Origin of the sequence: Periweissella ghanensis, assembly GCF_918814755.1 — a bacterium.
GTDB classification, from domain to species: Bacteria; Bacillota; Bacilli; order Lactobacillales; family Lactobacillaceae; genus Periweissella; species Periweissella ghanensis.
Genome location: NZ_CAKKNT010000015.1, coordinates 1 through 48,029, shown reverse-complemented (window position 1 = coordinate 48,029; position 48,029 = coordinate 1). Strand labels below are relative to the sequence as shown.

At 38.6% G+C, this 48,029-nt stretch carries 44 protein-coding genes, 4 tRNA genes and 1 rRNA gene; 43 read left to right on the top strand and 6 right to left on the bottom strand.

Going from position 1 to position 48,029, the window contains the following annotated elements:
* Both rrf and LQZ76_RS06210 read left to right on the top strand, forming a co-directional pair.
* Window positions 1–105: ribosomal RNA gene (gene rrf, locus LQZ76_RS06215) — 5S ribosomal RNA — on the top strand; the annotation flags it as partial.
* A 9-nt stretch (window positions 106–114) separates the two neighbouring features.
* A tRNA-Asn gene (locus LQZ76_RS06210) sits at window positions 115–187 on the top strand.
* Window positions 188–414: 227 nt separating this feature from the next.
* Here LQZ76_RS06210 and LQZ76_RS06205 read toward each other — a convergent pair.
* Window positions 415–2,355: an ABC-F family ATP-binding cassette domain-containing protein gene (locus tag LQZ76_RS06205; RefSeq protein ID WP_230098883.1), complete on the bottom strand. Its 1,941-nt coding sequence runs from the start codon at window positions 2,353–2,355 to the stop codon at window positions 415–417.
* A 169-nt stretch (window positions 2,356–2,524) separates the two neighbouring features.
* Here LQZ76_RS06205 and LQZ76_RS06200 point away from each other — a divergent pair, with 169 nt between their 5' ends.
* The 13 genes from LQZ76_RS06200 to tsaD all read left to right on the top strand — a co-directional run bounded on the left by LQZ76_RS06200 (window position 2,525) and on the right by tsaD (window position 12,492).
* A complete protein-coding gene (locus LQZ76_RS06200; protein ID WP_230098887.1) occupies window positions 2,525–3,169 on the top strand; it encodes a redox-sensing transcriptional repressor Rex in 645 nt (214 codons plus the stop codon).
* Window positions 3,170–3,404: 235 nt separating this feature from the next.
* Window positions 3,405–3,689 carry a co-chaperone GroES gene (gene groES, locus LQZ76_RS06195; protein WP_230098882.1) on the top strand — a complete coding sequence of 95 codons (285 nt, stop codon included), beginning with the start codon at window positions 3,405–3,407 and terminating at the stop codon, window positions 3,687–3,689.
* Window positions 3,690–3,717: 28 nt separating this feature from the next.
* Complete coding sequence (gene groL, locus LQZ76_RS06190) at window positions 3,718–5,340, top strand: chaperonin GroEL (protein ID WP_230098881.1); 1,623 nt, start codon at window positions 3,718–3,720, stop codon at window positions 5,338–5,340.
* Window positions 5,341–5,508: 168 nt separating this feature from the next.
* The gene (tmk, locus tag LQZ76_RS06185; protein WP_230098880.1) at window positions 5,509–6,150 is read left to right on the top strand and encodes a dTMP kinase; all 642 of its coding nucleotides are present in this window, start codon (window positions 5,509–5,511) and stop codon (window positions 6,148–6,150) included.
* A 43-nt stretch (window positions 6,151–6,193) separates the two neighbouring features.
* Entirely contained in the window at window positions 6,194–6,523 is a 330-nt protein-coding gene (gene darA, locus LQZ76_RS06180) for a cyclic di-AMP receptor DarA (protein ID WP_230098886.1), read from the top strand.
* A 16-nt stretch (window positions 6,524–6,539) separates the two neighbouring features.
* Window positions 6,540–7,547, top strand: coding sequence for a DNA polymerase III subunit delta' (gene holB / locus LQZ76_RS06175; RefSeq protein ID WP_230098879.1), 1,008 nt, complete (start codon window positions 6,540–6,542; stop codon window positions 7,545–7,547).
* Between the two features lie 28 nt (window positions 7,548–7,575).
* The gene (locus LQZ76_RS06170) at window positions 7,576–7,902 is read left to right on the top strand and encodes a DNA replication initiation control protein YabA (protein ID WP_230098878.1); all 327 of its coding nucleotides are present in this window, start codon (window positions 7,576–7,578) and stop codon (window positions 7,900–7,902) included.
* Window positions 7,903–7,911: 9 nt separating this feature from the next.
* On the top strand, window positions 7,912–8,802 hold the full coding sequence (rsmI, locus tag LQZ76_RS06165) for a 16S rRNA (cytidine(1402)-2'-O)-methyltransferase (RefSeq protein ID WP_230098877.1): 891 nt from the start codon (window positions 7,912–7,914) through the stop codon (window positions 8,800–8,802).
* The gene (locus tag LQZ76_RS06160) at window positions 8,802–9,545 is read left to right on the top strand and encodes an acyl-[acyl-carrier-protein] thioesterase (protein WP_230098876.1); all 744 of its coding nucleotides are present in this window, start codon (window positions 8,802–8,804) and stop codon (window positions 9,543–9,545) included. Before rsmI ends, LQZ76_RS06160 begins: the two co-directional genes overlap by 1 nt.
* Window positions 9,546–9,756: 211 nt before the next feature.
* Window positions 9,757–10,470: a tRNA (adenosine(37)-N6)-threonylcarbamoyltransferase complex dimerization subunit type 1 TsaB gene (gene tsaB, locus LQZ76_RS06155; RefSeq protein ID WP_230098875.1), complete on the top strand. Its 714-nt coding sequence runs from the start codon at window positions 9,757–9,759 to the stop codon at window positions 10,468–10,470.
* A complete protein-coding gene (gene rimI, locus LQZ76_RS06150; protein ID WP_230098874.1) occupies window positions 10,451–11,050 on the top strand; it encodes a ribosomal protein S18-alanine N-acetyltransferase in 600 nt (199 codons plus the stop codon). Before tsaB ends, rimI (LQZ76_RS06150) begins: the two co-directional genes overlap by 20 nt.
* Window positions 11,051–11,482: a ribosomal protein S18-alanine N-acetyltransferase gene (gene rimI / locus LQZ76_RS06145; protein WP_230098873.1), complete on the top strand. Its 432-nt coding sequence runs from the start codon at window positions 11,051–11,053 to the stop codon at window positions 11,480–11,482.
* Window positions 11,479–12,492: a tRNA (adenosine(37)-N6)-threonylcarbamoyltransferase complex transferase subunit TsaD gene (tsaD, locus tag LQZ76_RS06140; RefSeq protein ID WP_230098872.1), complete on the top strand. Its 1,014-nt coding sequence runs from the start codon at window positions 11,479–11,481 to the stop codon at window positions 12,490–12,492. The genes rimI (LQZ76_RS06145) and tsaD overlap by 4 nt, the downstream gene beginning before the upstream one ends.
* Before the next feature lie 231 nt (window positions 12,493–12,723).
* On the opposite strand, the gene LQZ76_RS06135 is transcribed toward tsaD, so the two are convergent.
* Complete coding sequence (locus LQZ76_RS06135; RefSeq protein ID WP_230098871.1) at window positions 12,724–13,410, bottom strand: carbonic anhydrase family protein; 687 nt, start codon at window positions 13,408–13,410, stop codon at window positions 12,724–12,726.
* Between the two features lie 134 nt (window positions 13,411–13,544).
* On the opposite strand from LQZ76_RS06135, the gene LQZ76_RS06130 reads away from it, so the two are divergent.
* The 8 genes from LQZ76_RS06130 to LQZ76_RS06095 all read left to right on the top strand — a co-directional run bounded on the left by LQZ76_RS06130 (window position 13,545) and on the right by LQZ76_RS06095 (window position 21,325).
* A tRNA-Arg gene (locus LQZ76_RS06130) sits at window positions 13,545–13,616 on the top strand.
* 194 nt (window positions 13,617–13,810) lie between these two features.
* Window positions 13,811–14,194, top strand: a complete 384-nt coding sequence (locus LQZ76_RS06125) for an aggregation-promoting factor C-terminal-like domain-containing protein (protein ID WP_230098870.1) — start codon at window positions 13,811–13,813, stop codon at window positions 14,192–14,194.
* Window positions 14,195–14,413: 219 nt separating this feature from the next.
* Window positions 14,414–16,114: a septation ring formation regulator EzrA gene (gene ezrA / locus LQZ76_RS06120; protein WP_230098869.1), complete on the top strand. Its 1,701-nt coding sequence runs from the start codon at window positions 14,414–14,416 to the stop codon at window positions 16,112–16,114.
* 87 nt (window positions 16,115–16,201) lie between these two features.
* Window positions 16,202–17,446, top strand: coding sequence for a nuclease-related domain-containing protein (locus tag LQZ76_RS06115; protein ID WP_230098868.1), 1,245 nt, complete (start codon window positions 16,202–16,204; stop codon window positions 17,444–17,446).
* A gap of 29 nt (window positions 17,447–17,475) precedes the next feature.
* The gene (locus LQZ76_RS06110) at window positions 17,476–17,916 is read left to right on the top strand and encodes a hypothetical protein (RefSeq protein ID WP_230098867.1); all 441 of its coding nucleotides are present in this window, start codon (window positions 17,476–17,478) and stop codon (window positions 17,914–17,916) included.
* A 54-nt stretch (window positions 17,917–17,970) separates the two neighbouring features.
* Window positions 17,971–18,043 (top strand) — tRNA-Val (locus tag LQZ76_RS06105).
* A 155-nt stretch (window positions 18,044–18,198) separates the two neighbouring features.
* Window positions 18,199–19,095 (top strand): UDP-N-acetylmuramate dehydrogenase, encoded by an 897-nt coding sequence (murB, locus tag LQZ76_RS06100; RefSeq protein ID WP_230098866.1) that lies wholly within the window; start codon window positions 18,199–18,201, stop codon window positions 19,093–19,095.
* 115 nt (window positions 19,096–19,210) lie between these two features.
* Window positions 19,211–21,325, top strand: coding sequence for a cation:proton antiporter (locus LQZ76_RS06095; protein ID WP_230098865.1), 2,115 nt, complete (start codon window positions 19,211–19,213; stop codon window positions 21,323–21,325).
* Between the two features lie 51 nt (window positions 21,326–21,376).
* Here LQZ76_RS06095 and LQZ76_RS06090 read toward each other — a convergent pair whose 3' ends face one another.
* The 4 genes from LQZ76_RS06090 to mscL form a co-directional block, all read right to left on the bottom strand.
* Window positions 21,377–21,910, bottom strand: coding sequence for a 3'-5' exonuclease (locus LQZ76_RS06090; protein ID WP_230098864.1), 534 nt, complete (start codon window positions 21,908–21,910; stop codon window positions 21,377–21,379).
* Between the two features lie 21 nt (window positions 21,911–21,931).
* Entirely contained in the window at window positions 21,932–22,441 is a 510-nt protein-coding gene (locus LQZ76_RS06085; protein ID WP_230098863.1) for a GNAT family N-acetyltransferase, read from the bottom strand.
* On the bottom strand, window positions 22,438–22,899 hold the full coding sequence (gene tsaE, locus LQZ76_RS06080) for a tRNA (adenosine(37)-N6)-threonylcarbamoyltransferase complex ATPase subunit type 1 TsaE (protein ID WP_230098885.1): 462 nt from the start codon (window positions 22,897–22,899) through the stop codon (window positions 22,438–22,440). The genes LQZ76_RS06085 and tsaE overlap by 4 nt, the downstream gene beginning before the upstream one ends.
* A gap of 139 nt (window positions 22,900–23,038) precedes the next feature.
* Window positions 23,039–23,428, bottom strand: a complete 390-nt coding sequence (mscL, locus tag LQZ76_RS06075; RefSeq protein ID WP_230098862.1) for a large conductance mechanosensitive channel protein MscL — start codon at window positions 23,426–23,428, stop codon at window positions 23,039–23,041.
* 174 nt (window positions 23,429–23,602) lie between these two features.
* On the opposite strand from mscL, the gene LQZ76_RS06070 reads away from it, so the two are divergent.
* From LQZ76_RS06070 to pgsA, 20 genes are all read left to right on the top strand, one after another.
* On the top strand, window positions 23,603–24,433 hold the full coding sequence (locus LQZ76_RS06070) for a Cof-type HAD-IIB family hydrolase (RefSeq protein WP_230098861.1): 831 nt from the start codon (window positions 23,603–23,605) through the stop codon (window positions 24,431–24,433).
* Window positions 24,434–24,438: 5 nt separating this feature from the next.
* On the top strand, window positions 24,439–25,047 hold the full coding sequence (locus tag LQZ76_RS06065; protein WP_230098860.1) for a hypothetical protein: 609 nt from the start codon (window positions 24,439–24,441) through the stop codon (window positions 25,045–25,047).
* Window positions 25,047–25,265: a hypothetical protein gene (locus LQZ76_RS06060; RefSeq protein WP_230098859.1), complete on the top strand. Its 219-nt coding sequence runs from the start codon at window positions 25,047–25,049 to the stop codon at window positions 25,263–25,265. Before LQZ76_RS06065 ends, LQZ76_RS06060 begins: the two co-directional genes overlap by 1 nt.
* On the top strand, window positions 25,249–25,950 hold the full coding sequence (locus tag LQZ76_RS06055) for a CPBP family intramembrane glutamic endopeptidase (RefSeq protein WP_230098858.1): 702 nt from the start codon (window positions 25,249–25,251) through the stop codon (window positions 25,948–25,950). Before LQZ76_RS06060 ends, LQZ76_RS06055 begins: the two co-directional genes overlap by 17 nt.
* 9 nt (window positions 25,951–25,959) lie before the next feature.
* Window positions 25,960–28,776 (top strand): DUF3427 domain-containing protein, encoded by a 2,817-nt coding sequence (locus LQZ76_RS06050; protein WP_230098857.1) that lies wholly within the window; start codon window positions 25,960–25,962, stop codon window positions 28,774–28,776.
* Window positions 28,777–28,857: 81 nt separating this feature from the next.
* Entirely contained in the window at window positions 28,858–31,083 is a 2,226-nt protein-coding gene (gene pcrA, locus LQZ76_RS06045) for a DNA helicase PcrA (RefSeq protein WP_230098884.1), read from the top strand.
* Window positions 31,084–31,097: 14 nt separating this feature from the next.
* Window positions 31,098–33,131, top strand: coding sequence for an NAD-dependent DNA ligase LigA (gene ligA / locus LQZ76_RS06040; RefSeq protein WP_230098856.1), 2,034 nt, complete (start codon window positions 31,098–31,100; stop codon window positions 33,129–33,131).
* A 9-nt stretch (window positions 33,132–33,140) separates the two neighbouring features.
* On the top strand, window positions 33,141–34,292 hold the full coding sequence (locus LQZ76_RS06035) for a CamS family sex pheromone protein (protein ID WP_230098855.1): 1,152 nt from the start codon (window positions 33,141–33,143) through the stop codon (window positions 34,290–34,292).
* A gap of 353 nt (window positions 34,293–34,645) precedes the next feature.
* Window positions 34,646–35,992 (top strand): glucose-6-phosphate isomerase, encoded by a 1,347-nt coding sequence (locus LQZ76_RS06030; RefSeq protein ID WP_230098854.1) that lies wholly within the window; start codon window positions 34,646–34,648, stop codon window positions 35,990–35,992.
* 82 nt (window positions 35,993–36,074) lie between these two features.
* A tRNA-Glu gene (locus LQZ76_RS06025) sits at window positions 36,075–36,146 on the top strand.
* A gap of 139 nt (window positions 36,147–36,285) precedes the next feature.
* Window positions 36,286–38,205, top strand: coding sequence for a hypothetical protein (locus LQZ76_RS06020; RefSeq protein WP_230098853.1), 1,920 nt, complete (start codon window positions 36,286–36,288; stop codon window positions 38,203–38,205).
* A 22-nt stretch (window positions 38,206–38,227) separates the two neighbouring features.
* On the top strand, window positions 38,228–39,028 hold the full coding sequence (gene recX, locus LQZ76_RS06015) for a recombination regulator RecX (RefSeq protein WP_230098852.1): 801 nt from the start codon (window positions 38,228–38,230) through the stop codon (window positions 39,026–39,028).
* A 105-nt stretch (window positions 39,029–39,133) separates the two neighbouring features.
* Window positions 39,134–39,685 carry a nucleoside tri-diphosphate phosphatase gene (ntdP, locus tag LQZ76_RS06010; protein WP_230098851.1) on the top strand — a complete coding sequence of 184 codons (552 nt, stop codon included), beginning with the start codon at window positions 39,134–39,136 and terminating at the stop codon, window positions 39,683–39,685.
* Between the two features lie 118 nt (window positions 39,686–39,803).
* Window positions 39,804–40,730 (top strand): glycosyltransferase family 2 protein, encoded by a 927-nt coding sequence (locus LQZ76_RS06005; RefSeq protein ID WP_230098850.1) that lies wholly within the window; start codon window positions 39,804–39,806, stop codon window positions 40,728–40,730.
* 183 nt (window positions 40,731–40,913) lie between these two features.
* Window positions 40,914–42,056, top strand: coding sequence for a D-alanine--D-alanine ligase family protein (locus LQZ76_RS06000; protein WP_230098849.1), 1,143 nt, complete (start codon window positions 40,914–40,916; stop codon window positions 42,054–42,056).
* Between the two features lie 110 nt (window positions 42,057–42,166).
* Window positions 42,167–43,624, top strand: coding sequence for a cardiolipin synthase (gene cls / locus LQZ76_RS05995; protein WP_230098848.1), 1,458 nt, complete (start codon window positions 42,167–42,169; stop codon window positions 43,622–43,624).
* Between the two features lie 35 nt (window positions 43,625–43,659).
* Window positions 43,660–44,925, top strand: coding sequence for an EF-P 5-aminopentanol modification-associated protein YfmF (gene yfmF, locus LQZ76_RS05990; protein ID WP_230098847.1), 1,266 nt, complete (start codon window positions 43,660–43,662; stop codon window positions 44,923–44,925).
* Window positions 44,912–46,216: an EF-P 5-aminopentanol modification-associated protein YfmH gene (gene yfmH, locus LQZ76_RS05985; protein ID WP_230098846.1), complete on the top strand. Its 1,305-nt coding sequence runs from the start codon at window positions 44,912–44,914 to the stop codon at window positions 46,214–46,216. The genes yfmF and yfmH overlap by 14 nt, the downstream gene beginning before the upstream one ends.
* Before the next feature lie 106 nt (window positions 46,217–46,322).
* Entirely contained in the window at window positions 46,323–47,249 is a 927-nt protein-coding gene (locus LQZ76_RS05980; RefSeq protein WP_230098845.1) for a helix-turn-helix domain-containing protein, read from the top strand.
* Window positions 47,250–47,251: 2 nt separating this feature from the next.
* Window positions 47,252–47,836 (top strand): CDP-diacylglycerol--glycerol-3-phosphate 3-phosphatidyltransferase, encoded by a 585-nt coding sequence (gene pgsA, locus LQZ76_RS05975; protein WP_230098844.1) that lies wholly within the window; start codon window positions 47,252–47,254, stop codon window positions 47,834–47,836.
* Window positions 47,837–48,029 lie beyond the last annotated feature (193 nt).

Sequence of the window (48,029 nt, the reverse complement as noted above, 5' to 3'; positions counted from 1 at the left end):
GGCGCAGATGATACACCTGTTCCCATGCCGAACACAGAAGTTAAGCTCTGTAGCGCCGAAAGTAGTTGGGGGATCGCTCCCTGCGAGGATAGGACGTCGCCATGCTTATATTATTCCGGCATAGCTCAGTTGGTAGAGCACCTGACTGTTAATCAGGTTGTCGACGGTTCGAGCCCGCCTGCCGGAGTACTTAAGGACTTACAGTAATGTAAGTCCTTTTTCGTATTTAAAAGTTTAAAGTTGGGGGAATCCTTAACTAGTGGGATAGCAGAAACCATGGTATCTAGACTTAAATTAAATGGGGACCTGAAAGCGACCATCAGGCTGATATAGGTAAGTCCAAAAATACCCCCCTTGAAGAATTTTCTTCAAGGGGGGTATTTAATGTATTTTTGCTATTTACAATGGCTAAGCTTAGCTGTTAGCTTCTTCTAAGGCCATGCTTTTAACTTCCCAATCTTCAACCAATGTATCCAAGTCAGAACTGATTGTGTCGAGTTCTTTTTGCCAATCGGTTAATTTGGCAATGTCATTGCTGTATTCCGGATTGTTCATTAAACTGGCAATTTCAGTTTGGCGTGCTTCAAGCGCATGCATTTGGGTTTCAACTTCATCAACTTGGCGTTGGAGCTTGCGAATTTCGCGTTGTTGCTCTTTTGATTGTTGATAATTTTGTTGAGGAGCAGCGGTATCAGTGGCATTATCTGCTGTTAGCGTTTCAGCAGTAGCTAATGCACTTTGTTGGGCTTTTTTCTCCATGTAGTAGTCATAGTCACCCATATACATTGTTGACCCATTAGGCATGATTTCAATGATTTCAGTAGCAACTTGATTGATGAAGTAACGGTCATGGGAAACAAATAAGACCGTACCATTAAATTCATTGATGGCACTTTCAAGGACTTCTCGTGAATCGATATCTAAGTGGTTAGTTGGTTCATCAAGAATCAAGAAATTATCATGATCCATTGATAATTTAGTTAACATTACCCGGGCACGTTCACCACCAGAAAGGCTCGTAATTTTTTTATCAATATCGCTACCACTAAATAAAAAGCTCCCGAGCATTGAACGAATGTCTTTTTCTGACGTTGTTGGATGTTCATCCCATAATTCCGCCAAGACCGTTTTATTTTCATGCAAAGTTTGCTGTTCTTGGTCATAGTAACCAATTGAAACGTTGGCCCCAATTTTGGCATTACCAGCTAAAAAGGGAATGATATCGAGAATACTTTTAAGTAAGGTTGATTTACCAACCCCATTGGGCCCAACAATTGCCACGGCATGGTTTTTGTCGACATCCAAATTAACTGGGTGGGCCAATACTTTAGCGGCATCGTAACCGATACTAGCATCACGGACACGCAAGACTTCATTACCACTTTCAAGGTCGGTTGAAAACTGCATTTGAGCCCGTGTAGCATCATTGATGGGCTTAGTAATCTTTTCCATCCGTTCAAGTTGTTTACGGCGTGATTGCGCTCGTTTAGTTGTTGAAGCACGAACAATATTACGATTAACAAAGTCTTCAAGTTTTTCGATTTCTTTTTGTTGTTTCGTATAGGCTCGCATTTCAATTTTTAATCGCTCAGCTTTAATTTCTAAAAATTTAGAGTAATTACCATGGTAGTGATCAAGGTGGCCAAAATTCATATCGTAAACTTCTGTAACGACGCGATCAAGGAAATAACGGTCGTGGGAAACGAGTAATAATGCACCAGTATAATTTTGGAGATAACTTTCTAACCAAGCTAAAGTATTCATATCTAAGTGGTTAGTTGGTTCATCTAAAATTAAGAGATCAGGTTTTTCAAGGAGGGCTTTTGCTAAGGCTAAGCGAGTCCGTTGTCCACCACTAAGGGAACTAATTGGACTATCAAAGCGTTCGGGTGCAAAATTAAATCCATGTAAGACTCCGCGAATACTAGCTTCATAACCATAACCATTGAGCATGTTAAAATCATGTTGAAGCTGATCATAACGGGTTAAGAGTTGTTCGTATTCGGTTGGTTCAAATGCACTGGGATCAGCAATTTGGGCTTCCAATGTGTGCATCTGTTTTTCAAGATTACGGACATTATCAAAAACGGCGAGCATTTCTTCCCAAATCGTATTATTTGAATTGAGCCCTGAATTTTGAGCTAAATAACTTAAAGTTAATTCTTTTTTTGTTGTAACCGTACCTTCATCAGGGGCCTCAAGATTCGCCAAAATTTTGAGTAAGGTTGATTTACCGGCTCCATTACGGCCAACCAAGGCAACACGGGCGTGTTCTTGGATTTCTAACTGAACATTAGTAAACAGAACATCAGCACCAAAGCGGCGTTCAATCTGTTGAGCTTGTAACAAAATCATTTTTTTACCTCGAATTTTTGTCTAATAGTTAAATTTTACCATACGTTTAAATAAAAGTTTGTGAAATCCAATTTGCTTTTTGTTTCACAAATTGGATATTTGTGCTATCATCTAATATGAGTTTAAATTCACAATGTATTAAAAAATTTGTGCTGTGGAGGAATGTATGATGAATGACCCAATAATCCCTAAAGCAACGGCAAAACGTTTACCAATTTATTACCGTTACCTAAAATTTTTGCTTGATGCTGGTAAAACCCGGGTTTCATCAACTGAATTATCTGACGCTGTTAAGTTTGATGCTGCAACAATTCGCCGAGACTTTTCTTATTTTGGAGCCTTAGGTAAGCGTGGATATGGATATGATGTTGCCAGTTTACTAGATTTCTTTTCTAAAATTTTGAATCAAGATACCCTTACTAATGTCGCATTAGTGGGTTTAGGTAATCTTGGTCAAGCACTTTTGAATTTTAATTTTCACAAAAATTCAAATATGCGTGTTTCAGCGGTCTTTGATATTGATAGTGAATTAATTAATACGATTCAAGCTGGGGTGCCAGTTTATGATATCGCCGATTTAGTTAATCAAATTCACGATCAACGCATTGAAATTGCAATTTTAACAGTTCCACAAGCAAATGCTCAAGAAATTACTGATAAACTTGTGCAAGCTGGTATTAAAGGTATTTTGAATTTCACGCCATTACGTGTTACGGTTCCAAGTAATGTCCGTGTGCAAAATGTTGACTTAACCAATGAATTGCAAACGTTAATTTACTTTATTGAAAATTACGCTGATAACGAAATTAAGTAATTCTGAATGATACAGTTTCAACCGATACATACAATTGTTAGTTTAGATATTATTAAAAAGTGGAAGGCAAATTTTGCCTTCCACTTTTTTGATTATTGAGGAATAATTATTTTGACTATATTTGACCTTTAAGTGTTGCAATCTTTAGGCATCGTGATAGTATAGATATTGTAATTAGCACTTTGATAATAAGAGTGCTAAATAAAAAATTAAAGTCATTTTGGAGGTGTGTAACGTGTTAAAACCACTTGGAGATCGCGTTATTTTACAAGTTGAAAAAGAACAAGAAAAAAGCATTGGTGGGATTGTAATTGCTGGTGCAACTGAAGAAAAGCCAATGACTGCCAAAGTTATCGCAGTTGGGACTGGTTACTTGTTACAAGACGGAACGATTACTCATCTATCAGTTAACGAAGGTGATACCGTTATCTTTGATAAATTTGCCGGTAGCGAAGTTAAATATGCAGGCAATGAATATTTAGTTGTTCACGAAAAAGATATTATCGCAATTGTTGATTAATTAACCAAAGTAGACGAGGTAAATAATAATGGCCAAAGATTTAAAATTTTCTGAAGACGCTCGTAGCGCAATGCTCCGTGGAGTTGATAAATTAGCAAATACCGTTAAGACGACAATTGGACCAAAAGGTCGTAATGTGGTCTTAGAAGAGTCATATGGTGCGCCAACGATTACTAATGATGGGGTAACCATTGCCAAGGCAATTGAACTTGAAGATCACTTTGAAAACATGGGTGCCAAATTAGTTGCCGAAGTAGCTTCTAAAACAAATGATATTGCCGGTGACGGAACAACAACTGCAACAGTGCTTACTCAAGCAATTGTTAATGAGGGGCTTAAAAACGTAACGGCTGGAGCCAACCCAGTTGGTATTCGCCGCGGGATTGAATTAGCAACTAAAGCCGCTGTGGCTGAACTTCACAAGATGTCACATGAAGTAACTACTAAAGAAGATATCGCACAAGTCGCTTCAATTTCAGCTGCTAATCCTGAAATTGGTGAATTAATTGCCGATGCGATGGAAAAAGTCGGTAATGATGGTGTTATTACGATTGAAGAATCAAAAGGAATTGATACTTCCCTTGATGTTGTGGAAGGAATGCAATTTGACCGTGGTTACATGTCTCAATACATGGTAACTGATAACGATAAAATGGAAGCAGCGTTAGACAATCCATTTATTTTGATTACGGATAAAAAAATCGGTAACATTCAAGATATTTTGCCATTGCTTCAAGCCATCGTTGAACAAGGGCGTTCATTATTAATTATTGCTGATGACATTACTGGTGAAGCATTTCCAACGCTTGTTTTAAACAAGATGCGGGGAACCTTTAACGTGGTTGCGGTTAAGGCCCCTGGCTTTGGTGATCGTCGTAAAGCGATGCTTGAAGATATCGCAACCCTAACTGGTGGTCAAGTAATTGCTGAAGATTTAGGTTTAAACCTTAAAGACACGACATTGGCCCAATTAGGTCAAGCTGCTAAAATTACGGTAACCAAAGATAACACGACGGTTGTTGAAGGTCACGGTGATAAAACTGCGATTGCTGAACGCGTTGAAAACATCAAGCGTCAAATTACCGAAACAACTTCTGAATTTGATCGTGACAAGTTACAAGAACGTCTTGCTAAGTTAAGTGGTGGTGTGGCTGTGATTAACGTTGGGGCAGCGACGGAAACAGAATTAAAAGAACGCAAATACCGAATTGAAGATGCCTTAAACGCTACTCGTGCAGCGGTTGAAGAAGGGTTTGTTTCTGGTGGTGGAACAGCGCTTGTTAATGCTATTCCAGCGGTGGCCGCCCTTGAAGAAACTGGGGATGTTCAAACTGGAATTAACATTGTTAAACGTGCACTTGAAGCACCTGTCCGTCAAATTGCAATCAATGCTGGGCTTGAAGGTTCAGTCATTGTTAACAAGTTGAAAGAACAAGAAATTGGAATTGGTTACAATGCCGCTGACGATACATGGGTTGACATGGTTAAAGCCGGAATTGTTGATCCAACTAAGGTAACACGCTCAGCATTACAAAATGCCGCCTCAGTATCAGCACTCTTGCTTACGACTGAAGCGGTGGTTGCTGAACAACCTAAACCAGCTGGCATGGACGCAGCGGCTCAAGCTGCAGCCATGGGCGGCATGATGTAATTAAAGTTAGTAATTAAATTATTAAAAACGTCGTTCGAAAATTTTTCGAACGGCGTTTTATTTCGAGTTGGTGACAGGGTGCATGTAATTGTAAAATGCATTGCATAGACAAGCTAACTAATTTCAAGTAAAATTAATCTATTAATAGTTGAACAGGAAGTGAAATCATTGGCGGGTAAATTTATAACATTCGAAGGTCCAGATGGTGCCGGGAAAACAAGCGTATTAAACGAAATCATAGCTAAAATCGCTCCTAAATTAGGAGCACAGCTAGTTGTTACTCGGGAACCGGGGGGGACTCACATTGCTGAAGCAATTCGTAATGTAATTTTAGATACCGAAAATACCGACATGGATCCACGGACTGAAGCACTATTATTTGCAGCTGCTCGTCGGCAACATATTACACAAATTATTCAACCAGCTTTAGACACTGATAAATTTGTTTTTTGTGATCGATTTGTTGACAGTTCGGTTGCCTATCAAGGCGCTGGGCGTAAAATTGGGGCTGATGAAGTTTGGCAAATGAATAAGTTTGCCACGGAAGGGTTAATGCCTAATTTAACGTTGTATTTTGATGTTCCATCAGAAGTGGGATTAACTCGGATTCAAAATTTTCGAGCTGATGAAATTAATCGGCTTGATCAAGCTTCACTCAGTTTTCATCGCCGGGTTCGGGAAGCATACTTAACGTTACAAAATAAGTATCCTGAGCGAATTGTTTTAATCGATGCAACGCAACCATTTGAAGCGGTTGTCGCGGATGCGATGCAAGCAATAACACACCAGTATCCGGAACTAAATATATAAAATCAAATAATTAACTTACATTGTAGAAAGTAGGGCTAGTATGATGAAAATGGTTATGGCAATTGTCCAAGATAAGGATAGTAACAAAGTTAGTAGTGAATTAGCAAAGGCCCGTGTTCAAGCAACGCGCCTTAATTCAGCCGGGAGTTTTTTACGGTCAGGTAATACAACCTTTATGATTGGGGTTGAAGATGATCGGGTTGAAGAAGTAATTGAAATTGTTAAAACTTATTCACGGGCCCGTAAGCAATTTATGACGCCACCATTGAGTATGGATTCAATTATTGATTCTGGTTCATCATTTCCAATTGAAGTTGAAGTTGGGGGCGCAACAGTATTTGTGTTACCAATTGAAGGCTTCTATCACTTTTAAGTTATTGGAGTAGCTTGTGGTCCAAAGTATAGATAAACAAACACCAATGGCCAGTCATCAAGCGATGATGGCGCATTTTAATAAAACAATTGTTAAACAGCAACTAGCACATGCGTATCTGTTTAATGGTCCTAAAGGTGCAGGTCAAGCAGTCATGGCACAATGGCTTGCTATGCGCCTTTTTTGTCAGGAATTAAACGATGGTCAACCGTGTGGAGTGTGTCGCAATTGTCAACGAATTATGGCAGGCGAACATCCCGATGTAATTAATGTCAAATCAGAAAAAGCAACGATTAAGGTTGATGAGATTCGGGTGCTAAAACAAGAATTCACTAAAAGTGCCGTGGAAGGTAATCATAAAATATTAATTATTGAGCATGCCGATACGATGACCGTCAGTGCACAAAATAGTCTCCTTAAGTTTATTGAAGAACCCCTGGGAGATACAGTCATTATTTTACTGACCGAAAATCGTAGTTTACTACTGCCAACGATTATTTCACGGACTCAGGTGGTTGAATTTGAATTACCTGGTTTTGCAGCCGTTGAAGAGCAATTACAGGCCCACTATCCATTAACGGAAATTCGTCTAGCCTTACGATTAAGTGGTAATGTTGAACTGGCCCAGACATGGTTAGCAGATGGGGCCATTACTAAACTTAATAATTTAGTCTGGCGGTGGTTTAATGTCTTAATGCAAGGGGATGGGGCGGCATTTGCCATGATTCAAACAGGGTTTATCCCAATGTTGCAAGATAATGAATTACCATTTACCGCTAGTCAGCTGTTGGATAGTATGACATTTATTTTGCGGGATTTATTACTAATTACAGATGAGCGGCCATTGGTCTTTGAAGATAATCGCCAAATATTGAGCGAATTGGGCGCCAAGATTAGTTTGACTAACCGATTGGCATTTGTGGATATTGTGCTGCAAGCCCGCCAAGAGCAACAAATGAATATTAATATTCAGACGACCTTAGAGGCCGTTACTTTAAAAATTTTAGCTAGTTTACAAGCGTAAACTAGTTAAATAATGGAGAATTCAAACAATGGAAAAAAACCAAATTTATGATAAATTCTCGGATGTGATTACGGAGTTACAAACCTTAATTACAGAAACTACAGAAATGAAACAACTGATTAGTACGCTGATTGAAGAAAATGCGGAACTAACAATTGAAAATGAACATTTACGGAACCAATTAATGACTAAACAAAATGCGAAGAAGCAACCACGGTTATCACGTTCCCGTGAAAATTTGCGGAAGTTATATGAATCAGGATTTCATATTTGCAATCCATCATATGGCCGCCGGCTTGAAGATGGCGAATCGTGTTTGGAATGTTTAGATATTATCTACGGTAGCAATTCATAAGGAGACACTATGCAAACGCAAGCAAGTTTTGCTAATCAAACGGTGGGGGCCTTGTACTTAGTGCCAACCCCGATTGGTAATTTGGAAGATATGACCTTCCGCGCGATTAATATCTTAAAAGAGGTCGATTTAATTGCCGCTGAAGATACGCGCCACACCCAACAATTACTAAATCACTTTGAAATTCAAACTAAGCAAATTTCATTTCATGAACATAATACGCAAATGCGGATTCCTGAATTAGTGGATAAAATGCTAGCTGGGGTAAAAATTGCCCAAGTCAGTGATGCGGGGATGCCATCAATCTCTGATCCTGGAGCAGAATTAGTGGAAGCTGCGATTAAAGCCGGTATTGCGGTCATTCCTTTGCCAGGTGCTAATGCTGGGTTAACGGCATTGATTGCTTCTGGATTAGTTCCGCAACCGTTTTATTTTTATGGCTTTTTAGGGCGTAAGGCAACCGAACAAAAAGTGACGTTGGCTAGTTTAGCTAATCGGGAAGAAACGATGATTTTTTATGAATCACCATATCGGTTAAAAAAGACGTTAAGTACGATGGTGACCGTTATTGGTCCCGAACGCCAAGTTGTGTTAGCTCGCGAGTTAACCAAGCGCTATGAAGAATTTATTCGCGGCTCATTAGCTGAAGTCAGTGAATGGGCGCAAACCAACGAAATTCGTGGCGAATTTGTGATGATTTTAGCCGGGAACGAACATCCTGAAACGATTACGGATGTTAAAGCAACGGATGGTTTATCAATTAAGGATTATGTCGATGACTTAATTCAAAAGGGTAATAAACCTAATGATGCGATTAAAGCAGTAGCTAAAGATCGGGGCTTAAAGAAACAGCAAGTTTATAATATTTATCATGAACTTGAAGATGATGGAGAAGAGTAATGAGTGCTGAGATTTTTACGCAAGAACATAAAATTGTTTATTATGAAACTGATCAAACAGGTAAGTTATCCGTACCAATGATTTTTAATTTAGCAATTTTAGCTTCAGCCAATCATGGTGCTTTATTAGGCCAAGGTGAAGAAGAAATTCATGCCAACAATACTGGTTGGGTGGTATTACAATATGATTTAACGATTACCAAACGTCCTCAAGAAGGGGATGTTGTGATTATTAAGACGCAAGCGCAAGAATATAATCCATATTTTGCAGTGCGTAATTTTTGGTTAACAACGCCGGCCGGAGATGAATTGGTCAAGATTAAATCAGTCTTTGCAATGATTGATATGGAACAGCGAAAAATGGTTCGGATTCCGCAAACATTGATGGATGCTTACCAAGCAACTAAAGTGAAGCACATTGAAAAAATTCCTACGCCACAAGCAATTGATAATAGCCAACCAACGCAAAATCAAGCCTATCAAGTTCGCTACTTAGACATTGATTCAAATAAGCATGTCAACAATGCCCAATATTTTGATTGGCTATTAGATCCGTTGGGAGCAGAATTCTTGCAAGGTCATGAGTTAGTTAATTTAAAGATTAAATATGCTAATGAAGTTCGGTATGGTCAAACAATTGAGAGTCATTTCCAAATGGGAACAGCTCCGTTAGTAACATTACATCAGATTAAAGCTGGTGATACTTTAAATACGGAAGCTGAACTTACATGGCGCTCAATCTAGCTCGTTAAATAATAAAAATAAAAGGTATCTACGGTTGGAGAAATTCCTAAGTGGAGGCCTTTTTTGTTAGAAAAAATTCAGGTAATCAATGATTTAGTACGTGGATGGGAATATTTTTGGTTTTAGTTTAAAAGCAATTTAAAGTCATCTGTTATCGTGCTATTATAGACACTGAAACGATAAATAGAACGGTTTTATAGGAGAAAAAGAAGTGAAGATATTGGCAATTGATACATCCAATCAGCCACTGGCCGTAGCATTATATGCTGACGGCCAAGTAGCAGCTTATCGTGAAACAAATCAAAGTCGTAATCATAGTTTACAATTACTACCATTTATTGCAGATATGATGACCGAAGTGCAATGGCAACCACGTGATTTAGACCGGGTTGTTGTAGCCCAAGGGCCAGGTTCTTATACCGGGGTCCGGATTGGTGTAACAACTGCTAAGACATTGGCAACAACTTTAAATATTGAATTAGTCGGGGTTTCAAGCCTTCAGACTTTAGCTGCCAATGTTGATATTCCAGCTAGCTTAGTCGTCCCAATTTTTGATGCCCGGAATGATAATCTATATGGGGCCGTTTATCAAGCTAACCAAGCAGTTTGGCCTGATCAACACACCAACATTAGTAAGTTAGTTGAATTTTTAACAACGACCACCGCCCCCATTCATGTGATTGGTGAGTACACTAACTTTGTTGAACGTTTAACCACTACGTTTGGCACGCGGATTACATTTGGTCAAGGTGATGAAAATCAACCTCATGGGGCCCAACTAGCTCGATTAGGAGCTAATTTGGCACCGGCAACGGCACCAGATTTATTTGTACCAAATTACTTACGTGTATCACAAGCCGAAGCCGACTGGCAAGCAGCACATCCTGATGAAGTAGGACAGAACTATGTTGAAGAAGTTAACTAAAGAGCAATTACATAAAAAATTCAAACAATTATTTAATAATATTATTGGCGTTAATGAACAACAACAAGCCGCAATGGCAATGAAAGCCTACCAAGTTAAAATTAATGATGAGATGTATTATGTTGGGCGGGCCCAAGTTTCAGATATTGATGAAATATTGGACATTGAACGTGCCGTTTATGATGGTGCCACACCTTGGAATAAACAAGCCTTCACTAGTGAATTACACCGGAAGCACGATCGGCTATATCTAGTTATTCGTAAAGATGATCAGTTAATTGCGTTTATTGGCTCAAGTTATTCTCGTGGAACCCAAGATATGCACATCACTAATGTGGCGGTCTTACCAGTTTGGCAACGGCGTGGAATTGGGAGCTTTTTATTAAATGTGATCATTGATAAAGCCCGACAAATTCATGCTACGCAAGTCTCATTAGAGGTGCGTGTTTCAAATACAAAAGCTCAACGCGTATATAGTGATTTAGGTTTTGAATCACTGGGTGTTTCGGCAGGCTATTACTTTGGTGATCATGAGGATGCCTTAAAAATGGCCCTAAAATTAAGTGAGGACAAAAAATAGATGAAGGGTGAATATCGCCAACCAAAAAGCGCAACAGAGCTTTATATGCTCGCTGATGCTGCTTATCATGGTTCACCATGGAGCATTGATGTTTTCAAGCATGATTTGGCGAATGAGCATGCCAGTTATTTAGTTTTAACAATTGATGATCAACCAGTTGGGTTTGTGGCCGGGACGTTAATTATTGATGAATTATCAATTTCCAATGTCGCCGTTATACCGGACTATCAACGTCAAAACTTAGGAGCGAATATGCTTCAAACGTGGTTTAAGTTATTTGAACAGGAAACTCGGGTTTTACTAGAAGTTCGGTCACAAAATATTGCCGCCCAACATTTGTACACTAAGCTTGGCTTTCAAGTAATTGCGACACGCCAAGCCTATTATCAACACCCTGTTGATGATGCTTTAATTATGGAGAAAATATTGTGAGTATTATATTAGCATTTGAATCAAGCGCTGACGAAACGAGTGTGGCGGTTGTTAAAGATGGTAATCAAATTTTAAGTAATGAGATTGCCACGCAGATTAAATCGCACCAACGCTTTGGGGGGATTGTTCCTGAAGTTGCCAGTCGCCATCATATTGAACAGGTCACAATTTTAGTGAAAAAAGCCCTCGCTGATGCTGGGGTAACTTACGCGGATTTAGACGCCGTTGCCGTGACGTATGGGCCTGGTTTAGTGGGTTCCCTCTTAATCGGCTTAACAGCGGCTAAAACGATTGCCTGGGCGCATAATTTACCATTAGTACCAACAAGTCATTTAGCTGGTCATATTATGGCGGCCCGATTCGTCAAGCCAATCGTCTATCCGGCGTTAGCTTTACTCGTGAGTGGTGGTCATACAGAATTGGTCTATTTACCTGCTGAAGGCGAATTTAAAGTTATCGGGGAAACTCGCGACGATGCCGCTGGTGAATCATATGATAAAGTTGGGCGGGTGATGGGAATTGCCTATCCAGCTGGTAAAACAATTGATGAAATGGCGCACCAAGGAACTGATACTTTCCATTTTCCACGGGCGATGGAAAATGATGGCACGTATGATTTTAGTTTTTCTGGCTTAAAATCAGCTTTTATTAACACCTATCATAATGCTGAGCAACGCGAGGAAGTCCTTGATAAAAATGATTTAGCAACTAGTTTTCAAGCGGCGGTCGTGGATGTTTTAGTCGATAAAACTAAAACCGCGTTAACGCAATATCCAGTGCAACAACTATTACTAGGTGGTGGGGTCGCAGCCAATCAAGGCTTGCGGGCTGCTTTAACCGCGATGTTAGCTGAATTTCCAACGACTGAATTTGTACCAGTACCATTAAAATTAGCGGGTGATAATGCCGCGATGATTGGGGCCGCTGGTGAAATCTTTTTCCGGCAAGGTCGCCGAGGGGATTGGAGTTTAAACGCTGATCCATCACTTGAATTTGAGTACGAAGATTAAAATATCCGGCTGACCATAGTCGGGTGATAATCAGAATTAACCTAAATAGCCGTCTTGAAGTAAAGGTCTTCAAGACGGCTATTTTTGTATGTAGCTATTTATAGTTAACCGTTAGCGATACCGCTTGGTAGTAAATTATTTAACAAATAATTGGGTGGTAATTTTGTCAAACGTTTACCCAAACGAAATCAAACTTGGTTAAGGCTGAGATTAAACGTTTTCCCTTTTGAACTAATAGACATGAACATGCCGACCGTTGAGGGGTTGGGTTGGGCGATTGTTAGCACCACATGGTAATGATTCTCGAATTGCGTCTAGCCAAGCTGCAGGAGCGATTTGGATATCTTTTAATAACACCCAATTAACTGGGCCAACAGTTGGTGGTGTCGTAAGCGAACCAGAATAGTTAAAGTAATGATTTGTCGCACCTAAAAGGTCAGCTGGATTAAAGACCACTGTGGCACCTTGAGTCCAATTTAAAGTTGGTAGCGCAGGGCCATTTTCACCGACCTTAACAAATAATCCTAAAACTAATACTTCTTGGTCACTAGTACGGTGCACAAAATGAATTTCAAGGGGCTGCATAATGCCATCAATGACATGTTCATTTGGCATGTGAACGTGAATATCTTGGAGTGAATAAATTTTATTTTGAAAAGTGAGGGTATTACTAAATTCAGTTGGTACCAAGTGAATGCTCTGGGTAAAAGTATCAACCATGAAAGTTTGTGTTTGATAATCGAGTAGTAATGAAGATGGTGCTTCACTAGCTAAGCAAGTCGCAGTATCAACAGCAATTGGTGATTGGTATTGGTACGCTGCGGCCGTCGCAAATTCAGGACAAATTGATGCCCAGTGTTCCGGACCGGTTGTTGCAGTGTAATCCCAGAAGGGAATTGTTTCAATTGGTGTACTCATGTAAAACTCCTTCTTAAATAAATTGTTAATATTATATACTATTATTCGTAAAAGTGTAATGGTAAGTTGAAAAATAAAAAAACATTGTACTTTTCGACTAAAGCCATGTATAATATACTATGTTGTTTAAATATGCGTCCGTAGTGTAATGGATATCACTCTAGATTCCGGTTCTAGCAATGGGGGTTCGACTCCCTCCGGACGCACTAATTAATACCTGGTAGTTAACTTTAGTTAATTACCAGGTATTTTTTTACGCAAAGTTAAAGGGCTTTGGTTAAGACTAAAGTGCAGTAAGATTGTAATATTAGCCTTTTATGTTACACAAATGAAATATCCGTTGTTAAATTGGCACATTGTGATAACAATTATGCAACGAGGTTAGCGTATTATTACCTTCATGAAAGAAAATAATAAGAACAACCTCATAAAATTAATTAAAATTTTGACAGTAACTTTTGCCTTAATGATGGCAGTCGTTGCTACTAATAATACTCATGCTGAAGCGTCTGTTGCATCTGATAAAGGAACTATTTTTTGGGCCGCACAACGTTACTACCACTGGAATGGTCCACAACAATACTACCTTGATCGGATTATTACACGTGAATCAGGTTGGAACATTCATGCCCGTAACGGGCGCTACTACGGCTTGTTCCAAACGACTAACGTTTGGGGTCGTACCGCACTTGAACAAGGCTGGCAAGGTATGAACTACATTCGCGCTCGTTATGGCACACCATACTGGGCCTGGATGCACGTTTTACGGACCGGTTGGTATTAAAATAATTAAAGCTGTTAAATTTGAAGATCTGGGCAAAACTGTTGGTTTTGGCTAGGTCTTTTTTGTGTAAAAAACCAAAGTACAATAGTTGATAATGCGCTATTTTTTATGCAAATTTGTTGAATGAATTTTTAGTATAGAACTCTTGATGTGCTATACTTATTCAAAAGGTAACTTGCTAAAACAAGTTAATAAAATCGGATTACGAAGGGATTATTTATGAATAGTGGACCTTTACGTGTAATTATAGGGATTGTAATTGTTGCAATCGTTGTATACGTCGTGATTTTTGTGATGCAGCGCACCACAACGAAGCGCGTAAGAGAATTACAGGATAAAAAACAAAAATTAACTGAATTAGATACGAAACTTAGTTTGGTTGAAGGTAAAAAACTTAGTTTAACGGGCCAATCTTTAAAGCGGTTTGATGATTTACAAACTGAATATAATGAAATTGAAAATGTTGATTTTAAAACCTTTGATCAAAATGCCGAAGACGTCTTATTTGAAAGTAAAGGTTGGAATGTTGTTAAGGCCAAGCAAAGTTTAAAAAACTTAAATACCTTACTTGATCAAATAGCAGCCCATATTGTTGAAGTCCGCCAAGGCATTGAAGCACTCCAACGCATGGATGCCGAACATCGCGAAGCCGTTAAAAAGTTAGAAGTAGAATATCAAGCCCTACGAAAAACGTTGTTAACTCGTAATTTTGAATTTGGGGAATCAATTGATAAATTAGAAGAGATGTTAGCTAACCTTGAAGATGATTTTGATGAATTTACGCGCTTAACTGAACAAGGTGATCATACGGCGGCATCTGATATTTACACGCAGTTGCATACGGAAACGGAACGCTTAGAACGAATCATTGACCAAATTCCAGCCATTGAAAAACAACTGCAAACGGATTTCCCCGCACAAATTAAAGAACTTGAAGCTGCGTATCAACAATTAACGACCGATGGTTATTTATTTCCTAACAAACGTTTACAAGCTGAAATTGCCGGTATTGAAACGAGTCGGGTTATTACCAATAATATGTTACGGGATTTAGCAATTGATGATGCCAGCGCGAATACTGAAGTTATTTCTAAGCAAATTGACAGTTTATATGCTCAATTTCAAGTCGAAATGGACGCTAAAAAAGATGTTAGCCAAATTAAAAAAGAGGTTGAAACATTTATTAATCATGCCCGGCATCAAAATCATTTATTAATGATTGAACTCGATCGAATTGGGCAACGGTATATTTTAACTGATCGTGAAGAGGCCAAGACGCAAGAATTTGCCCAACAAATTAAGCAAATCGAAACTGACTACCGTCAAACCGTGCTCGATATTCAATTTGGAAAAGCAATTTATAGTCAAATTAGTCAACAGTTTGAAAAATTTGAAGATGATTTAACGGCAGTTGAGACGAAACAACAAGCTATTTGGGAAGGTTTACAAGGGCTTAAAGATCTTGAAAAAGATGCTGAGAAACAATTTGAAACAGCAGCCTTTTCAGTTCGTGATATTAAACGAGAAGTTGAACACTGGAACTTGCCAGGGTTACCAATGGACTATCGTCAGCTATATGAACGCATTATTAATCAAATTGACCGCTTAGACCGGACGATGCAAAATTCACACATTAATATGCACGAGATTAAGACCCAATTGGACACGATTCAAGCTGATATTGTGACGTTAACGCATTCAACTGATCGGCTATATCATGATGCTAAATTTGCTGAACAATTATTTCAATCAGCCAATCGCTACCGGATGAAGAATCAAGCGATTGCCGCCGCCTATAATGAAGCTTTATTGGCTTACCAAAATCATTATGACTTTGGCCAAGCCCGGGATGTTTTAGGTGCTGCCTTAGAGCAAGTTGAACCAGGAATTCAAGCTAAGATTGAAGAACAACTAGGTTAACTACAAAAAATTAATACCATAGAGTGAGGAGACGACTAAATTCAATTGTGAAGGTAGTCGTTTTCATTTGGATTAAGAGGACTAAAAATGGAATTTCATGGAAAAGTACGCGAAATTGTCCCATATGACCATCGCCGACATACGGGTGGGTACGGCTTTATTAATCGCGATGATAATCAATCAATTTTTTTCTTACTAGCATGGGCGAATTATCAACCCGTTCAAGTTGGTGATTTGGTTGAATTTGAAACGGAATACGATGAAAATCAACGGATTCATGCTAATCCAGTCGGCCGTGATGAGGGCCGCCTAATCAAGCAAGTTAAACATGTACTGGATCAAAAGGGCTATAAAACTTCACGTAAAAAATTACCAGTACCAGGTGTGACTGCTATGAATACCAATATGGCGGCTGCTTATGAGACTTTAAACGCAATGCAAACGCAATTTGGACTTGATAATGATGTTCAACCAGCATCAATGTTGTCGACGATTAATGAATGGATTTCTGAAACGGTTGAATTGAGTAATAAATTTGATGACGAACCGACACTCCAAAGCATTTTGGTCAAACGTAATATTTTACCAAAACCGAAGCAGTTGGAAGAATTACAAAACTTACAAGTGATGATTCGGAAAATGAATTATGAGCAACGCGGTCGGTATTACGGTGTCCGTGGTGAACAAATTGTGCAAGCTAAACTTGAGCAACACCACTTGCAATATATTAAAAATCCAACCTTGCCCGAATTTGACGTCAATGGTAATGTAGTGGGAGCAACGGAAATTGACTTTATTGTTATTTCAATGTTTGGCATCCATGTTCTTGAAGTTAAAAATTATGGAGCAAATAAAAATCAAGAACAACGGCTGACGATTAGTAAAGATGGTCAGTGGAATCGGATTGGGGCCGCCCAAGAAAATGTGACTAATCAAAATGATTTACATATCGCTGCGGTCGAAGGGGTCTTATTTGATGCTAAGACCTTGCAAAAACTTGATCCAGTTAAATTATTAGCAACACCGGTCTTTGTAATTCCCAATGAAAATGTCGAAATTGTCAATCGGTCTAGTGAAGCGGTTGTGCGGGTGGGGTTATTATATGAAACCTTAGTTCGTGAGGTTCGCCAAAAGCGGCAGGTTGTCCTAAGTCCAACTGAAATAGCACAAGTACTCAGCGTTTTACAGGAAGCCCTTGAGGAAAATCGGGAATTTCAGTACTTTTTACCAGATGGTGAATTTTTAAATGATGCATATGAGCTCCAACGGCGGTATAATATTGCTCAATATATCTACGAACAACGGGAAAAAATATATCAAGCAATTTATTGAATTGATTGAATTATTGGAAGGTAAGAGAAATGATTTTTAATAAGAAAAAGACAGAAGTCGAAGCACCAAATGGCCAAAATGATGAATTACGGGATTTATACTTAGTTGAAGTTCAACAAACAGTTACCGAAGCGATTGAGGATCGGTTTGGTACATCAGTGGTAGTCTTTCCGGCTTTTTCATGGACCGAAGACGCCTTAACTGCTGACTTTATTGCGTATCGGCGCTTTGCGGCCCGGGTACAAGTCATTTTTAAGACTAAACACCATGATGAACAAGGTGAGCTTAAAATTTTACTTGGGGTCGGTCCATTGTGGGAAGAATTGAGTGGGTTGCTAGAAACTGAACTTCGCAGTCAAGTTGGTAAAGAATTTACCGCTGAAAACTTAACTAAGAATCTGGAATTAGCTGATCATTATTTTGAATGGTTGTTGACCCCAGAGCAAAAAACTAAATTTGGAAAAAACTAAAAATAGTGCTTGTAAATTAATATGGCTGTGCTATAATAAATAACATAGTCATTTGGAAGATTAGCTCAGTTGGGAGAGCGTCTGCCTTACAAGCAGAGGGTCACAGGTTCGAGCCCTGTATCTTCCATTAATTAAAAGCAATTGCTTTACAAGTGAAGCTAGATTCGCAATGCGAATCTAGCTTTTTTGTTTGCAATTAGGCTAAAATTATTAAAACTTGCATGGAGCTTACAATGGCAAGGTAAGTAATTATTTGGAATTATAAAATAAGAAGGTTATGACATGACAACTGATTTGATGCAAAAGTTTCCCACAATTGAAATTTTAAAAAATGAACCATTAAATAAATACACGCATACTAAAATTGGTGGACCAGCTGATTGGTTGGCATTTCCAACAACCATTACTGAAACTAAAGCATTAGTTGATTATGCGCATACGGAACATTTACCACTAACGGTGCTTGGTAATTCTTCTAATTTAATCATCAAAGATGGTGGTGTTCGCGGCTTAGTGTTAATGATGACTAAATTATTAGGGATTGAACGCCAAGCTAATGAAGTGGCAGCCATGGCTGGTGAATTAACGATTGCTACGGCTGAATTTGCTTATCAAGAAGGTTTAACGGGGCTTGAATGGGCTGCCGGTATTCCAGGTTCAATTGGTGGGGCCATCTTTATGAATGCCGGGGCCTATGGTGGTGAAACTAAAGACGTCATGAGTAAAGTTGATGTTTTGACTCGCGCAGGTGAATTCAAAACCTATACGTTAGCCGAAGCCCAATTGGCATATCGGGATAGTATTATGCAGCATAATCACGATGTTGTGTTACGCGCGTACTTTGCATTACAACCAGGTGATAAGGCAGTAATTCGTGCGCAAATGGATGATTTTAACGAACGACGGGCATCAAAGCAACCACTTGAGTTACCTTCAGCTGGCTCAACTTTTAAACGGCCAGTTGGTTATTTTGCCGGTAAGTTAATTATGGAAGCCGATTTACAAGGGTTCCGTGTTGGTGGGGCTGAAGTATCAAAGAAGCATGCCGGATTTGTGGTTAATATTGATAATGCTACTGCTAAAGATTTCTTAGCGGTAATTGAACACGTTCAAGCAACGGTATGGGGCAAATATCAAGTTAAGTTAGAAACTGAAGTCCGTATTTTAGGGGACGATTAAGTAAAAAGACTAAAATGATGTAATCATTTTAGTCTTTTTTTTGGCCATTCTTTAAATAACCATTAAGAATATGCTAAACTTAAAGGGTATAAATAAATTGACAGGGGGAAACTAAATGCCAATTTTAGAATTAGTCATGTTACTAATTGTACTTGTGATCAGTTCACATGTTATTGGGCAAGTATTACCAAAAATTCCTGTAAGCATTATTCAAATTGCTTTAGGAGTGATTGTTGCTTTGACCTTAAATGTTTCAATTAAGCTAGAAACTAGCTGGTTTTTACTTTTGTTTATTGCGCCATTGCTATTTAATGACGCTTGGCGCTTTCCAAAACGTGAGCTCTGGGAGTTACGGGGACCAATTTTTGGAAATGCGATTATTTTAGTTTTAATTACGACCGGGGTTGGTGGTTATTTAATTAGTTTATTAATTCCATCGATGCCCTTAACAGCAGCGATTGCCTTAGCTGCTATTTTATCACCAACCGATCCCGTGGCGGTGCATGCCATTGCAAAATCCGTCCACTTACCGGAAGATATTATGCACCTAGTGGCCGGGGAAAGTTTAATTAATGATGCAAGTGGCTTGGTGGCGTTTAAATTTGCAATTGCCGCCACTGTTAGTGTTTCATTTCATTTCACTTTAGGTTCGGCTGTTAATATTTTTACCTCAATGTTTACAACCACCGCATTAGGGATTGTGGTTGGATTAGTCGTCATGCAAATAATTAATGCCGCCCGTGATTATTTATTGATGAAGGGGATTGATGATATTATTTTCCACGTCGTCTTGCAATTGATTACACCGTTTGTGGTTTTCTTTATTGCCGAAGAAGGTTTTCATGCTTCCGGTGTCATTGCGGTTGTTGCCGCGGGGATTTTAGCAAATTTGCACGATAGTAAAAAAATTGGTGATTCACCAGAATTATCATTAATTACGATTAATTCTTGGAATATTATTTCTTACATATTAAATGGATTACTGTTTGTAATTTTAGGAATTGAATTACCATTAGCAACACAAATTAATACGAACAAAAATGATTTTGATTTATTAACGATTATCATGTATGCCTTTATTGTTTGGTTGATTATCTTTATCATCCGGGTCCTATGGGTCTACGGTAGCCAATGGTTACGTAAAGTCGTTAAAAAGGATGTAACCGCTGAAGTATCATTTAAAGTGGCGCTTTTATCCGGTTTAACTGGTGTGCGTGGGGCGATTACAATGGCCGGAATTCTTTCCGTACCGGTAGTCGTTGAAGGTGGCGAACCATTTCCAATGCGCGAACTCATGATTGGGATCGCCGCACTAGCCATCTTGTTTAGTTTAATAATTGCCGTCATTACGTTACCATTTGTTGCGGATAAAATTGGTAAAGTTACCTTTGATGAGGATGATACCGATGATCAAGGTGTTGATGACGATGGTGAAACGGAAGTCATTCCTAAAATGAATGAAAATGATGCACGGATTTTTACTTTACAGATGGCGATTCGAACATTAGAAGGTAAACGGCGCGAAAGTAACCAAACAACTGTGTATGATATCATTTTAAAATATCAATTTTTAATTCGGAAACTGCAACTCCAAGCACACACTGATACAGAAATTGCACCAGTCATTAAAGAAGAAATTGAAGTCCGGAAAGTCGGCTTTGACCTTGAACAGCAATGCTTAATGCGCTTACTAGCGGAGGAACGCATTGATCCGCTTGTTTATCACTCGGAAGTTCGCCAAATTGAACGCCAAGAACGGGAATTAGAAAGTTATTTACAACAACACTTTGTATTTTCAAGTAAATGGATTGAACGTTCAATTCGCAGTTTCTTCCGCTTAGTACGGATTTGGCTTAGCGATGGCCATACGGCTGAGCTACAAGCCCAATATGATTTAGCTCGCCATGAGATGGCCAAAGCAGCCATTAAAGGTTTGTCTGAGTATATTGAGCAGCATAGTCGTGAACATCACTATAAACATCAAGCGGTGTATAACTTAATTATTCAATATCGGAATCGGATTGAAAAAATTAAGTTACGTAAGCAAAGTGATCCTGTGGATACGAAACAACAGTATTCGGATCTGGCGATGGTGGCTCTAAATACCCAGCGTGAAGGGGTTAATTTATTGCAAGAAACGCAACAAATTACTAGTAAAACGGCGATGAATTTACGGCAAGCAATTAATTATGCTGAAAATGCCGTGTTAAATGAATTTTTAACGCATTAAATAATATCAAAAAGGCGGCTGGAAAAATTTTTCCAGTCGCCTTTTTTGAAGCTAAACTAATTTGATAAATGGTTGGGCCATCGCCGCACCAAATTGTTGATTAATCTGTAATAAGATATTGGCGGCCGCCACACTATCATCAAGCGCATTGTGGTGATGATCGAGTGGGATTTGGAGATATTCAGCAACCGTATTTAATTTGTGATTACTTAAATTAGGGAAAGCTTTTTTAGCCACCCGCACAGTATCAAGGGATTGATATGATGGTAAGCTAATATCATTAGCCGCTAACGAAGCTTTTAAAACACTATTATCAAACGGGGCATTATGCGCAATGACCAATTTATCAGGCGCAAAGAACGGTGCAATGACTGGCCATAATTCTGAAAACGTTGGCGCATCAATGACGTCAGTTGCCCGAATACCATGAATTTGGACATTCCGCCAATGAAAATCAGTATGCGGATTGAGTAAACTATAAAATTCATCAACAATCTGATCATTACGGACGACCGTTAAGGCTAGCGAAACAGCACTATTACGACTTGCGTTAGCTGTTTCAAAATCAAAGGCAATAAAATCCATTTAAGCGTTTCTCCTATAAAATTAACCAATTAAAGGTGCTAAATCATAAGTCATGGCGCGTAAGGTGGTGTCAGTTGGTTGCGTTTCACAATCGGCAAAACCTAATTTTTCATAGATTTTAACGGCAGCAACATTATCTTTGTAAACCGTTAAGACTAATTCATCAATTGTACTAAATGATTCAGCCCAGTAAATTAATTCATCTACCAAGGCAGTACCTAAGCCGTTGTGATAAACTTCTTTGAGAACGGCAACCCCGAGTTCACTAGTATTAGAATGATCATCACGTTCGATGGCGGTTGCAAGGCCAATCAGTTCATCGCCAATCGCGGCTACCAAAATAATATTAGTCGTGGTTGCTTGAATCAGTTCAATTTGGTGCGTTTCTTCTGCAACCGTTAACTCGTTTAAATTATTGGCAATTTCAAAGGTGGTACTTTCAGTTTGTAATTGTTTGAGTAAGGCTAATAAAGCCGCCGCATCATTTGGTTCGGCGGGGCGGATGCTTACTTCATGTTGTTCAGTAGTCATAGTTGCTCCAATATTTCGGTATAATGGGTGCCATGTGCGGTAATGGTGAGGGTTCGATTGGTTGAATCAAGGTCACGATCATCGCGTTTAAAGGCAATTTTTAAGTATTCTGTTGGTAATTCACTGGCCACAAATTGCGACCATTCAACCACACAGACACCGTTGCCATTAAAGTATTCATCGAGGCCAAGTTCATCCCCACCGCCATCTTCAAGGCGGTAAACATCCATATGGTAAAGTGGCAAGCGCCCGGTTTTATATTCACGAATAATGGTGAAAGTGGGGCTTTTGATATTACGTTCAATCCCTAAACCAAGAGCAAGCCCCTTAGTAAAGGTTGTTTTACCAGCGCCTAGGTCACCATCTAATAAGATGACATCCCCAGCACTAACAATTTGGCCAAGGCGTTGACCTAACGCTTGAGTAGTTGCTGCATCATTAATTTTAAAAGTTTTCATATCCATATTATAGCAAACTCCATCGGAAATTTTGAAAATAAAAGTAAGGGTAGCTGGTGAAAAATGCTTAGTTTTAGGATAGCATACTAAAAGAGGTTGAAGATAAAATCTTCAACCTCTTTTAATATCTTATTTGTGATTAGTTCTTTTCAATACTTTGCGTGTTTTGCGCTTTTAATAAATCACGAATTTCTTGTAAAGTATCAAGTTCAATGTTAGGAGCAACTTCTTCATCCTTTTTCTTCATAAAGAAGGTATTAATTGTTTTAACCATGATAAACAATACAAACCCAGTAATGACGAATGAAATAACGGCTTCAAGCACAGGTCCGATTTGGAAAGATGCTTGGCCAATGCTGAACTTTAATTTACTCAAGTCAATCTTGAACATGAATAAGTTAACTAATGGTAAAATAATGCCGGCAGACAACGCCTTAACAATGGCTGTTAAAGCATTACCAATAATAACCCCGACAGCTAAATCTAGGACGTTCCCCCGAAGTAAGAATGTTTTAAATTCTTTAAGCATAAAATGCCTCCTATAAATGTAATAAATAATTTCAATTGATAATACTTATTATATCATAGCCTTTACTTTTATAAAAAATATAACGCTTTAGAATATACAATAAATCGAGTGCCAAGATAGCCGCGATGATTAACCTTTGTTAAAATAAGAATAATAAAATAAATGTGAGGGTGAATGATGTATAAAATGATGGTTAGTGATTTAGACGAAACACTTTTAAATGATGATGGTACAATCAATCCCAAAAATGTGACGGCCATTCAAGCGGCCGTGGCTGCGGGTTTTAAATTCGTACCGAATACGGGGCGCAGTTTTAAATCGGTGCAACCATTACTAAAGCAATTAGCACTCTATAATTGCCCGGCTCAATATGTCATTTCATATAATGGGGCCGCAATTGTTGAAAATCGTAACAATCAAGTTATTAGCACCCGCGGCTTAGATTTTACATTAGCCCAACAAATTCTCGCTGCCGGTTTGATTGATTCGACTATTGATGCCCATATTTATACGGTTGATGAATTATATATTTACAATATCTCACCAAGTGATCAAGCCTATATGGCCGAACGGGGTGTTACATACACCTTACTGACGCAACCAGATATTGCATTTTTAGCCGATGCCGATATTATGAAAGTTATTTTTGAAACTAGTGACGATGATTTACGGTTAGCCATTAAAGCCGCAGTTTGTGCGCAAGTTGGCGATCAAGTTGAAGTGACGTTTTCATCACAGCGCTATGTCGAATTTAACAAAAAGGGGACTAATAAAGGCCAAGCTGCCAGTGATCTAGCCCAACAGTTAGGCTTTACCCTTACCGATGTGATTGCAATTGGTGATAATAGTAATGATATTGCAATGATTAAAGCCGCCGGGTTGGGTGTCGCAGTTGCGAATGCGATTCCCGCTGTTAAAGCGGTTGCTGATCATATCACGCATTTAACGAATAATGAAGGAGCCGTTGCTGAGGTCTTAACCGAATATGTCCTTAGTAACCAATAAAAATATTGATAGTTAATTCAACAAGTATTAAAACGTTGCAAGCGAGCCAACAATTAGTCGAAATTCATCATTTTATTAATCCTGATACGTATTCAATCGGGTTTATTGTGGCTCATGATAGTAAATTTTGTGTCGTTAAATCAATTGATCCGGATGGGAAAATAAATGGGCTATTGTTGATTAATCGAGCTGATATTTATGCAATCGAAGAACAATCTGATTATTTACGGGCATTAGTTGTTAAAATTGAACTAGCCCAAAAACAAGGCTACTATGATATTTGGCACGTTGAGCCCTTAATTAAACAAATTGACTTGCGCCAGATTAATTTTTTATGGACCTTTTTACAATCGACTTATCAACAAAAGCAAGTCTTAACAATTGGCTTTACTGATGATGCGGATTTAGACGCGACGGTAACGGGGTATATTAAAGCTTTAACCCATGAGGACGTGCAAGTTAATTATGTTGATGACTATGATTTGAGTTCCTTATGGACTTTAACATGTCAGTTAGAACAAATTAATTATTTACGCTTGGCATCATTTCAAACCCATGAACATGCGGCTTTAATGCGCACAATTTTTAATGAGCAAGTAAAAGGGGAAGGTTAGTGAAAATTGCAATTCAAATTTTTGTGGGCATCGTAATTATTAGTGTCTTTGTCGGGGCCACATTTTTAGGGATTAACTATCGTTTAGGGACGGGACAGTTAATGCTAATGTATGGAATTTTATTTGTTTTACTGAGTGGGTTAATGACATGGCTTGTGTATCACTTACAAAAAGCAAAGTTAGAAAGCGAGCGGGAGTACGATGAAAAAAACGGGTGATCAATTAGATATTATTGTTAAAATTTTGATTTTAATTGGGATGTTCATAGCGGTAGTATTAGTACCAGAAATTTTAGATGTGGGGAATGCGTTAGCTAAGCAGACGCCATGGGCAATGTATGTTGCGGCCGCAGTCTTTTTAGCCGTTTATATTGGGATTGCATGTTTAGGTTGGTGGATTATTAAACCTAACTTAAGTCGGCCCCAGTTTACTAAATTTACGTGGCCTGAAATTAAAATGGTTTTGATAGGGTATGGATTAATTTGTATTTTATCAATGGGACTTAATGCATTGATGAATTTAGTCTATGGTAGTGCCATGACACAAAACCAAACAAACGTGAACGATTTATTAAGTACTAATACGATTACACTAATCGTCTTTAGTTTTGCTGGGGCTTTTATTGCCCCCTTTGTGGAAGAATTTATTTTTCGTGGGATTGTAATTAGTTATTTCTTCAAACATCAAGCGTGGTGGTTGAGTGTTATTTTAAGTGGTATTTTATTTTCATTAGGCCATGCTAGTAACAATTTAATTAGTTTTAGTTTGTATGCCACGATGGGAATGATTTTAGCGTATCTTTTTAAAAAGAGTGGCCAAATTAAAGTGTCAATTGCGTTACATATGCTTAATAATACGATCGCGATGATCCTGACAATTATGACTTTAGTGTCTGCAAAATAGGAGAGAATTATGCACGAGGACTTAGCTACAAGTTTGGCGCATGGGATGTTACAAGCCCAAGCCAACTATCAAAGTCCTTTAGCACCAACTTTAATTACCAATACTGACTTTAATTTAGGCGATTGCTTAAATAATGAATTAGCGACAGCTGAGACATTTATTTTTGCAGTCGCCTTTATCACTGAAGGTGGGCTTTTAATGCTCAAGACGAAGTTAGCAGATTTGGCATTGCGAGGTGTTAAAGGCAAGATAATTACATCAACTTACTTAGGCTTTAATCAGCCCAAAATGTTTGCCGAGTTACTGAAATTACCAAATGTCACGGTTGAAATTGTGACGGATGGGGCCTTTCATACTAAAGCATATTATATTCAACATGCTAACCACCATACGATTTTGGTTGGTAGTGGGAATTTAACCGCCACCGCCTTAAAAACTAACTTAGAATGGACCGTTAAGTTAAGTTCATTAACGGAAGGAGCCTTTACCCAACAATTTCAACACGCCTTAGCGCAATTAAGTAGCCAAGCCGTGCCGTTAACACCGGCGTGGTTAGCCGAATATACCGCGCAATATCAAGCACCATTACCTACTAAGACGCCCGTGAGCACAGTTACCCAAATTACCCCAAATCAAATGCAAGGGGCCGCTTTAACAGCACTGCAAGTCTTACGCCACCAAGACGCTAACCGTGCCTTGGTAGTTTCAGCAACTGGAACGGGAAAAACGTATCTAGCGGCGTTTGATATTCAACAAGCCCAGCCTAAAAGGGTACTGTTCATTGCCCACCGGGAACAATTATTACACCAAGCAATGGCCACTTTTAAACGTATTTTTACCGCGCCAACCGATACATTTGGAATTTATAGTGGTAGTCAACATACGAGTTCCACGCGCTTTGTCTTTGCGTCAATTCAAACCTTAACGAAGCATTATGCAGACTTTGATCCAACGGCGTTTGATTATATCGTAATTGATGAAACGCATCGGGCTAAAGCACCATCATACCAACAGTTATTTACGTATTTTAAACCGACTTTTATGCTAGGAATTACAGCTACCCCCGAGCGGACCGATGGGTTTAATGTCTATGAATTATTTGATTACAATCTGGCATACGAAATTTCATTAGCGGATGCCTTAGCCGCCGATATGTTAGTGCCGTTTAATTATATTGGGGTCGCCGATTACCAAGTGGATAATGAATTAATTACTGATTTAACGGCATTAAAATATTTAGTAGCTGATGAACGGGTGGAGCATCTAATCGCTAAAACTAATTATTATGGGTATGCCGGCGAACAATTACGTGGATTAATTTTTGTCAGCCGGATTGAAGAAGGTGAAATTTTAGCGGTTAAATTAACTGAGCGGGGCTTAGCGAGTCAATTTTTGAGCGCTCAATCAAGTAATGCTGAGCGGGAACAAGCCGTGGCAGCATTAGAAGCAGGCACGTTAACTTACTTAATTGCGGTTGATATTTTTAATGAAGGAATTGATATCCCCGCGGTTAATCAAATTGTGATGTTACGTAGCACGCAATCTAAGATAATTTTTTTACAACAATTAGGCCGCGGGTTACGAAAATTTGCTGGTAAAGAATATTTAACTGTGATTGATTTTATTGGTAATTACCAAAATAACTATTTAATTCCACAAGCATTTGAATCAGGAACTATTACAGATAAAGACCATTTACGCTTACAAGTTTTGCAACCACAAATTAGTGGCCTATCAACGATTAATTTTGAAGCAATTGCCGCTCAACAGATTTTAAAAGCGGTGACGGCCGTTAAATTTGATCGGATTGCCGTATTAAAGCAGCAATTTCAAGCATTATGTAATCGGTTTGGCCGCCAACCGACATTAGTGGAAGTTTATCAAAGTAATCAAATGGATGTCCGCTTAATTCTCAATAAATTTAAAATGTATCCGGCCTTTGTTAGTAAAATGACGGGCGAAATTATGCCAGCGTTAGCAGCTGATTTTACAGCGTGGCTCCAGTTTATTAGTCAAGAATTGGCCTTTGGACAACGTCGCCATGAACTATTAATTTTACAAGCGTTATTAAAACAAGGCCCATTAACAACGATGGAAGTGTTAACGATTCTAGAAGATGAGTATCATGACCAGGCGACGTTAAGTTCAATCGTTAATGTGTTAGGGATCAAAGATTATTTCACCGCAACTGATCGCCGTAAATATGGTGACCAGCCAATTGTTGATTTAATAGGTGATACATGGCAATTACCACGATTATTTACTGATTTAGAACAAACAATGTTATTAGATGCGATTGAAGTGGGATTATTAATGATTAGCACAAGTAATGATAAGCAAAATCAATTTACGTTATATCAAAAATATCGCCGTAAAGATGTCGTTCGGTTATTGAATTGGGCGAGTGATTTACCAAGTATCGATATTGGTGGTTACAAGTATGATGTGCCAACACAAACCTTACCGATTTTTATTACCGTTGAGAAAAATGGCCAAGCCGCGACCGATTTGAACTATGATAATAATTTTATCGCTCCTAATCGTTTGCCATTTTATAGTAAGGCGAATCGAACATTAAGTTCACCAGTTGAAGCGGCATTATTTGATGCCCAAAATCGCGATATTTTCGTACCATTATTTGTTAAAAAATCGGATGACGAAGGGGCGGCATTTTATTATTTAGGGCCGGTTACAGTTGACCAACAAACAACGCAAACGACCGAATTATTAAATCAACGAACGCAAAAAATGCAGCCCGTTGTCCGCTTTGAATTAGTATTAAATACGGATGTGCCCATGCATTTGTGGGAATATTTGGTACAATAATAAGTGATATGCCAATTTTATTTTGGCCAGACAAGTCGAGGTGTGGAGGAACAATTCGTGGAAAAAAATTTTTTAGCTGGTATGAATGATCGGCAACAAGAAGCAGTTGTACAAACTAGTGGTCCCGTATTAATTATGGCAGGAGCTGGTTCTGGTAAGACGCGCGTTGTAACGCATCGGATTGCTTATTTAGTTGAAACAATGAACGTTGCCCCATGGCATATTTTAGCGATTACTTTTACGAATAAAGCAGCGCGTGAAATGAAGGAACGGGTTGGTAAACTCCTTGATGAAAAAGAAGCCAATGAAGTTTGGATTTCAACTTTCCACAGTTTAGCGGTGCGCATTTTACGCCGAGATATCGAACGGTTAGGTTTTGATCGCAATTTTACGATTGCTGATCCATCTGCGCAACGCACATTAATCAAGCAAATTTTATCTGACTTTAATATTGATAGTAAACAATATGACCCGAAAGCAGTTTTAGGAACGATTTCAAATGCCAAAAATGAGTTGATTTATGCTAAAGATTTCCAAGCTAAAGCATATAGTCCTTTTGAAAAAGTTGTAGGGCAAGTTTACGTTGAATACCAACGGCGTTTGAAATTAAGTCAAAGTGTTGATTTTGATGATTTAATCATGTTAACGATTGAATTATTCCAACAAGAACCAGAAGTTTTAGAATACTACCAAAATAAATTTCAATATGTCCACGTCGATGAGTATCAAGATACTAATGATGCCCAATATACGATTGTAAACATGTTAGCTGGTGGTTACCGGAATCTATGTGTTGTTGGGGATGCTGACCAAAGTATTTACGGTTGGCGTGGGGCAAATATGAATAATATTTTGAATTTCGAAAAAGATTATCCTGATGCCCACACAGTGATGTTAGAACAAAACTACCGGTCAACGAGTACGATTTTAAATGCCGCCAATGCCGTTATTGATAACAACGTCGTGCGACAACCCAAAAAATTATGGACTGAAAATGTTGGCGGTGAAGAAATTACGTACTATCGGGCTCAAACCGAAGCCGAAGAAGCGTTATATGTAGTCGCTGAAATTAAAAAAGCGATTGAAAATCAAACTGCCACGTTTAATGATTTTGCCGTGCTTTACCGGACCAATGCCCAATCACGTTCAATTGAAGATAAGTTAGTAAAAGCCAATATTCCATATACAATGGTTGGTGGTAGCAAATTCTACGATCGTAAAGAAATTCGCGATATTTTAGCATACTTAACCTTAGTAACTAATCCGGCTGATAACATGAGTTTTGAACGGATTATTAATGAGCCTAAACGGGGCATTGGAGCAACTTCGGTTGAAAAATTGCGGACATTTGCTAATGAAAATAATATGGCAATGCTTGAAGCTGCCCGGAATGTTGATTTAGCTAACGAATTAAGTAACCGAGCGAAGCAAAATTTTGCTGATTTTGCGGTGCTTATGGATAACTTTATTCAGCAACGAGCATTCCTTAATATTACTGATATGACCGAAGAGATTTTGGCGAAATCGGGATATTTAGAGTTTTTACAAGCCCAAAAAACTTTAGAAGCAGAATCACGGGTTGAAAACTTACAAGAATTCTTGTCAGTAACTAAGCAATTCGATGACCGGTATGCCAATGAAAATGAAGATGATACTAGTAATATGTTCGGCGACTTTTTGGCGGATCTAGCATTAGTTTCAGATCTTGATAATGTTGAAGAAACCGCGGCAGAAGTAACTTTGATGACCTTACACGCGGCGAAAGGTCTAGAATTTCCAACGGTCTTCTTAATCGGAATGGAAGAAGGAATTTTCCCACTTTCACGCGCAATGATGGAAGAATCGGAGTTAGAAGAAGAACGACGCCTGGCCTATGTTGGGATTACCCGAGCGAAGCAAAAGTTGTACTTAACAAATGCATATTCACGCTTGCTCTATGGTCGCACCCAAAGTAATAAGGCATCGCGGTTTATCGGTGAAATTCCCGATGAGTTACTTGATTTAGCTGGCGGGAATGCTGGTGCGATGGTTACTGGAACAGGACGTTCACCTTGGCAACAAGCAAGCCAACCCGTAAAACCTGCGTACAAGCGGCCAACGCAAACGGCTAAGAGTACCACGGGTACGGGAGCTGATCGCGAAGCGTGGGTTGCTGGTGAAAAAGTTCAACATAAAGCCTGGGGCATTGGTACGGTCGTTAAAGTTGAAGGCCACGGTGAAGATACAGAACTCGATATTGCCTTTCCAGAAAAGGGTATTAAGCGTTTATTGGCGGCCTTTGCGCCGATTACTAAAGTTGAGAAATAAATGAGGAACAAACCATGGATGAAATTGAAGCCATTTTAGATGAAGCAACCGCCCAAAAACGCATCGCTGAATTACGGAGCCAAATTAAGCAATGGGGGCAGGAATATTATGAAAATGATGCGCCAACCGTTGAAGATTTTACGTATGATGCGGCGTATGCGACCTTAGTTAGCTTGGAAGAGCGCTTTCCTCAATTAATAACAAAAGATTCTCCGACACAACAAGTGGGGAGCTCGATTCAAAAATCAGCTTTACCAAAGGTTGAACACCCGCTCCCAATGTTGTCATTGGGGGATGTATTTTCAATGGAACAGTTAACGGAATGGGCTCAACGGACCGAAAAAAATGCTACCGCAACCTTAGCATATAATTTGGAATTAAAGATTGATGGATTAGCAATTGCCCTTGATTATCAAGATGGTAAATTAGTCCAAGCATCAACCCGTGGTAACGGAATTATCGGTGAAGATGTGACGGCCAATATTTTAACCATTGATGCAATTCCAACTGAGTTAACTGAGCCTGTGACGATTGAAGTACGCGGTGAAGTTTATATGCCTAAAGCAGCCTTTGCAAATTTAAACAAACAACGTGAAGCAGCGGGATTAGCAACCTTTGCCAATCCGCGTAATGCCGCCGCCGGTTCGTTGCGGCAATTAGATGCCAGTGTAACTAAAGCTCGACAATTAAGTGCCTTCATTTACTATACTGATCAAGCGGATGTGTTAGGGGTTAGCACCCAATCCGAAGCTTTAACGCGCTTTGCGGCATTAGGCTTACCAGTTAACCTAACTAATCAGGTAGTGACTGACGCGGCCCAATTTGCGGCCGTGATTGATGATTTTAGTCAACAACGTGAGACCTTACCGTATGGCATTGATGGGGTTGTAATTAAAGTTAATGCCTTGGCACAACAAAATACATTGGGCAATACGGTTAAAGTTCCACGCTGGGCGATTGCGTATAAATTTCCACCAGAAGAGGCCATTACTCAGGTGCTTGATGTTGAATGGACCGTTGGGCGGACTGGTGTCGTGACCCCAACCGCAATTATGACCCCGGTACAACTAGCCGGGACAACCGTTAGTCGGGCATCATTGCATAATCCAGATTACTTAGCAGCTAAAGATTTATATGAAAATGATTATGTCGACTTACACAAAGCTGGTGATATCATTCCTGAAATTGGACAAGTTTATGCAGAGCGGCGGACAGCAACGGCCCGTAAGTTTATGGTGCCTACCCATTGTCCATCATGTGGGGCTGAATTAGTCCATGTTGATGGAGAAGTCGCCTTACGATGCCTTAATCCGGCATGTCCGGCCCAGTTATTGGAACAATTGACCCACTTTGCTAGTCGCAATGCGATGAACATCGATGGATTAGGCCCGCAAATTGTTAGTCAATTGCTTAATAAAGGTTTAGTAAAAGATGTTGCAGACCTCTATCAATTAACATATGATGAACTTATTATGTTAGATAAGTTTGCTGAAACTGCGACCAATAATTTGTTAGCGGCTATCGCAACATCAAAAGCTAATTCAGCGGAACGGCTTCTATTTGGATTAGGTATTCGAGGTGTCGGGGCTAAAGTTGCTAAACAAGTTATTAGTAGTTTTGGTGATCTGCCAACCTTAATGCAAGCAACAACCACTGAAATTGCGGCCATTGATGGGATTGGGTTAATTATTGCCGAGGCAATTACGCAATTTTTTGCTAACCCCCAAGTTAAGCATTTAATGGCGCAGTTAAATGACCTCGGGCTGAATATGCAGTATTTAGGTGCTACCAAACCAATGGTTGCAGACAGTGCTTTTAGTGGTCAAAAGGTGGTTTTAACTGGTAAACTTACTACATTGACGCGCGAAGGTGCCAAAGAATGGTTAGAGGCGCACGGCGCGGATGTTGTCGGCAGCGTTTCTAAGAAGACTAGTTTAGTAATTGCTGGTGCCGATGCTGGAAGCAAGTTGACGAAGGCGGAAACTTTAGGGATTGAAGTTTGGTCTGAGGAACGTTTTATTTCAGCGATGAATGAACAAGGAGAATAAATTAGTTTAATGGCAAGATTTAAAAAAATTACGATGCTCATTGGTGGGGTCGCAATGGCTGCGTTACTAGCTGCCTGTGGTAACATCGGTAGCTCAACGGGTGGTGGCACAACTAGCACTGATTCAAATCAAGCCGGTGTCCAAACAACCGGTCAAATTTCTAAAAGTGAATATGCTGGGGTTATTAAAAATGGTCATTATTTAACGAGTAGTGCCCGGGGTTTAACGGCCACAACGATGAATAATAATTTTAACTTAACGAGTTTTGAAGGTGGCTTATTAAACATCTCAAAACAATTTTATGATCCAGCAAATTATATTTTCCAAGAAGGTCAATACTTAAGTAGCAGTACGCTACGGGGGTGGTTAGGGCGCAAATCAAAAAATAATCCGAATGGTTTAAACCCCAAAGACAATGGTAAAAAAGATAATAGCCGTAATCCGATTTATGTGCAATCGATTGAAGAACAAGATTTCATGCAAAAAAATGGGGATAGCTTAGCGTTAAAAGGGATTACCATTGGGATTGCGATGAATGCGGTTGATTACTACCAAAAGGAACAATATGGAGCTACTTTTAAGCAAAATATTAGTAAGGCTGCGATGCAAGAATACGGTAATAAAGTCGCTGCTCAAGTCGTAGAACGCCTCCGTAAAACGAGTGGTATTCCAAGTGATTTACCAATTGTTGTCGCGATGTATGTTCAAGCACCAACTGATAGTTTAGCGGGTGGAACGTTCTATCAAAGTACGCAAACAAAGAATGCCGCGATTGGTACTTGGAATAACCTTGATATTGTTAATAAAGTCTTTCCATTAATTGGAGCAAGTATGAAAGATTTTGCGAATAATGATAGTAAGAGTTTCCAAAACTTCCAGTCACAAATTGAAAACTTTTTCCCAACAATTTCTGATATTACCGCTCAAGCCCAATATTTGGATCAAAAAATTCAAGGGGAACACGTAACCATTACGACGCAGTTCTACAGTCAAACGGAAATTATTAGTTTTACTAATTTCGTAGCCCAAGTTGCACCTAAGTTTTTACCAAGTGGTGTGCCAGTTGATATTACGATTAATTCTGCAAATGGAATTCAAGCATTCCTAAGTCGGGATAGTAATGACCGTAATTTTGAAAGCCATGTCTTTACGAGCTACTAAGTTTACGTTTTACAATTAGGTTAGCTAAATATTTAAAATAAAATTAACAACAATAAAAACGCCGATGCCAATCATTTAAATTTGGAACGGCGTTTTTATTATTTGATTTTTTAATAATAAAAAATGGTGAAAAGGGAGAAAGGTTGATATATGTACATTTGTAGCTTTTTTTTTGCAAGATATTAAAAATTTGAAATTTTAATCATTAAACTAACTAATGAATAAATGTGCTAAAATTAAGCAAATATTGAAAAAAGCCCAAATTTTTCAAAAAAATTGGACTATACCACTAGTTTTGAAAGCGCTTTTACAATATAATATAAGTATCTTAATTATCTAGGAGGCTCCACATAATGGCACGAATTAAATTTGATTATTCTAACGTTAAGAATTTTGTTAACGATCACGAACTTGCACAAATGCAAACAATGGTTAGCGCGGTTGATCGTGATTTGCGTGAAGGAACAGGTGTGGGTTCTGATTTTACTGGTTGGATTACATTACCAACTGATTATGACAAGGCCGAATTTGCACGGATTCAAGCCGCTGCTAAGAAAATTCAAAGCGATTCAAAAGTTTTAGTTGTTATCGGAATTGGTGGTTCATACCTTGGATCACGCGCCGCAATTGACTTCTTACATGAATTCTTCAATAATCATTTACCAGATGACCAACGTGAATTCCCACAAGTATTGTTTGCTGGTAACTCAATTAGCCCAGCTTACATTAATGATTTAATCAAAGTAATTGGTGACCGTGACTTCTCAGTTAACGTCATTTCAAAATCAGGTACCACCACGGAACCAGCGATTGCCTTCCGAATTTTCAAGAACTTACTTGAAAAGAAATACGGTCAAGAAGGTGCTAAGAGCCGGATTTATGCTACAACCGATGCTAAACGTGGTGCTTTGAAGAGTGAAGCAGATGCTGAAGGTTACGAAACTTTTGTTGTGCCTGATGCTGTTGGTGGTCGTTTCACAGTATTAACTGCTTGTGGATTATTACCAATTGCCGCTTCAGGGGCTGATATTGAACAATTGATGGCTGGAGCGCGCCAAGCCCAAGTTGATTATGCTGATCCTGACTTGGCAACTAATGGTGCTTACCAATATGCCGCTATGCGGAATATCTTATACCGTAAAGGTTACACCACGGAAATTCTTGCTAACTGGGAACCTACTTTGCAATATCTTGCCGAATGGTGGAAGCAATTGCAAGGTGAATCAGAAGGTAAGGACCACAAAGGAATCTACCCATCATCAGCTAACTACTCAACTGATTTACACTCATTAGGTCAATACATCCAAGATGGGCGCCGTGACTTGATGGAAACGGTAATTAAGGTTGCTAACCCAGTTAGTGATTATGTTGTGCCATTGGCCGATGAAGATCTTGATGGTTTGGGTTACTTACAAGGCAAAAACATGTCATATGTTAACGACACTGCAATGCAAGGGGTTGTTTTAGCCCACGTTGATGGTGGTGTCCCTAACATGATTGTTGAAATTGAAAACCAAGACGAATTCTCACTTGGTTACTTATTCTACTTCTTTGAAATTGCCGTGGGTATTTCTGGTTACTTAAATGGGATTAACCCATTTGACCAACCCGGGGTTGAAGCTTACAAGACGAACATGTTTGCCTTATTAGGTAAGCCTGGTTACGAAGAAAAGACTAAAGAATTACGTGCTCGTCTTTAATCATTAGATTATGTAACAATAATTAATAATTAAATGTTGGGTTGACTCGTAATTTAAAAGAGCTATAATTTAGTAGTGAAATGGCCTGTTGGTCAAGTGGTCAAGACGTCGCGTTCTCAGCGCGGAATCCTGAGTTCGATCCTCAGACAGGCTATTGCATTACTAAAGGCTAGACTTAATTATGTGAGTATTGTATAGTAATTACAAAATCTAGCGTAATAAAAATCCTTATGATGCTTAAGCATCATAAGGATTTTTGTGTATTAAGATTATTTTACCGGGGGGCAAGATCAATGTTTACACAAATAAAGCAAAAATTAGCAACGTATCCAACGGTTGACTACAATCAGCTCTGGGATCAGTTAACCGATGTTGATGTCGTTAGTTTTGATGTCTTTAACACTTTACTTAAGCAAAATACACCGGCTAATGCGGATATTTTTACTTTAGTGGCAACAATTTGGGAACAACAACACGGGACATGCCTTACTAATTTTAAAAGCTTACGGCAAACTGCAGAAAAGCATGCTCGTAGTAAATATGCACAGCAACTGACCTTGACTAAGATTTATGACTTTTTAACGGTTCCAAGTGAGGTGATGCAGTTAGAAATTCAGTTACGTTTTGAGTTGCAACAGGCCAACGCACCCTTACAAGATTTATATAATGCCTTAAAACAGCTTGGTAAACGGATTGTGGTCATTGCTGACACAATGCTTGATGCTCAGACGGTCGTTAGCATGCTAGCCCAAGCCGGATATACGGGTTATGAAAAGTTATATGTCACCCAAACCGATGGTCGGCCTAGTAAGGATACGATACTTTTTAAGACGATGTTAACTGAATTGGCAGTGGCACCTAACCAAGTTTTACATGTCGGTGATGATTGGCAACGCGATTATTTAGCAAGTAGAGGGGCCGAAATAGCTTGTTTTCGTTTACCTAAAATTACTTTAAATAGCCACCAACCGTTAATTACTAATGATGTCTTGCTCCAGACCGTTCAATTATTTAGTAATAATATGTTAGCAAAATACGAATTTGATGGGTACCAAGAATTTGGCTACAGTGTTTTTGGCCCGGTTATTCTCGGATTTAGTCAATGGTTAGCACGGAATGTCGCTCGTGATACTAAAATTTTTTTCTTTGCTCGTGATGGCTTTATTTTGCAAGAAGCGTATCAAAAATTATATCCCGAACAGACCACGAGTTATTTATACGTTTCCCGCCGGGCATTACAAGTACCATTACTACGTGAAATTCAACCAATTGCGGATGTATTAGCCCAAATTAATTTGCCACGTGAATTTACCATGTACCAATTTTTAAAGGCGTGTGGCGTCCAAAATGCTGATGATACGAAGCAAGATCTAACCAAATATACCACCGCCCCGATATTTCATCCGCAACTTGAGCACATATATCAAAAATATAGCCGCGAAATTACGCACAACGCCCAAATTGAATTTGAGTATTTAAAACAGTATTTACAAGCAATGGGCTTTAATGGCCAAGTCGCAGTGGTTGATATTGGCTGGCATGGCAATAAGCAACAAGCGTTACAAAAGTTTTGTCAATTGGCGGGGATTCCTGTTGAAATTAGCGGCTATTATTTTGGGATGGCCAAAACAAATCCCATCGCCAACTTAATAACACATGGTTTTTGGTTTGACCAAGGCATTAATCCCCAACAACCTAATTTAGCGCGGCCAATTAATGGTATTTTAGAATTTCTATTTTCCGCTAAACATGGAACAACCATTCGGTATGAAAAGCAAAATGAGACGATTGTGCCGGTATTAGCGAGTTATGAATTTGCCGGGCAACATGAATTAACGATTCAAGGGCAGTTACTCAAAACAATTCGCCAAGCAGCGCTCCAATTTGTCAGTGATTTTGCCACATCTTCACTGAATCCGCTTATTCAATTACCAACTAAAAGTGCGATGACGTTATTTGAATTACATACTTTCAAACCGGATAGTGAATTTATGCGTCGTTTTGGCCATTTTATTTTTATTGATCGGAATGTGAAGTATTTAGTTACGCCTAAAAGTAATTGGTATTATTTACGGCATCCCCAACAATTTAAAGGTGATTTTTTATTATCACGGTGGTCGATTGGTTTTTTAAAACGTATTTTTAAGCTGCCAATTAATTATTTAAATATGTATAATCGGTTGATAAACCATTTTGACGTGACCCGTCGTTAAACGGAAAGGAATGGATAAATCAATGTCAATAGTAAGTAAAGTTGAGCAACAAAAGCGGGCTGGTCGGTTTAATATTTATATTGCCGATGAATTTGCTTTTGCGGTGGCCGAAACGGTGTTAATTCGCTTTAATTTATTTAAAGGCCGTGAATTAACACCATCGTTGATTACGGAAATTAAACAAGCTGATCAAGAAGCCAAAGCCTTGCAAACCGCGTATGTTTATTTAAGTCAACAGTTACGGTCACGCTATGAAGTTCAACAAAAATTACAACAAGCAGAAATCAATACAGCAACAATTGAATTGATATTAGCCCGCTTAAGTGCCGAACACTTAATTGATGATTTGGCTTATGCGCAAAGTTTAGTGCGGACCGTCGCTAATACGAGTGTTAAAGGGCCCCAAGTGATTAAACAATTGTTATATCAAAAACGAATTGCTACTGATATTAGTGAACGGGCCTTGAATGAATATCCTGTAGAACTCCAAATTGAAAATGCAACGAAGTTATATTTTCAATTAGCAAAACGCTATCAAAAATTAGCTAACTTTGCTAAGCAACAGAAAATCTATCAAACCTTAATGCAAAAAGGCTACAGCAGTGCCATTATTGAGCAAGTCGTGGCTGATAACGAATTGCCAACGGATAGTACCGCTGAAAAACAAAATTTAGCCCATTTGGCTGAAAAAATTTGGCAACGTAATCGAAATTTAGAACCTGCTAAACGGACGCTTAAGACAAAACAAGCGCTGTATAATAAAGGGTTTCAAGGTGATGATATCAATGAAATTATAGCCACCCTAGCAAGCCCTGAATTTTAAAATTGACCATTATTAGCCGATATATATATAATCTTTACACAACTTCTAATATTCCGTGTATAATGAATAGTGAAATTCGATGTTTAGTCAGAAAGTTGGTTTGGTATGGTCAAGGAACGCGGACCGCGTGAGGGCGACTTTATTACCATTAAAAGCTATAAGCATGACGGGAGTTTACATCGAACTTGGCGCGATACCATGGTGTTAAAAACTAGTGAAAATGCAATTATCGGGGTTAATGATCATACCTTAGTAACGGAAGATGACGGCCGTCGTTGGGTGACTCGCGAACCGGCAATTGTCTATTTTCATAAACATTATTGGTTCAATATTATCGCAATGATTCGGGATAATGGCGTTTCGTATTACTGTAATTTGGCATCGCCATATACTTTAGATAAAGAAGCATTGAAATACATTGATTACGATTTGGATGTCAAAGTCTATCCAGATGGTGAAAAACGGTTATTAGATGCAGATGAATACGAGGCCCATGGTAATCAATGGCATTACTCAAAAGAAGTCGATCGGATTTTAAAAGAGAATGTAAAGATATTAGTAGATTGGATTAATAACGGTAAGGGCCCTTTTTCAAAGGAATATATTAACCTTTGGTATAGTAGATATCAAGAGTTGTCTCGTCGTGCAGACAGCTAGTCGCTGCAAGTAAATAGAAGGGTGGGGGGTAGATACTTCTCATCCTTTTATTGTATAATTGCGAAAGTAAGCTAGAATAACTATATTAGTACTTTACAAGAAAAAATTTAGGAGCTAGATGTTGAAATTATCAATTATTGTACCTGTGTATAACGAGGAAGAAACGGTGGCATTGTTTTACGATGCGGTTCAAGCGGTTCATGCTGAGTTAACAGATGTTGAATATGAATATTGGTTTATTGATGACGGCTCAGCAGACCATACGATGGATGAAGTTCGTAAATTACAAGCTAAGGATGCCGCCGTCCATTATGTGACCTTTGCACGTAATTTTGGTAAAGAAGCTGCTTTGTATGCCGGTTTAAAAAATGCCACAGGTGACTTGGTTACGGTGATGGATGTTGATTTACAAGATCCACCAGCTTTACTACCCGAGATGATTGCAGGGGTTGTTTCAGGTGAATGGGATTGTATTGGTACCCGTCGAGTTAGCCGAGATGGTGAATCTAAAATTCGAACGATGTTTGCGAATACTTTTTACTGGTTGATTAACAAAATTTCACCAGTTGAAATGGTCCCGGGGGCCCGTGATTTTCGGGTTATGACGCGCCAAATGGTCGATGCTATCTTGGAATTAGGGGAATATAACCGTTTTTCAAAGGGGATTTTTAGCTGGGTTGGCTTTAAGACAAAATACTTGGAATATAAAAATATTGAACGCGTAGCTGGGACGACATCATGGTCATTTTGGGGCTTGTTTCGCTACGCAATTGAAGGTATCGTGACTTTTTCAGAAACACCGCTAATGATTGCTTCAGGACTTGGTGCGGCGATGGCTGGTGTTGCAACGATTTCAATGATTTTTGTTATTATTCGTGCGTTAATAAATAACACGAGTGTGGCCGGCTGGGCCTCAACCATCTCAATTGTCTTATTTATTGGTGGGGTTCAGTTATTGGTCCTAGGGATTATCGGTCGATATATTGGTAATATTTACATGGAAGTTAAGCATCGCCCAATTTATGTGGCCCGTGAAATTAAATAATTTAGGCACTATTAAAAGTAGTTGCCAACAGGCCAAAGCGCGATGCTTTGGCCTGTTTTACTAGTGAAAAACTCCGCCTAAAATATTTTTACTAGGACACCAGTTTAAAAATGGTTACAGTATTAGTTAATATGCTATAATAATGTGTCAATGATATGGACAAAGATAAGGATGGAATATTTAATGGCAACTAAAAAAATACACGTAGCATTACTTTTTGGCGGAAATTCTTCTGAACACGACGTTTCAAAGCGTTCTGCACGTAATGTTTACGATGCTCTTGATAAAGAAAAATATGAGATTAGTATTTTTATGTTCTCAAAAGACGGTATTTTGATGGGCACAGAAGTATCAAACAAAATTTTGGATGGCGCGGCTGAAGATGAGTTAGTCGCTGCTGAAATGGCTAAAATGGATACTAACAACCCATTAGCACCAATTGCCGCATTGAGTGAAGTAAGTGATATCGATATTTTTTGGCCCGTAATTCACGGTAACTTAGGTGAAGACGGTACGATTCAAGCACTCTTTAAATTACTTAATAAACCATTCATTGGAGCACCACAAACGGCTTCAGGAATGGCCTTTGATAAAGAATTAACAAAACGTATCTTGAACCAAGCGGGCGTTCGTAATACTAAGTATGTCTTGGTTACGCCTGAAAACAAAGATCAACACACTTATGAATCATTAGCAGCTGAACTTGGTGAAACTTTATTTGTTAAACCAGCTAAGCAAGGTTCATCAGTGGGAATGCAAATGGCACACAATGCGGCTGAATATGAAGTTGCTTTGAACAACGCTTTACAATACGACTATAAAGTATTGGTTGAACAAACAATTGATCACCCCCGTGAACTTGAAATTTCATTATTAGGAAATGAAGAACCAAAGGTTTCTAAACTTGGTGAAATCATTGTCCCTGAAAATGAAGAATTTTACGATTACAACAATAAGTTCGTTGATGCTTCTGGAGTGGTCTTTGACTTGCCAGCAGTTATCGAACCAGCTTTAGCTAAAGAAATTGAAGAAATGTCACTTAAAGCTTACCAAGCCCTTGAGCTTAAAGGCTTGACACGGATTGATTTCTTAGTTGATAAAAACGGTGTCCCTTACTTAGGTGAACCAAACACCTTGCCAGGAATGACTAATATTTCATTGTACCCACAAATGTGGCAAGTATCAGGTATTGGTTACACTGAATTATTAGATGAAATCATTAACTATGGTTTTGCTGAATTCGAACGTAACTCAAAGATTAGTTACGCTTTCCAAGAACTTGGTGAAGAACGTGTTGGTGAAAAACGTTACACTGAAGAAGCTTAATTTAAATAATTATTAAGAGGTTGACATTTTTTGTGTCAACCTCTTTGCCTTTTTAAGTGTAATCGAGTAGAGTAGTTTTGATAAAGGTTTATTATAACTGGGGGGATATTATGGATGGGCTACTAATAATAGAAATTACAGCATTAGTTGTTATCTTAAATACAATTGTTGCAATCATTACGGTTTTTCATGAAAAACGTGATATTTCGGCAATTTGGGCGTGGCTATTGGTCTTAATTGTTTTTCCAATTATTGGATTTTTAGTATATGCAGTGTTTGGTCGTAAAATCACTAATAAAAAAATCTTTAATATGAAATCGCAAATTCGGCTAGGAATTGATACAATTGTTGCTAACCAAGAAGAACGCTTGAGTAGTAATCAATTAACTGGAGCAAAAGAAATCACCAATAGTGCTAAAGAATTGGTAAATATGTTTTTACGGACAGATAAAGCGATTCTAACGGAACAAAATCATGTTGAAATTTTTACTGATGGTCAAGCAAAATTTGCGAGCCTGTTTAAAGATTTAAAAGCGGCACAACATCACATTAATATTGAATACTTCACGATTCGGGATGATGAAACCGGTCGCGAATTAGTGCAAATTTTAGAAGAACGCGCCGCGGCAGGGATTCGGGTCCGGGTCATCTATGATCAATTTGGTTCCCATGGTCGTAATAAAAAGTTATTTAAGAAGTTAGTGGAACTAGGTGGTGAAGTTGAACCGTTTTTAGCAAGCCGTTTTCAAATTTTAACCTTCCGGGTTAATTTTCGTGATCACCGCAAATTAGTGATTATCGATGGTAAGGTAGGGTATATTGGCGGCTTTAACGTCTCTGATCAATATATTAAACCTTCCAAGAAGTTTGGCTATTGGCGTGATACTCACTTACGAATTCAAGGTGATGGCGTATTAGCTTTACAGTCCCGATTTTTCTTGGATTGGAACGCTACGCATAAGTCAACGCGCGTGGAATTTAACGCGGAATACTTTCCAAAGGCCACGACGATTAATGGCTCAACCGCGATGCAAATTGTCTCATCGGGTCCCGATAGTGATTTGCAGCAAATTAAGCGTGGGTATATGCAAATGATCGCGACGGCGCGTAAATCAATTTTAATTCAAACCCCTTATTTCATTCCCGATAGTGGGATGTTAGAAGTAATTCAAAACGCAGCTTTAGCCGGAATTGATGTGCATTTAATGATTCCAAGCATGCCCGATCATCCATTTGTCTATCAAGCAACGAAATATTATGCCAATGAAATTTTACAATGTGGCGCCAGCGTGTCAACCTACAACGGCGGCTTTTTACATGCGAAAGTCTTGGTTATTGATGGTAAAATGGCCTCGGTTGGTTCAGCTAATTTTGATATCCGATCATTTAGATTGAATTTTGAAGGTAACGCGTTTATGTACGACAAGAAAGTTGCCCAAGAATTAGAAAATATTTTCAATGAAGACTTAAAAAAATCGACGCCGTTGACATTACAAGATTTTTTAAACCAATCATTATGGCAAAGTTTTAAACAACGGTTTAGTCGATTATTGAGTCCAATTTTATAGAATTAATTTAATAATAAGAAACTGAGGAAACAGTATTGGATTTAGAATTACACGAGGGAGTTCGGTTACACGTATTACCGAATCAACAATTTAAAACGACGCAAATTGTCGTTAACTTGACGACAAAACATCAACAAGCCACGATTACTAAACGCTCATTATTAGCGAATATCCTCGAATTAGGAACGGAAAAATATCCTGATCAAACCCAAATTGCCCAAAAATTAGCCGGCATGTATGGGGCTACTTTTGGGACTGATTTGCAAAAATATGGGCAATTACATAGTTTTCGGTTTATGATGCGCATTATTAATGAAAAATTTTTGCAATCAGATGATAACTTGTTGGCCGATGCGGTGGCTTTTTTAGCCGAAGCAATCTTTAATCCGTTAGCAAAAAATCAGCAGTTTGATGGTGATATCTTTGCACGTGAAAAAGAAAATATGCAAGCCGATTTTGAAGCCTTGGTTGATGACAAACAAAGTTATGCTAACAATCAGTTATCACAACTTTATTTTCAAAATGAAATGGCGATTCCTAGTTATGGTCAAGTTGGTGATTTAGCGCCGTTAGATGCTCAAAATTTATACCAATACTACCAAACGATGTTAACCGAAGATTTAATTGATATTTTTGTGATTGGGGATGTTGATGAAGTAGCCGTCGTAGCGCTATTTAAACAATTACCATTTAAACCACGGCCCGTCATTGATATTCAATTAAACTACCAACAACCATTAAAAGAAGTTGTCAGTGAAAAGATTGAACACCAACCAATTAAGCAAGCTAAGTTAAATATGGCCTTCCAAATTCCTCACCAAAATGCACCTGTAGAACGTTACGCAGCGATTGTTTTGAATGCACTGTTGGGTGGTTATCCATTATCTAAATTATTTGTAAACGTGCGTGAAAAAGCCAGCTTGGCCTATTATGCCCAAAGTGGCGTTAGCTTGGCAACGCAAACATTGACGGTGCAAACCGGAATTCAAAGTAGTGATTTAACCCGGGTAATTTCATTAGTTAAAGCCCAAATTGAAGCGATTCAAACGGGAGACTTTACGGATGAAGAAATTACCCAAATTATCGCTTACTTAACAAATTCATTTGAAGCCTCATTAGATTCGCCACGTTCAATCGTTGAGCGGGCGACTGTCCAAGCATTAAGTAACAAAGTAACTGAACCGGCGCAATGGATTGCCAACTTAGAACAAGTTACCAAAGCAGATGTGATGGCCTTGGCTAAGAAAATAAAATTACAAGCAGTATTTGCATTGGTGGAGGAAAACTATGCAGCAAATTAACTATCCCAATTTGGATGAAACTTTATACACCAAGCAATTAACCAATGGATTAACGGTTAACCTTTTACCTAAAAAAGGATTTCACAAAACCTATGCGGTCATCACAACCGATTTTGGTGCGTTGGATTTGAATTTTATTCCCGTTGATGGCGACACCATGCAAACGATGCCCGCTGGAATTGCTCATTTTTTAGAACATAAATTATTTGAAAAAGCCGATTATGATGCGTTTGCCTTATTTGGTAAGTATGGGGCGAATGCGAATGCTTACACGAGTTTCACACGGACGAGTTATTTATTTTCAACAACGCGGCGCTTACATGATAATTTAGATGTTTTATTAGATTTTGTGCAAGATCCATATTTTTCGGCGGCGTCAGTTGCTAAAGAGCAAGGAATTATTGGCCAAGAAATTCAAATGTATGCCGACGAACCTAATTGGCAAATCTACACGAGTTTGTTAGGGGCGATGTACCCACAACAAGCTTTGAGCCAAGATATCGCCGGTACAGTACCATCAATTGGTGAAATCACCGCTGAAATGTTGTATAGCAATTACCGGACTTTTTACCAACCTAGTAATATGAATTTATTTATTGTTGGTAATTTTGATGTCGCGGAAACTTTAGCTTGGATTGAAGCCAACCAAGCCCGCAAAGAATTTGCACCAAGTCAACCAATTCAACGTGGTGCTAATGTAATCGATAATGATGTGGCACCAGCCATGGTTTTAAAGTTGAATGTGCAACGGCCCAAAGTGGCCATTGGTATTCGGGGTTATGATCAAGTACCAGCTGGCGTTGAAGGTTTAAAGTATAGTTTAGCCATTAGTCTTGCCTTTGATTTATTATTTGGTGATACGGGAAAATATTATCAACAACTATATAATGATGGGGTTATTGATGATAGTTTTAGCTATGATTTTGAAGCTCAGCGGGGCTATCATTTTGCAACGATTAGTAGTGAAACTCAACAAGCCGAACGTTTTAAAGCAACCATGCTCGACATTCTAGCTAATGCGATGCCTAAACTTGAAGCAGTTGCTGATAATTATCCGTTAATTAAAAAAGAAGCTTTGGGTAGTAACCTAGGGATGTTAAATTCACTTGAAGCGATTGCTAATCAATATGATGGTGACTTATTTGATGGCGCTAATTTATTGGACGAAGTAGGATTACTTGAAGATTTGACGTTTACGGATATCCTAAATTACTTTAAAATGTTCATTGACGCTAGTCAGGTTACAACGGTCACCGTTGAACCTAAAACAGCGGTAGATGATGCCGAATAAAATAAAATTAGTTGCCAAAAGGACAAAATCGGCACTAAATGAATAAAAAAATTATGCTATACTAAATTGTATGTATAAGTAGATCAGTATGGAGAAGTGTGTAGACATGAGTGAACAACGCAATATTGAAATTGGGGAAAAGCTTCGGGCAGCCCGTTTGGCAAAAGGATTTACTTTGGATGATATTCAACAAAGTACTAAAATCCAAAAACGCTATTTAAATGCCATTGAAAATGGTGACTTTGATCAATTACCAGGGGATTTTTATGTCCGAGCCTTTACGAAACAGTTTGCGCAAGCGGTTGGTCTTGACGCTGATGAACTATTAGTTAACGCGCCCAAAGAGGTTATTGAACCAACCACCGATTTAAGTAATTCTCGTACCGATTTAGATAATGTCACGCGGACTGGTATGGATATGGAGCCAACTAAGGCTGACAAAATCCAATCATTTGTCCCAAAAGTTATTATCGGTTTATTAGTGGTAGTGGTTTTAGTTGTGATTTGGGTGATTGCTAATTCCCTTTCAACTAAGACAAATAGTCAACAAAATGCTGATAACTCATCAGTTTCAGTTTCAAGTTCAAAAGTTAATAAAGCTGATAAAATTGCCGATAGTTCTTCAAAAGCTTCATCAAAGAAAAAAGCCGCTAAAAAAGATAAACCTGCGGATAAGGAAGCCGATTTAAAAATTGCAGATGGGCAAGTTTCTGGTACTGGAACGAGCTTTGCGGTTACGGGAGCGGATGCAATCAGCAAGGGCCACACTTTAGTAATCAGTTCAAAGAACCGTACGTGGGTAACGGTTTTAGTTAATGGCTCAAGTGTAGTTAACCAAATGATTCAAGCCGGTGATTCTAAAGAAGTTGATATTCCAGCAAATACCACGGATGTTAAAGTAACTTCTGGTTTTGCAACTGGTACAAGTATCCAATTGGACAAGCAAGATGTAAATATTCCAGCAAGTTCTAATTTGACTCGTAACTACAACTTTACTTTTGCCGCTAGCAGTGATGCCAAAGGTGATAACTAATTATGAATTTACCAAATAAATTAACTGTTTTTCGCATTTTCTTAATTCCAATTTTCATTTTGTTGTTGGTGTTACCATCATTTGGGACGATGAATTTCTTAGGAGCACACGATACTTCAATTAATCAAGTCGTTGCTGGGGTTGTGTTTATTATCGCCTCATTAACTGATTTACTTGATGGTAAAATTGCGCGCGCCCGTAAATTAGTAACTAACTTTGGTAAATTTGCCGATCCGTTGGCCGATAAATTGTTAGTTATGACGGCCTTGATCTTTTTAGTTCAATTTGGCAAGGCGAGTGCTTGGGTGATTTCAATCATTGTGATTCGGGAATTAGCGGTCACGGGTTTACGTTTGTTAATTGTCGAAAATAATGGTCAAGTTATGGCAGCTGCTTATCCTGGTAAGATTAAAACGACCACGCAAATGGTAGCGATTATTTTATTCTACTTCAATAACGCGTTCTTTAATCCCCTTGGAGTTCCGATGGCTGAAATTATGTTATGGATTGCCTTATTCTTTACGGTATATTCAGGATTAGATTACTTCATTCAAAATCGTAGTGTCTTTAACGATGGTTTTAAATAATTAAAATAAACGGCTCTTTGTCAAATGATGTTGATATTGAGTTTTTAGACTCTAAATCGTAAAAGATTTAGGGTCTTTTTTTGGCTCTTTGTCAAATGATGTTGATATTGAGTTTTTAGACTCTAAATCGTAAAAGATTTAGGGTCTTTTTTTATGACAATTCTAATCGAATACGATTAAAAAAATTGGCTAA

What these genes read in the sequence shown, in the direction of transcription:
- LQZ76_RS06205 (WP_230098883.1), bottom strand. Translation starts at nt 2,355, where the DNA reads ATGATTTTGTTACAAGCTCAACAGATTGAACGCCGCTTTGGTGCTGAT.
- LQZ76_RS06200 (WP_230098887.1), top strand. Translation starts at nt 2,525, where the DNA reads ATGAATGACCCAATAATCCCTAAAGCAACGGCAAAACGTTTACCAATT.
- groL (WP_230098881.1), top strand. Translation starts at nt 3,718, where the DNA reads ATGGCCAAAGATTTAAAATTTTCTGAAGACGCTCGTAGCGCAATGCTC.
- darA (WP_230098886.1), top strand. Translation starts at nt 6,194, where the DNA reads ATGAAAATGGTTATGGCAATTGTCCAAGATAAGGATAGTAACAAAGTT.
- LQZ76_RS06170 (WP_230098878.1), top strand. Translation starts at nt 7,576, where the DNA reads ATGGAAAAAAACCAAATTTATGATAAATTCTCGGATGTGATTACGGAG.
- rsmI (WP_230098877.1), top strand. Translation starts at nt 7,912, where the DNA reads ATGCAAACGCAAGCAAGTTTTGCTAATCAAACGGTGGGGGCCTTGTAC.
- LQZ76_RS06160 (WP_230098876.1), top strand. Translation starts at nt 8,802, where the DNA reads ATGAGTGCTGAGATTTTTACGCAAGAACATAAAATTGTTTATTATGAA.
- rimI (WP_230098874.1), top strand. Translation starts at nt 10,451, where the DNA reads ATGTTGAAGAAGTTAACTAAAGAGCAATTACATAAAAAATTCAAACAA.
- rimI (WP_230098873.1), top strand. Translation starts at nt 11,051, where the DNA reads ATGAAGGGTGAATATCGCCAACCAAAAAGCGCAACAGAGCTTTATATG.
- LQZ76_RS06135 (WP_230098871.1), bottom strand. Translation starts at nt 13,410, where the DNA reads ATGAGTACACCAATTGAAACAATTCCCTTCTGGGATTACACTGCAACA.
- LQZ76_RS06125 (WP_230098870.1), top strand. Translation starts at nt 13,811, where the DNA reads ATGAAAGAAAATAATAAGAACAACCTCATAAAATTAATTAAAATTTTG.
- ezrA (WP_230098869.1), top strand. Translation starts at nt 14,414, where the DNA reads ATGAATAGTGGACCTTTACGTGTAATTATAGGGATTGTAATTGTTGCA.
- LQZ76_RS06115 (WP_230098868.1), top strand. Translation starts at nt 16,202, where the DNA reads ATGGAATTTCATGGAAAAGTACGCGAAATTGTCCCATATGACCATCGC.
- LQZ76_RS06110 (WP_230098867.1), top strand. Translation starts at nt 17,476, where the DNA reads ATGATTTTTAATAAGAAAAAGACAGAAGTCGAAGCACCAAATGGCCAA.
- murB (WP_230098866.1), top strand. Translation starts at nt 18,199, where the DNA reads ATGACAACTGATTTGATGCAAAAGTTTCCCACAATTGAAATTTTAAAA.
- LQZ76_RS06095 (WP_230098865.1), top strand. Translation starts at nt 19,211, where the DNA reads ATGCCAATTTTAGAATTAGTCATGTTACTAATTGTACTTGTGATCAGT.
- LQZ76_RS06090 (WP_230098864.1), bottom strand. Translation starts at nt 21,910, where the DNA reads ATGGATTTTATTGCCTTTGATTTTGAAACAGCTAACGCAAGTCGTAAT.
- LQZ76_RS06085 (WP_230098863.1), bottom strand. Translation starts at nt 22,441, where the DNA reads ATGACTACTGAACAACATGAAGTAAGCATCCGCCCCGCCGAACCAAAT.
- tsaE (WP_230098885.1), bottom strand. Translation starts at nt 22,899, where the DNA reads ATGAAAACTTTTAAAATTAATGATGCAGCAACTACTCAAGCGTTAGGT.
- mscL (WP_230098862.1), bottom strand. Translation starts at nt 23,428, where the DNA reads ATGCTTAAAGAATTTAAAACATTCTTACTTCGGGGGAACGTCCTAGAT.
- LQZ76_RS06070 (WP_230098861.1), top strand. Translation starts at nt 23,603, where the DNA reads ATGATGTATAAAATGATGGTTAGTGATTTAGACGAAACACTTTTAAAT.
- LQZ76_RS06055 (WP_230098858.1), top strand. Translation starts at nt 25,249, where the DNA reads ATGAAAAAAACGGGTGATCAATTAGATATTATTGTTAAAATTTTGATT.
- LQZ76_RS06050 (WP_230098857.1), top strand. Translation starts at nt 25,960, where the DNA reads ATGCACGAGGACTTAGCTACAAGTTTGGCGCATGGGATGTTACAAGCC.
- pcrA (WP_230098884.1), top strand. Translation starts at nt 28,858, where the DNA reads ATGAATGATCGGCAACAAGAAGCAGTTGTACAAACTAGTGGTCCCGTA.
- ligA (WP_230098856.1), top strand. Translation starts at nt 31,098, where the DNA reads ATGGATGAAATTGAAGCCATTTTAGATGAAGCAACCGCCCAAAAACGC.
- LQZ76_RS06035 (WP_230098855.1), top strand. Translation starts at nt 33,141, where the DNA reads ATGGCAAGATTTAAAAAAATTACGATGCTCATTGGTGGGGTCGCAATG.
- LQZ76_RS06030 (WP_230098854.1), top strand. Translation starts at nt 34,646, where the DNA reads ATGGCACGAATTAAATTTGATTATTCTAACGTTAAGAATTTTGTTAAC.
- LQZ76_RS06020 (WP_230098853.1), top strand. Translation starts at nt 36,286, where the DNA reads ATGTTTACACAAATAAAGCAAAAATTAGCAACGTATCCAACGGTTGAC.
- recX (WP_230098852.1), top strand. Translation starts at nt 38,228, where the DNA reads ATGTCAATAGTAAGTAAAGTTGAGCAACAAAAGCGGGCTGGTCGGTTT.
- ntdP (WP_230098851.1), top strand. Translation starts at nt 39,134, where the DNA reads ATGGTCAAGGAACGCGGACCGCGTGAGGGCGACTTTATTACCATTAAA.
- LQZ76_RS06005 (WP_230098850.1), top strand. Translation starts at nt 39,804, where the DNA reads ATGTTGAAATTATCAATTATTGTACCTGTGTATAACGAGGAAGAAACG.
- LQZ76_RS06000 (WP_230098849.1), top strand. Translation starts at nt 40,914, where the DNA reads ATGGCAACTAAAAAAATACACGTAGCATTACTTTTTGGCGGAAATTCT.
- cls (WP_230098848.1), top strand. Translation starts at nt 42,167, where the DNA reads ATGGATGGGCTACTAATAATAGAAATTACAGCATTAGTTGTTATCTTA.
- yfmH (WP_230098846.1), top strand. Translation starts at nt 44,912, where the DNA reads ATGCAGCAAATTAACTATCCCAATTTGGATGAAACTTTATACACCAAG.
- LQZ76_RS05980 (WP_230098845.1), top strand. Translation starts at nt 46,323, where the DNA reads ATGAGTGAACAACGCAATATTGAAATTGGGGAAAAGCTTCGGGCAGCC.
- pgsA (WP_230098844.1), top strand. Translation starts at nt 47,252, where the DNA reads ATGAATTTACCAAATAAATTAACTGTTTTTCGCATTTTCTTAATTCCA.